This is a genomic window from Corynebacterium sp. HMSC034A01, assembly GCF_001838175.1.
Taxonomy (GTDB): Bacteria; Actinomycetota; Actinomycetes; order Mycobacteriales; family Mycobacteriaceae; genus Corynebacterium.
Map to the genome: position 1 here is coordinate 54767 of NZ_KV835975.1, position 56276 is coordinate 111042.

Genomic DNA, 56276 nt, shown 5'->3' on the forward strand with positions numbered 1-56276 from the left:
AGATGTCAGTTCAGGAATACCCCACCATCTGCCGGAGCTTCTTATTCGGTTGACCTACACGTTGAACTTGAATTCCACCACGTTACGAATCGGATCAACCTCTCCCGCCAGGAGACATTGGCTCCAATGAAACCCGCGGCCCTTTCGAGCGCTATCGGTTATAACCGCTCTGAATCCGTTATGGCCTCACTGATGCCGTACGCGCCAAGCTCTAAGAGAGAGTCCAAAACGTCGAGCAACTCCGCTCGGTGGGTACGATCCCGGCACTGCGCTAGCCCACGCACCACCAGTTCACTGATGTAATGCGCATCTCCCGCTGCGCCGGTGCGAATGTCCGCGGCATCGTGCCCGAAGACATCGACAAACCGTTTTGCAGCTCTCAAGACCAGTTCATCGACCTTATCCGGCGCGTACTGTAGCGTGACCAGCAACTGGGGCGTGGCGTGTTCGTAAGCCGGCGAGTCGATCAAAGCCGCGAGTAGTTTAACGAATGGCTGGAGCGGTTGCTCGCGGAGGTGAAGCGCCACAGTAGCCGCTTCCTTACGCACCCCATCCGCCTCGTCGTTCATAAGCCGGGTTAGGGTCGCCGTGGCCAGTTCGACATTCGAAGTGCGATCGACACACTGAACACAGGTTTCAGCGATGCCCTTTCGGGCGTGAAAGTCTCCCGACAGCGCTTGTTTCATAAGATCGGGACGGTCCCATTCCATCGCCGCGAACGCCGCGACAGCGCCACCAGCCTCACGGACTTCGGCATCATCCGATGCCAACATGCGCTGAATTACCGGATCTATAACCTCGGGATTCACGTTGCCGATGTAGACCATCAAATGCTGAACAGATCCGGCGGCGAGGAGACGATCGTCAGTATCGATCAGGGTTGAGAACGCCCTCATGACCTCTGGGCGAGCATGCCGTAGCGCGGCGGAGAGGGTGTAGGCAACGCACGAACGGACACTGAGTACCGGATCGCCGGCCATCGCGTTGAGATATGGCGCGACCAGTGCAGTTCTCTCGCCGTCACTGTCGGTGACCAAAAGATCGCCGAGAGCTTCGGCCAAACTCCCTCGTGCCGTGTTGATGCCGTTCAATTGCATATCCACGGCACTTGGTGCGTCCGTTCCATCCCGAACGATCACGGGAGAACAATCGGCCGGATCCAGCGCGTGCACAGCGCTGTCTCTAATCAGTTCGACCAGGTCAAGCGGCACTTCGCGGTAGTATTTTTGTAGCGCCATCCCGAGCCATCGATCATTTTCTGCCTGTCCCAGCGAAGCAATGTGACGGACAGCGTCGAAGATCAGCGGCGCGGTGCTATCGCTCGCATCGGCCTCGCCAAAGCCCCTAAGCATCGCACCGGAGTAAGCCGCATTGAACTCTGGGGACAGCCGCAGCGCCAGCCTAGCGAAGCGCTCGGGGTTTGCGGCTACTTGATTGCCCAGCACTCCGGACAATTCATGGGCTCCGCCGGTGAAGGTCGCCCAATTCGTCTTGTCAGTGTCATACTTTGACATAGCCCTCAGCCATTGTGAATCGCTCATTTTCTTTGCGGCACCAAGGGCGATCGGCGAACCGATGGAACCACCGGTAATTCCCTGTGGCTCTGCGGGGGCGTCCTCCCCAAACTTCCGTCGATATTCCCCGAGGAGTCGTTGACCGACCGTAGTAAGCCGCGCTTCTTCCAGGGCGGATAGAAACGTGAAAGCCGAACGTCCCGAGCCGCAGTTACTCCCCCACTCGCAGGGCATATCTCGAAACAACTTCTCGAGCCGCTGGTGAATTTCGTCGGACACGTGTGGTGCAATCGCCAGGACAAGCTCCCGCGCAACCCATAGGGAATCGGAGATATAGCCGCAACGGAGACGACGTCCGCCTTCGAGCAAGAGACTCGCCGCCCACCCGGCAAAATGCTCTGCGCTCGCTGACAATGCTCGGTAGAGCAAGAATTGCGATCCGTCGTAGGGATCGGAAGCCAGTTCCTCGAGAAGGAACCGGATCTCCTCAGGGGCGCTCTTTGCCACACTCTCCAGCGCTCGGACCGACGCCGCCAGCAGGATGCCATCAAGCCGGTAGCTGCCGAGGTCATCGTCCTTGATGCGAAAGCTGAAGTGCAGATCGCGAATCAGGCCGTCGACGCCAGGCTCGATCGCGGTCCTCGCCATGACTCGTCGGAGATACGGCACCGTGACCAGCACGAATGCCAACGGTTCAGCATGTGCGGTATACCTAACGAGTTCGGCGGCGCTGTGCTCTCGCATGCCGAGCACAGTCACCTTGCCTTCCTCGTTAAGCGTCAGGGCATCCCCGTGATCGATCAGCCGAGCCTGCAACAACTCGATCGCCCAAAGTGGTTCGTGCTTAGGCAGGTTGTGCATCGTTAGCCAAAATTCATGCTGTGCCCCATCGTAGGCGCCTTCGCGAACTCCTTCGAGCACCAAATCGAACAAATCTCGGTTCTGAAAGACATCCGAAAAACGGCTGACCCAACGCAACCAGCGGTGATATTCCGGCTGGGCCTTGCGGTCTCCTAACAGCTTTGCGATCGATACCGGGTGCTCTTTGACCGCACTAGCCATCATATTCAACGCGTGATTCCGCATCCCCTCGTTCGGGCCATCGAGCCAAGCAGCAATCTGACCATCCTCAAGGAAACGCCTGAACCACTGTGGTCTACTCAACTGCTGCCAGAGCCGGTCTTCAAAGCCCGGATGTCCCGCGGCGATTCGGACCATCACTTCGGCATCGGCAGTCGTCGGCGCAAGAAGATTAGCTACGACGGCAAGGACTGTCTCCTTTATGTGAAATCGGATGTCGTTAGCGGTAAGTACTGATTCGACCTCGGTATGGAAACGATCCGGCGCTCGCTCGTAGAGATGTTGCAGGACCTGGCGAACCTGGGCACGTCGAAAAAGTGCCTGCTCGTCACGGAGAAGGAAGTCAACGAGTGACTCCCCGCGTGACACCCACAGACGTGCGAAGGCGTAGTCGAAAAACGTTTCATGGAAGAACGCGATGCGACCGCCGTCTTGCGCAAGCAAGTGTTCTGAAACGAGGACGTTGGCGTCTTCAATAAGGTCCTCATCGTCCAGAATCTCGATTGGGACAGACAGCGCTTGCAGATCGCTTGCAGCGTTGGCGATCCGACTGACCACGTCGTTGAATCTGACATTCACTCGCCGCGAACGCACTGCTCGTCGCTTGCGCTCCCAAAACGCTTCAAAGAGCGATCCGCGCGAATGGAGTCAGCCTGAGTCGAAATCGTTTGCAGGAGTACAAGGTGCAGCGGCGTCTGCAGAAGGGCTAGTTGTGATGGATTTAACCGCGCTGGGTCGAGTCCCATTCTTGTCACTGCCGCTTCGACTTCCTCCTTCGACAATCGGCCGACTTCCACCGTTGTTACGTCGGTACGAGACGCAAATGCGCGGATACGGTGATCATTATCGATGTCAAACTGGCGACATGCCATAACAACACGGATTCCGCACACTGACAGAGCTTCGTCGATGAGATCCATAACGACATCGAAACTCTCCGGCATACGTCCGGAGGCAAGACTCACCGCGTCGAGTTGGTCGATAATCAGGAAGGCGTCGCGATCGTCAGCCGCCCTCGCCAAAGCGGCTGCGGGAGAGACTTCGAACCCGAACTGATGCCCCAACTCGACAGTCGACGCGAACGGACCACATCGGTCCAATCGTAGCGCCAGCACCTCGGCACCAGCCGATTCAAGAGCGGCAGCAGTTTGTTCGAGAACGGAACTCTTCCCACCTCCCGCCGTACCTGCGACGAGCCCGATCCGATATTTATCAAGCGCCTCCACTAGGTGGGCGGCCTCTGCACGCTTAATCGGTGGTTGCAAGAGTTCACGTTCAACGGACTGACGCCAGCTTTTCGTGATCTTAAACACCTGCTGGTGCGACTTCAGATGCGAACCAGGTTCCAGTGGCTTGATGCCCCTTTGAGCGAGAAGAGCAAAAAGTTCAGTTCGAGTCAACCGCTTACCGAGGTTGTCGAGAAGGATATCCCCTATAGCAAGAGATATGAGGTCGCCGCTAGCTCCCCTCAGACTGCACACAGCAAGCATACTGTTCGTGCGGACGATGTCGAGTTCATCTTGAACTAAGAACCACATTCCGCGAAGTGTGTTCCAGGCCACTTGGGGATTGCCCAGGATTTCGGCCGCCGCCAATTGGTTAAAGACCGGTCTAAGCTCTTTAGTAAGCCAGCAGTCGGTGAAACTCGTTAGATCATCTGCCTTGCGAGCGCGATCGGACAATTCTTGTAAGGGCCGGCATGGCACCAGGGAGACAAAATGGTAACTTCGGCCCGCCGCCACATGCTCCGCAGCCGCCTCGAAGATCTTCTGATCGGCGAGAGCCTTGACTGTCCAACTGTTACTAGTGCCGTTCTGTCGTTTTAACTGGTGCACTTCGGTAATGAGACCGTCGTCGTAAGTGAACTCGGAACCTCGATTTAGCTCGGCGTCGATGTCTTCCGCAGTCAACGCCCGTCTATCGTCGACGATGCAATATAAGGCATGGCGGATAGCCCACGCGAGCTCGTACCTATTTCCAAGCTTGTCTGTTTCTCCACCAGGTCTAGGCGACATCAGACCTCCGAGATCACTTTCAACGTGGGATGCCGTATGGCGACACTCATAGCAGACTAGTGCAGGCTCGGCCGAGTGTGGGCACCGAGTGTGAGGCACTTGCGTCTATTTAAGTACACTCAAACGACTACGGGCCAAAATGCGATTACAACTAAAAGTAACCCTGTCCAGGAGCTACACGTTGAACTTAAACTCCACGGAGTGTCGGCGATAAATAACCATTTTATTCGCAAGTGCGGAAGTAGCAACGAAATACCGCTAAAACAGACAACATATGGGGGTGCACAGAAACACATATAGGTTCTGCGGAAAACCTATAGGGTGCGTCGCTAAAAACCGCTGTGCGCGAAAAACATAAAGGGTTTACGGACCCGGTCCCAGACCCCTCAATACTCTGAGCCGGAAGAATGGAAAGTGGAAGGTTGATGTATCCCCACTATTTATTTTTTCCGTTTTTCGGAGTACATCGGGAGCTACAACTGCGGACCAGCTCTGTGTGAACTAGATGAGAAGGCGCAGCAGCGAATCATCGACGCTGGACAGTTGGTGCTGCGGGCACGCGAGCGGCACCCCCAGCGGTCACTCGCGGAGCACTACAACCCGTTATCGATGGACCCAATTCTGCTCAAGGCCCACAACAACTTGGACCGGGAAGTCGATAAGGCTTTCGATGTGGCACGCAAACTCACCAACGAGCGCCAGCGCCAGGAGCTACTGTTCGCCAGCTACGGGGAGTTGGCGAGGGGCTATGTCTCCTCGCTTTCATCAAAATCGAAACCACCAGCAGGGTCGTTCCCCGTGCGGGTGATTTTGATCGGTCCCGCTGCTGGGTGTAGAACCCTGTCGCTGGCAACGCCGGGAACTATGACTGTGCCCGACGAGAACACGTCACTGCCATAACGCGGCTCACGGTAGACGAACATGGGTCGTTCACTACTACTGGTGGATTTCGGTTTTGGTGGTGGGGGGATTACCGCCGCCGGCCTCGATTTTTCCGTTGAGGAGGGCGTTGACTACTTCCCGATTGTGAAATGGGCCGATGGCGCGGTGAAGAGGAACCAGTCACCTGGAAGAGATCGATCCAGTCGCTGGTGTGCAATCTGGGAGGTAGGGTTGCGGGGTCGATTCCTCGCGAGCGCAACCATGATTGTGTCTCTGAACGTGATGAAAACAACCCTGCCCTTCGGAGAATTTCCCCTATCCCGCGTCCCCGGGCGGTGAAAACGGTGTGCACCATCGCCTGAAAGGCTTTGCGTTGCTCTATCGGGATCTTCGGGTCACCCACCCGGCGGATCACTAAGATCCCCCCGTCAACGTTTGGCTGTGGCCGGAAAGCAGACCTTGGTACTCGGGAACCAAGGTGAAACGTGAACCATGGGGACCACTGAGCTGTCATCATCGTGCTTGCACCTACCCCGGCCCGGCGGCGAGCGACTTCCCACTGCATGAGGAGTACAGCGGCAGTCCATGCCGGCGCATGCAACAACTTTCGAAGAATGGCAGTGGTGAGGTGAAAGGGAATGTTTCCCACAATGACGCAGGGAGTGGCGGGTAACGGGAAGTTGAGGAAATCATCATGGACCACTTCGACCGACGCCGAGGCGGTCTTTTTTGTGAGTTTGGCAGCTAGTTTTGCGTCTACCTCAACTGCCGTTATTGCCCTCCCCAAGTGGGATATCGGGTGAGTGAGGGCACCGCTTCCTGGCCCGATCTCAATGATGGGGCCGGAGGTTTGTTTTACAAGATCGACGATGGAGTTGATGATCTTGTGGTCTGTGAGAAAATTTTGGCCATGTTCGTGACGGCCGTATCCGTATGTAGACATCAGGTGTGCTCCGTGGAGTTGAAACGGAGCCGGGCATGGCAAATGGCCGCCCGGCTAAAGGACCGGAGCGGTTTCTAACCTGCGGGAGGGAGAAAACCGCCTTAGCGGCTGGTGAGCGGCCGCATGAAAACGGAACCTGAAATCAACATGGGCCTATCGTATCCAATTAATTTCGCAGGGTCCAATACGGTGAGAAAGAAGACAACCGCACCGCAACAGTGCAAGACCTCTCTGGATTGGAATTTGTCCTACCTTCGGGGCGTCATACAGACGCCACTGGCGTATTTTGTCTCTGGGCAACGAGGGGGAGTTACCCCCACCTCCGAATGTTTTTAAGGTGCACCCCTGATTACGCTGGGGTGCGGGAGTAATTCTGTCCGACCGATCGGACTGTCCAGCGAGGTCCCAGCAGATGATCGCGTCGATTTCGCCGCGTTCGAGGGATGCCACCATGGCGTCGTAGTTGGGGCGAGCCACATTCTTCTTTGACGCGGAAATGGACTGATCGACGTCGTTATGTCCTATGTCCAACGTGCAAGCCACGCTGCTTTGCAATGACTTCACAGTCCTGAGGCTGCAGGTCGATGGTGCGGCCATCCACGTCAGCGTCTCGTGAGATACGACGGCAAATAGGAGCGCGTGTTGTCAAACGCTATTAATAAGGCCCTTAGCTACACGTTGTACTTAAATTCAACGGTATGTAGTTGCAAAGTTACTTTCTCGAGAACCTCGCCGCCCACGTCGCTCCCGCGTTGGGCGGCAGCCGAACCACAAAGGATCAGTCATCTGCTATCCCATCGACTAATTCTTGCAGGTCGCAGGACCTTCGCGTAACTGTCAGGTCAGCGCATTTTGAATAGTTCAGCACACGATATATTGTTCAGCACATGCTGACCATTGCTTCACGCCTCGACGTCATGAACCGGCTCGGCCGGGCCATGGCGGATCCGACGCGCTCCAGAATCCTGATGACACTACTCGACGGCCCGAGCTACCCAGCCGTGCTTTCGCGCGACCTGGGCCTGACCCGCTCGAACGTCTCGAACCACCTGACCTGCCTGCGTGACTGCGGCATCGTCGTTGCCGAGCCGGAGGGCCGCAAGACACGCTACGAAATCGCCGATCCGCACCTCGCGGCAGCGCTCAACGCGCTGGTGAACGCGACGTTGGCTGTCGACGAAAACGCCCCGTGCATCGACCCTGCATGCTCGGTGCCCGGCTGCGGCGAGAAGGGAGCGGACGCATGAGCTCGGCGTGTGGATGCGAACACGAACCCGCCGCGGAGGTCGAAGAGCTCGATCGGCCATGGTTGAAGGACCCCGAGTTGCTGCTGCCGATCTTCTCCGGCGTAGCCCTCTGCATAGGCCTGGCGCTGGGCTGGTCCGGGCTAGCGACACCCGCGACAGTACTGTTCTGGGTCGGCCTGCTGCTAGGGGCGTATACGTTCGCGCCCGGCGCGATCCGGAACCTTGTCACGAAGCGCAAGCTCGGCATTGGTTTGCTGATGACGATCAGCGCGGTCGGCGCGGTGATCCTCGGTTACGTCGGGGAGGCCGCGGCGCTAGCGTTCCTGTATTCGATCGCCGAGGCGCTTGAAGATAAGGCGATGGATCGGGCCCAGAGCGGACTGCGGGCACTGTTGAAGTTGGTACCGCAGACCGCGACGGTGCTGCGCGACGGCACGGCGGTCGAGGTCGCAGCGAAGGAGCTCATGGCTGGCGAGCTGATGCTCGTGCGCCCCGGAGAGCGGATCGCCACGGACGGCATCATTCGGTCTGGGCGCTCCAGCCTTGACACCTCAGCGATCACCGGAGAATCCATTCCGGAGGAGGTTGCGCCCGGCGACGAGGTGCCCGCGGGAGCGATCAACTCCGCCGGTGTGCTGGAAGTCCAGACGACCGCAGCTGGAACGGACAACTCGCTGACCACACTCGTGGACCTGGTCGAGCAGGCGCAGGCGGAAAAGGGCGACCGCGCCCGGATCGCCGACCGGATTGCCCGACCCCTCGTGCCCGGGGTGATGATCCTGGCGGTGCTAGTCGGCGTGATCGGCTCGCTGCTGGGCGACCCCGAGACGTGGATCACCCGTGCGTTGGTGGTTCTGGTCGCAGCGTCGCCGTGCGCGCTGGCAATCTCCGTGCCGCTGACGGTCGTGGCCGCGATCGGCGCGGCCAGCCAGTTCGGCGTGGTCATCAAGTCTGGCGCGGCGTTCGAGCGGCTCGGCGGCATCCGTCACCTGGCGGTGGACAAGACCGGAACCCTCACCCGCAACCAGCCCGAGGTTACCGGCGTGGTCCCGGCAGACGGGTTCGATCGGGCGCAGGTGCTTACTTTCGCTGCGGCAGTTGAGCAGCAATCGACGCACCCCCTCGCCGCGGCGATCGCGGCAGCGGAGCCCGAAGCACCCGCCGCCCTGGACATCAGCGAGGAAGCCGGACATGGCATCGGCGGCACCGTCGAAGGCCGACGCCTGCTGGTCGGCAGCCCCCGGTGGATCGACGCCGGGCCACTGAAGGGAGACGTTGAGCGCATGGAATCCGAAGGCCAGACCTGCGTCCTGGTCACCGTCGATGACACCCTCGCCGGAGCGATCGGCGTCCGCGACGAGCTGCGGCCCGAGGTGCCCGAAGCCGTGCAGACCCTGCGCGCCAACGATGTGGAAGTGAGCATGCTCACCGGCGACAACACTCGTACCGCCCGGGCGCTGGCTGAAATCGCCGGAATCGACGACGTGCGCGCCGAGCTGCGCCCAGAGGACAAGGCAAGCATCGTAGCCGAACTCTCCTCCAAGACGCCGACGGCGATGATCGGCGACGGCATCAACGACGCGCCGGCACTGGCGGGCGCAACGGTGGGCATTGCGATGGGAGCAACCGGCTCTGACGCCGCGATCGAGTCCGCTGACGTCGCCTTCACTGGCCACGACCTCCGGCTGATCCCGCAGGCGCTGCAGCACGCCCGCCGAGGCAGCAGGATCATCAACCAAAACATCGTGCTGTCTCTGGCTATCATTATCGTGTTGATGCCACTGGCGATCAGCGGTGTGCTGGGCCTGGCCGCCGTCGTGTTGGTTCACGAAGTCGCCGAAGTCATCGTGATCTTGAACGGCCTGCGGGCTGCACGAGCGAAACGCTGAGGCTGTGACCGGCAAGTCTTATAAGAGTTAAACCACGCGCCGAGCGCACACACGTTGGACCAGGCGAGTCATTCGAGTTCACCACCTGGTCCTTCTCGATGCGTGCAGGCACGGGAACTGTGGGTGAACCTAATAGTTCAACGGCCCGATACCGCTTGCAGATTCTACACTCGAGGTAGCGGAATGGACCGAGGCCGAACGAAAACCGGAGATAGAGACAGCGCTCTTCAACCTACCCCCCAATAACGCGAAACGTCATTAACGCTCCGCGTTACACGTTAAATTTGAACTCCACGACGTCGCCGTCGGCCATAACGTAGTCCTTGCCTTCCTGGCGGACCTTGCCGTGGGCGCGAGCCTCGGCCATGGAGCCGGCCGCGTCCAGGTCGTCGAAGCCGACGATCTCGGCCTTGATGAAGCCCTTTTCAAAGTCGGAGTGGATCACGCCGGCGGCCTTCGGGGCGGTGTCACCCTTGCGGATCGTCCAGGCGCGGGCCTCCTTCGGACCAGCGGTGAGGTAGGTCTGCAGGCCGAGGGTGTCAAAGCCGGCCTTGGCCAGGGTCTGCAGGCCCGGTTCGTCCTGGCCGACGGCGGCGAGGAGCTCGGCGGCGTCTTCGTCGTCAAGCTCTAAAAGCTCGGTTTCGGTCTGAGCGTCCAGAAATACGGCCTCGGCGGGGGCGACCAGGTCGCGCAGCTCCTGCTTGCGCGCGTCGTCTGTGAGGACGTCCTCGTCAGAGTTGAACACGTAGAGGAACGGCTTCGCGGTCATCAGGTGCAGGTGGTGCAAAAGCGCCAGGTCCACTTCCCCGCCCTTGGAGGCGGCGAAGAGGGTGCGGCCGTCCTCGAGCACGGCCTGCGCCTTCTTGGCTTCTTCGGCCTGGGCGGCGACGTCTTTGTCCTTGCGGCCGTCCTTTTCCAGGCGCGGCAGGGCCTTTTCAATGGTCTGCAGGTCAGCGAGGATCAGCTCGGTGTTGATGACCTCGATGTCCGAGGACGGGTCGACCTTGCCGTCGACGTGGATGACGTTGTCGTCGGAAAACGCGCGCACCACTTGGCAGATCGCGTCCGCCTCGCGGATGTTGGCCAGAAACGCGTTGCCCATGCCTTCGCCCTCGGAGGCGCCCTTGACAATGCCGGCGATGTCCACGAAGGACACCGTCGCGGGCAGCACGCGCTCCGAGTCGAAGATTTCCGCCAGGCGGTCCAGGCGAGGATCCGGCAGCTCCACCAGGCCGACGTTGGGCTCGATGGTGGCGAACGGGTAGTTCGCGGCAAGCACCTCGTTGCGCGTCAGGGCGTTGAACAGGGTGGACTTGCCAACGTTGGGCAGACCGACAATTCCAAGAGTAAGGCTCACGTCGCAATATCCTAGCGGAGGCCTGTGCGAGGTTCGGAGGGGGCCGTGAGGTGGGCCGTCGCAAAGCAATAAGCAATGGGGCACAATAGTGCGCGTGAGTGAACCGCCCCAGACCCCCGTGCGCGAAGACCGCGTGGACCGCAATGTTGTGTTCAACGACTGGATCGCTTCTGCGGCGAAGTTCACGCTGCGCATCCTGGTCATCGCCGTGTTTTTGTATGCGGTGGGTCAGCTCATCGGCGCGTTTTGGGCCGGTGTGTTGCCGGTCGTCATCGCGCTTATCGTGTGCACCGTCCTCGCCCCAGTCGCTGCTGCTTTACGACGCCAAAGGGTTCCCTCCAGCCTCGCAGCTCTTATCACCATGCTGTTGTTCTTCGGGGTGCTGGCGTTTATCGGCATGCTCATTGCCCCGGACATCTTGGGCCAGTCGCGGCTGTTGTACATCCAGGCGTTCGAGGGCATCCAGCGCCTGCAGCTGTGGGCGCAAGGCCCGCCGCTGAACATGGACCCGGAGAACCTCAACGAGGGCGTCAACGAGATCCAGCGGTGGATCCAGAACCAAGCGGGCGCGATCGCCGGCGGGGTGTTCTCCGGCATCAACACCGCGGCCGGGCTGTCGGTGACGCTGATGGTGGTGTTCGTGCTCACCTTCTTCTTCCTCAAGGACGGCCACCGCTTCCTGCCGTGGCTGCGCTCCGCCGCCGGCGGCCGCACCGGCCTGTACCTGACGGAGCTGCTCACCCGCGCCTGGAACACCCTGTCCGGGTTCATCCGCGCGCAGGCGGTGTGCTCGCTGGTGGACGCGATCGTCATCGGCACCGGTATCGCGATCGTGGGCGTGCCGATGGCGTTCACGCTCGCGCTGATCACGTTCATGGCGGGCTTCATCCCGATCGTCGGCGCCGTGGTCGCGGGCGCGCTGGCGGTGCTGATCGCTCTGGTCACCCTCGGGTTCACCAAGGCGCTGATCGTGCTGGCGATCGTGCTGGCTACCCAGCAGCTGGAGGGCAACGTCCTCTCCCCCATGCTGCAGTCGCGGGCGATGAACCTGCACCCGGTGATCGTGCTGGTTTCGGTCACGGTCGGTGGCACGCTGTTCGGCCTTGTCGGCGCCTTCCTTGCCGTGCCGGCCGCCGCGATGGTCGCGGTGGCGTACCGCTACCTGCTGGAGGTGCTGCGCATCAACGCCGGCGAGCTGGGCGCAGATGACATCGAATTCACCACCGACGAGGGCCGGGTCATCGCGGAGATCGTCGAGGCAGAGTCCGTGCACAAACGCCAGGAGTGGCGCGGCGAGCGCGAATGGGTCAACGCGCCCGTGGCCGACGAGGAGGCCGACGAGAAGACCGAGCGCTTCGGCACCTCCAGCCTGCGGAAGCTGCGCGAGACTGGCCTTGGGCGGCTGCGGGGGTGGCAGTCGGGCGATAGCGCCGACAACCCCACCAAAAGCGAACGCATGATCGAACCCGAGCGTTAGCGCGTCGGGCGGGTGTGGTTGACTGCCAGCTATGTCCACCACCACCGTGCTTCTGATCCTCGCCACCGGCCTGCTCGCAGGCTTCATCGCCGGTGTGTTCACCGGCGCCGCCTGGATGCGCCGCTCCACCCCGCAACAGCCGCCGCAGGACCTGCGGCCCGTTGCCCGCGCACTGAAAGACATGCGCGAGCAGCTCGAAGAGATGGACAAGCAGCAGGCCGTATCCGCGTCGTCGCTGGCGGGCCAGGTGCAGGCAATCGGGCGCACCTCGGCGCGCTTGGGCGACCGCACCGACCAGCTCATCACCGCCCTGCGCTCCCCGCAGACTCGCGGCCGCTGGGGCGAGATCCAGCTCGAGCGGGTGGTGGAGCTCGGCGGGATGCTCGAGCACGTCGACTTTGACACTCAGGAGCACATGCTTATCGACGGCTCACGTGTCCGCCCCGACATGATCATCCGCCTCACACAGGGAAGAAACATCGTCGTCGACGCGAAAGTGCCGTTCCAGGCGTACCTGGACGCGCTCGGAACCGAGGACCCGGAGGAGCGCCAGGCGTTCATGCGCCGCCACGCCCACCTGGTGCGCGCGCACGTGGACACTCTGTCGGCGAAGTCCTACATCGAAGCGTTCCAGCCCACCCCGGAGTTCGTCGTGCTGTTCGTGCCGGCGGACCCGTTTTTGGACGCCGCCCTTTCCATCGACCCCGAGCTGTTGGACTACGCCTTCGCACGCGACGTAGTCATCGCCACCCCCACCACCCTGTTCGCACTGCTGCGCACCGTGGCGCTGGGGTGGCGGCAGGAATCGCTCAACGACGCCGCGAAGGAGATCCAGCGCCTAGGCGGACAGCTGCACCAGCGGCTGTCCACTATGGCGGAGCATTACAACCGGGTCGGTGCCTCCCTGGACAAAGCGGTGGAGGCGTACAACGCCACGTTGGCGTCGATAGATTCGCGCGTGATGGTCACCGCCCGCAGGCTCGAAGAGGCGCAAGTGCCGTCGCGCCGCGGCGCGGCGCCCGCATTAAAACCGGTTTCTTCGCGTGCCCGGCACGCTGCCGAGAACACCGGGGAGTAGACTCGTCTGGCGTGTCGCATGTCTCTCACCGGAATTCAACCTCCCCGTCCGCAACATTTCACGGGTTGCCCACGGGATCCGGCATTGGCATCATTTTCGCCGCGCTGTTCACCGGCGTGCTGCTTTCGCTTTCCACCGGCGTGATCGGCTGGCCGTTTTTGGCCCTCTACGCCATCGCGGTGATTGTGGTGGCAACCCTGGTCAACCCGAGAGGGCTATTCCTCTCCGTCGCCAGCGCGCCGATCTTGTTCGTTGTGGCGGTGGGGATCGCTGGCTGGGTGATGTCGCGCGACCAGATCGCGGCCGGCGGCGCCTCAGGCAAGGCCGCGCTGCTGCTGGTGTTCTACCCGGTCACCGAGCTGTTCCCAGTGCTGTTTGCCGTCACCCTGGGCTCGATCGTCATTGCGGTCGTGCGCATCCGCTTGATTCAGCGCCAAAACGAGCAACTGCTGCGCCGCGAGACCGCCGAACGCACCCGGATCAACCGCAGCAACCGCCGCACGAATTCGCAGGGTCGCCGCGCCCGGGAGCGCGCCAAGGCGGTGTCGGTGGACGAGCTTTTGCGCCGTGCGGATTCGGAGCGCGGCGCGAAGCGGACCCCGAAGCCCGCACAGAAAAAGTCCCCCCGATCCGGCTCCACCTCGATTGCGGACCGGCTCGGCGAGGACCTTTACAAGGGCTAGCGCTTTCCCCTTGCGCTTTATCCCTGTGCTACCGCCGGAGTCTCACGGCGCGGCAGGCGCAGATCGCGCGGCAGGGAGAACGTGATGGTCTCTACGGTGGTGGTCACTTCCTCCGCGTCCGAGTAGCCGCGGCGGTCAAGCTCTTCCACCAGTTCCTTGACCAGGATCTCCGGCACCGATGCGCCCGAGGTCACGCCGACGGTGTTCACGCCGTCGAACCACTCGTCCTTGACCTGGGAGGCGTAGTCCACCAGGTACGACTCCTGCGCACCCGCCTCCAGCGCCACCTCGACCAGGCGGCGGGAGTTCGAAGAGTTCTGGGAGCCGACCACGATGACTAGCTCGCAGCGCGGAGCGATCTCCTTGACCGCGGCCTGGCGGTTCTGTGTGGCGTAGCAGATGTCGTCGCTCGGCGGATTTTCCAGGTTCGGGTAGCGCTCGTGCAACTTGTCCACGATCACCATGGTCTCGTCCACCGACAGCGTGGTCTGGGACAGCCACACCAGCTTCTGGTCGTCCGGGAAGTCGGGCAGGCGGTCCACGCCGTCCACACCGTCGACAAGGTGCGTGATCTCCGGTGCCTCACCTGCGGTGCCTTCGACCTCCTCGTGGCCCTCGTGGCCGACGAGCAGGATGTGGTAGCCGTCGCGGGCGAAGCGCTTGGCCTCGTTGTGCACCTTGGTCACCAGCGGGCAGGATGCGTCGAGGGTGAGCAGGTTGCGGCTCTTGGCGGAGTCGCGCACCGCCGGGGAGACACCGTGGGCGGAGAAGACCAGGTGCGCACCCTCGGGGACCTGGTCGGTCTCGTCGACGAAGATTACGCCGCGTTCCTGCAGCGTTTCCACGACGTACTTGTTGTGCACGATCTCTTTGCGCACGTAGACGGGGGCGCCGTATTTCTCCAGGGCCTTCTCTACGGTCTCCACGGCACGGTCGACGCCGGCGCAGTAGCCGCGGGGGGATGCGAGGAGGACTTTTTTACCCTGTTCTGTCATGGAACCAACCCTAACTAATCAGCGTCAAAAACAATAGGCGGGCCGTGTCGGCTCGCCGGGTAACGTGGCAGAAGTCAGTTGGAAAGGAGCATGCGGTGGCAGATTCGAAGAGCTCGCCGGAGCGGCCGTGGTCGGTGTCCCAGCTCAACACCTCGGTGAAGGGCTGGATTGAACGCCTCGGCTGGCTGTGGATCGAGGGTCAGCTCACCCAGGTCAACACCAAGCCCACGTGGCGGTTTTCCTACCTCACGCTGCGCGACACCCAGGAGCAGGCCAGTGTCCAGCTCACCGCGGAGACCTCGTTGCTCACGGGCATGCAGGTGCCGCTGAACGACGGCGACCGCGTCGTTGTGCTGGGCAAACCGTCCTTCTACCCGGGCCGCGGCTCGTTTTCCATGCGCGTGACCGAGATCAGGCACGTCGGCGCGGGCGAACTTCTCGCCCGCATCGAGGCGCTGCGCAAGCAGCTCGCCTCCGAGGGCCTGTTCGACCCCGCGCGTAAGAAGCCGCTGCCCTACCTGCCCACGAAGGTCGGTTTAATCACCGGCCGCGGCTCCGCGGCCGAGCGCGACGTGGTCACCGTGGCCCAGGGCCGCTGGCCAGGCGTGCGCTTCGAGATCATCAACACCCCGGTCCAGGGCCCGACCACCGTGCCCGCGGTGATCGAGGCGCTCGGTGTTCTCGATGCGGACCCTGAGGTGGACGTGATCATCGTCGCCCGCGGCGGCGGGTCCGTGGAGGACCTTCTGCCGTTTTCGGAGGAGGCGCTGCAGCGTGCCGTCGCAAAGCTTGGCACCCCTGTGATCTCCGCGATTGGTCACGAGCCTGACAACCCGGTGCTGGACAACGTCGCGGACGTGCGCGCCGCCACCCCGACCGACGCGGCCAAGCGCGCGGTCCCGGACGTGGCGCAGGAGCGATTGCTTATCGACGAAGCACGTGCCCGCATGGCCGCCGCCCTGCGCGGGTGGGTCCAACGCGAGCGCGACGGCCTGGCCTCGGTGCGCACGCGCCCCGCGCTCGCCGACCCGATGATGGCCATCAACCGCCGCCGCGAGGAGATCGAGCGTGCCACCGCCCTGATCCGCCGCGACGTGAGCCACTTGCTGCAGCGCGAAACACAGCACGTGCGCGGGCTGCGCGCCCAAGTCTCCGCCTTGGGCCCCTCGGCGACGCTTGCCCGCGGCTACGCCGTGGTGCAGGTGCTGCCGCGCGACGGCTCCGACGCCGAAGTTGTCACCTCCATCGACCAATCCCCGCCCGGATCGCAGCTGCGCATCCGCGTTGGCGACGGCTCCATTACCGCCGCCTCCATGTCCACCACGCAAGCAGATTAGGAACACAAAACATGACTGAGAACTCTTTCGGCACCGGCCAGGCCAACGACAACGCGCTGCCGGATCCCGCCACCTTGAGCTACGAGCAGGCCCGCGACGAGCTCATTGAGACCGTGAAGATCCTCGAGCTAGGCCAAATGAGCCTGGACGAGTCTCTGAAGTACTGGGAGCGCGGCGAGGCGCTGGCGAAGCGGTGCGAGGTGCTCCTCGACGGCGCCTCAAAGCGCGTCGAAGAAGCGATTAGTTCCCGCCAGCAGCCTGAATCGGAGCAGTAGCCAGCACGGTAGAGATCAGCTCCTCGAACTCGCGGGCCTCCCCGGCGCCGGTGAGCACGAGGCGGGCGTCGCCCGCGTCGACGACCCACAGGTCGCGCACGTCCTTCTCGTCGGAGGTGTAGATCTCCACGCTGCGGCCGTCGATGTCTTCGGTGCGCTCCAGGCTGCGAGGCTTCGCGTCCGCGCCTTCTGCCGCTTCCTTCGCGTCTGCGCCGGTCTGCGTGAGCTGGATGAAGCCACGGTCCGGGGTGACCCAGCCGACCGTCGGCGCCGGCTGGCCGCCCAGCATGGAACGGCGCGCGGAGTTGGTGACCCAGCCTTCCGGCATCTCCGGGTAGCGCACAGCGAAGTCCACGCCGCGCGCTTCTAAGTTGAGGAAGGTCTTCGCGTCGACTTCCTGGACCGGTCCCTGCTCGGGCGCGCCAGGGTTGAACGAGCACAGCCCGGTCGCGCCGACGGCGACGACCATCAGCACGACGATGAGCACGGAGTTGATCGCGATGTCTCGTCCGTCCTGGAAGATGCGGGGTTTTTTGTTGTTAGCCACGCCGATCAGTATGGCATGCGTCCCGCTTCCCCCTTAAAGGTGGGAATAACGGTCACATCCGCGGGTGGTAGTGCCACAATAGAGGGGTCTTTTTGTGATTCATGTTTAGGAAGGCCTCCCCATGACCGAACAGTCCGATCTTTTCCCCGACCGCAATCTCGCGATGGAGCTGGTGCGCGTCACCGAGGCCGCCGCTCTCGCCTCCGGCCGCTGGGTGGGCCGCGGCCAGAAGAACGAGGGCGACGGTGCCGCCGTCAACGCGATGCGCAAGATGATCAATTCCGTGGAGATGGACGGCGTCATCGTCATCGGCGAGGGTGAAAAGGACGAGGCCCCGATGCTGTTCAACGGCGAGCAGGTCGGCACCGGCCGCGGCGCCGCGGTGGACCTCGCTGTCGACCCTGTCGACGGCACCCGCCTGATGGCGGAGGGCCGCCCGAACGCGATCTCCGTGATCGCCGCCGCCGACCGCGGCTCCATGTTCAACCCGCAGGACGCCTTCTACATGAACAAGATCGCGGTGGGACCTGAGGCCGCTGGCGTCATCGACATCACCGCCCCAGTCGCCGCGAACATCGAGGCCGTGGCGAAGGCGAAGGGCATCCGCACCTCTGACGTCACCGTCGTTGTGCTGGACCGCCCGCGCCACAACCAGCTTGTGGACGACATCCGCACCGCCGGCGCCAAGGTCCGCTTCATCATGGACGGCGACGTCGCCGGCGCGATCGCGGCGGCGCAGGACGCCAGCTCCATCGACATCGCGATGGGTATCGGCGGCACGCCGGAGGGCGTCGTCACGGCTTGCGCCCTGAAGTGCCTGGGCGGCGAGATCCAGGGCATGCTCGCCCCGCAGGACGACGTGGAGCGCGAGCGCGTGCTGGCCGCCGGCCACGACCTGGACCGCGTGCTGGGCATTAACGACCTGGTCACCTCCGACAACTGCTACTTCGCCGCCACCGGCGTGACCAACGGCGACATGCTGCGCGGCGTGACCTACCGCAAATCCGGCGCCACCACCCGTTCGCTGGTGATGCGCTCGAAGTCCGGCACCGTGCGCTTCGTGGAGTCCCAGCACCAGCTGACCAAGCTGCAGGACTACTCCGTGGTGGACTACTCCGACCCGAAGAACTAGACCGCGCCGCCTAGACCAGCGCTCCGATCACCGTCGCGCTGGCCAGCACGTTGCTCACCACGTGCACGATGAAGCTGGACGTGATGTTGCCGTGGAACCGCGCCACCAGCGCCAGGCCAATGCCGGAGAAGAAGGTGAACAGGATCGCTGGCGGCGCGACGTGGGCAGCCCCGAAAATCGCTGCGGTGGCCAGCACGCTCGCCGCCGCGGGCATGAGCGTATCGAAGTAGTTCATAAGCACGCGGCGGAACACGATCTCCTCAATCAACGGCCCGATGAGTAAGTAGCCCGCCAGCAGCAGCAACACCGGCGCGGCACTGTCCAGATCCCGGGCGAGGACGTCCCCTGTGGAATCGCCTCCGGACTCAAGGCCAATGAGCGGCGCGACTGAAGCGCTCGCTGCCGCCGAGCCGAACACCACCGCCGGGGCCTGCCACAGCAGGTGCCAGCCCCGGCTCCCGAGCCGCGCGAAGCCGAGCTCGAGCCCGCGGCGCCGCATGTAGCGCACGAGCAGCACCGTCGGCACTGCGAGCGCGACCAGCACTGCGGCAGGCAGCACCGTCAGCGCCACGGTCCGGGAGACGCCCGAGCGCACCAGAATCAGCCCTTGGCCGATGAGCAAAACGTACATCGAGGCCATCGCGGCGGCCGCCACTCCCGCGTCCCTCAAAGTGGGGGTCTTCATGGCCTGCGGTTCGGGCATTTCGTCTCCTCGCTATGTCCGGTTGGTGCATAATCGTGCAGTGGAAAGGCACGCGCGCACCTTACCGTGCGCGGCGTGCACGCGACAGAAGTAAAGGACAATGATGGCTGATCAGGAATACCGCATCGAACACGACACGATGGGCGAGGTCAAGGTGCCCGTGGACGCCCTCTGGCGCGCCCAGACGCAGCGCGCTGTGGAGAACTTCCCCATCTCCGGCCGCGGCTTGGAGTCCCAGCAGATCCGTGCGCTCGGCCTGCTCAAGGCCGCATGCGCGCAGGTGAACAAGGACCTGGGCAACCTGGACGCCGAGAAGGCCGACGCCATCATCGCCGCGGCGAAGGAGATCGCGGACGGCAAGCACGACGAGCAGTTCCCCATTGATGTGTTCCAGACCGGCTCCGGCACCTCGTCGAACATGAACACCAACGAGGTCATCGCCTCCATCGCGAAGGCGAACGGTGTTGAGGTTCACCCGAACGACCACGTGAACATGGGCCAGTCCTCCAACGACACTTTCCCCACCGCCACCCACGTCGCCGCCACCGAGGCGGCCGCGAGCGACCTGATCCCGGCGCTGAAGGTGCTGCAGGAGTCCCTGGAGAAGAAGGCCACCGAGTGGCACGAGGTGGTCAAGTCCGGCCGCACCCACCTCATGGACGCCACCCCGGTGACCCTGGGCCAGGAGTTCTCCGGCTACGCCCGCCAGATCGAGCTGGGCATCGCACGCGTCGAGGCCACCTTGGAGCGCCTAGGCGAGCTCGCCATCGGCGGCACCGCGGTGGGCACCGGCATCAACACCCCGGCTGAGTTCGGCGGCAAGGTCACCGAGGAGCTGGTCAAGCTCACCGGCATCGAGCAGCTGTCCGAGGCGAAGAACCACTTCGAGGCGCAGGCCAACCGCGACGGCCTGGTCGAGTTCTCCGGCGCGATGCGCACCGTGGCCGTGTCCCTGTACAAGATCGCCAACGACATCCGCCTGATGGGTTCCGGCCCGCTGGCCGGCTTCGCGGAGATCCACCTGCCGGACCTGCAGCCGGGTTCCTCCATCATGCCGGGCAAGGTCAACCCGGTGCTGTGCGAGACCGCAACCCAGGTCTCCGCGCAGGTCATCGGCAACGACGCGGCTGTCGCCTTCGGTGGCACCCAGGGCCAGTTCGAGCTCAACGTGTTCATCCCGATGATGGCGCGCAACGTGCTCGAGTCCTCCCGCCTGCTGGCGAACACGGCCCGCCAGTTCGCCACCAAGCTTGTCGACGGCATCGAGCCCAACGAGGAGCGCATGCGCACCCTGGCCGAGTCTTCCCCGTCGATCGTGACCCCGCTGAACTCCGCGATCGGCTACGAAAACGCCGCGAAGATTGCCAAGCACGCGATCAAGGAGGGCATCACCATCCGCCAGGCCACCATCGATCTCGGTTTCGTGGACGGCGAGAAGCTCACCGAGGAGGAGCTGGACAAGCGCCTCGACGTGCTGTCCATGGCCAACACTGACCGAAACTAGGCCGCAACTAGCACCTCACTAGAATCAGCCCCCAGCACATCAACCAACTTGCTGGGGGCTTTTTCATGCCTGATTCTTTCTCCGAGCTGCACACCGCGGGCGGCCCGAACAAGCCGTGGGTCGTCGGCGGGGTGCTCGCGCTCATCGTCGCCATCATCGGCGTCGCGCTCGCGGCGGCATACTGGTACGCCAACCCGCGCCCCGAACCGGTCAACGAGGTTCCGGAAACGGTCACGGTCACCGCACAGCCGCAGTCGCCTATCGACGACCCTTCGGCCCCCACCGGCACGTACACCGGAACGCTGAACAGTTTGGAAGACGACGCGAAAGTCAAGGCGTGGCCCGCGGTGGCGACCTTCGGCGGCGGCACCGCCTCGGTGACGTATCCCCTAACCGGCTGCACGGCGCTGATCGGTGAGGAGGGCGAATCCATCCCGTTGACGAAGGGCTGTAATGACGGGCAGGGCCGTTGGGACGTCGAGAAGCATACGCCCGGCATTGTGAAGCTGACCTACTTAGAGGACGGAAAAGCGCTGGTAGAAGGCGAACTTTCAGCGGGCTTGCCATAATGTGCACCGGGTGTAATATTGCACCCTGTGCAAAATGAGGGAATCAGGGAGCAGAAGCGGCGCGAAACGCTGCAACGCATCCGCGACGAGGCGGCCCGGCTTGTGGGCGCTCACGGCTACGACAACGTCACCGTCGACGACATCTGCGTCGCCGCAGGTATTTCCAGGCGCACGTTTTTCAACTACGTCGACTCCAAGGACGAGGCGATCTTGGGTTCGTTCCCCTTCGCGTTCAGCGAGGACGCCCTCGCCGCGATCCGGGAAACCCAAAGCGACAACGTGCTGGAGCTTGTCATCCGCTCCATCGACGTGGAACCGGGACGCTTCGACGGCCCAGCCGCGAAATGCCGCCGCGAGCTGCTGGAAAACAACCCCGGCCTGATGCACGCCGTAGCCACCCGCAAACGTGGCTTCCTCACCGAGGTCGGACGCGCCGTCTACGCCCACTTCGAACGCTTCCCCGAAGACCGGAAGCACCCCGGGACGCTGGAGGACGAAACGCACTTCATCGTCGTGCTGTTCCAGGGAGCGGTCAGCCGCTACCTGTGGCACCCTCCAGAGGGCGCCGACCCCGTCGAGCAACTGCTAACTAACGCACACGATCTTTCTACGTACGCAAAGGAGATGACATGGTAGAAAGCCGCGCGGACAACCATCCGCTCCAGGCCACCCCGCCAAACGTGGGGCTGGTGTTCTCGGCCCTGCTGCTGACCATGCTGATGAGCTCGCTGGGCCAGATGATTTTCGCCACCGCCCTGCCCACCATCGTGGGCGAGCTCGGCGGCGTGGACCACATGAGCTGGGTCATCTCGGCGTTTCTGGTGACCATGACCATCGCCATGCCCATCAACGGCAAGCTCGGCGACATCCTGGGACGCAAGTGGCTCTACATCACCGGCATCTGCCTGTTCGTGGTCGGCTCCACCATCGGCGGCTTCGCCCACACCATGGAGCTTCTGATCATCGGCCGCGCAGTGCAGGGCCTCGGCGCGGGCGGGATGATGGTGAACTCGCAGTCCATCATCGCCGAGGTGGTCCCCGCCCGTGAGCGCGGTAAATACATGGGTGTCATGGGCGCCGTCTTCGGCGTGTCGTCCGTACTCGGCCCGGTGCTCGGCGGCTGGTTCACCGACGGCCCCGGTTGGCGCTGGGCGCTGTGGATGAACATCCCGCTGGGTATTTTGGCTATGAGTGTGTGCGCCGCCGTGCTGCGTCTGCGCCGCGGCTCCGCGAAGGGCATGCACTACGACTACCTGGGCACCACGCTGATGGTGGTGGCCACCACCTCGCTGATCCTCACCACCACGTGGGGCGGCACCCAGTACGAGTGGACCTCCCCCACCATCATCGCCACCTCGCTCATCGCGCTTGTTGCCGCCGTGGCGTTCGTGTTCGTGGAGCTGCGGGCGACCAACCCGCTGATCCCGATGGACCTGTTCAAAAACCGCAACATGGTGCTGACCACCCTGGCCGGCACCGTGCTGGGCCTGGCCATGACCAGCAGCCTTGCCTACCTGCCCACCTACCTGCAGATGGTCCACCAGCTCACCCCCACCGAGGCGGGGCTGATGATGCTGCCGATGGTCGTCGGCATGCTCGGCACCGGCATGACGGTCGGCTTCATCATCTCCAAGACCGGCCGTTACAAGATCTACCCGCTGGTCGGCATGCTGGTGACCACCCTGGGGCTCTTCCTATTCTCCCGCCTGCAGGTGACCACGTCGCTGACCAGGCTGGGCGTCTACATGTTCATCTTCGGCTTCGGCCTTGGCCTGGTCATGCAGGTGCTGGTGCTCATCGTGCAGAATTCGTTCCCGCTCAAGCACGTGGGAACGGCGACGTCCACGAACAACTTCTTCCGCCAGATCGGCTCGTCCATTGGCGCGTCCCTGGCAGGCTCGCTGTTCATCCACAACATGCGCGACAACCTGGAGCAGCGCCTCCCGGAGGCGCTGGCCAAGCTGGGCCCGGAGGGCCAGGCGTACGCCGCGAAGTTCCAGGAAGGCGGGGCCAACAGCCTCACCCCCGGCGGGGTCGCCCAACTCCCCGATCCCATCAGGGAAGCGGTGCTGAGCAGCTACAACGACGGGCTTACCCCCGTGTTCCTGCTCATGGTGCCGCTGGCGGTCGTCGCGTTTGTCCTCCTACTGCCGGTGCGCGAAGAGGCGCTCAAGGAGGACTTGAGCTAGCAGCTCACTGCTCGCGCGACATCGGCAGGATCAACTCCCAGATGTCGCAGTCGCGCCACTCGCCCTGGCGCTCGCCGTAGGCCATCTGGGCCATGTTGTGGAACGTGCCGACCTTTTCAAATCCGCGGGACTTGTGCAGGCCCGCGGATCCTTCATTTTCGGGGAAGATCCAGGAGTGAATGGACCACTTGTGCAGGCTGATGCACGTCTGGATCAGGTGGTCCAACAGCGCGCCTGCAACGCCGCGGCCACGGGCGTCCGGGTGGGTGTAGATCGAATCTTCCACTACACCGTGGAACACGCTGCGGGTCGACGCTTTGGCGGCGCCGACCCAGCCGAGCACCTTGGTGTCGTCGTCTGCGTCGACCGCCACGAAGACGGTCTCCATGATCTTCTTGCGGGAGAATTGCTCCCAGTTTTGCCCCTTGGTTTCCCAAGAGGCGTTGCCTGTCTGTAGTCCCATCTCGTAGATGGCGCGTACCTGCGGATAGTCTTCCGGTCGGATGGGCCGGATGGCAAAGTCCGATTTTTGCATGCGCTCCATTGTCCAGATCCGCGTCGAGGCGCGCAAACACGGCTGGATCAACGCAAAAGCGCCACCCAGCCGCAGCTGGGTGGCGCGAAGAATCAGGCGAGGTGAACGCCTTTTTACTTCTCGGTGATGATTGCCTCGAAGGCATCTGCGGTGGCACCGCGGGTCCACTCGATGGTGCCGTTCTCGAACTCCTGGGTCCAGCCGGACTTGTCAGCGTTCTCGGTCTCCGGTGCGACCGGGAAGCCCATCTTCTGGTCCAGGCGGACGTCGGTGATCCACTCGTTAGCGATCTGGCCCCAGGTCGGAGCACCGCCGGTGTTCTCGTTCCAGGTGATGTAGTGCTCGTTGTCGTAGGTGACGATCCAGCCGCCGTCGGTCTCCTCAACCGCCATCGGCTCGCCCCACTCCGGCTGCGCGTACTCGTCCATAGCAGCCTTCACGCCTGCCGGAACCATCGCGGTTGCGCCGTCAGCGGTGGTGATCTCCTCGGTAGCCTCAGCGTCGCCTGCAGCAGCGCCGTCGGTGGCGTCTGCAGCGTCGGTGTTATCTGCGCCCTCACCGGCGGTCTCGGTGGCGACCTCGGTCTCGGTAGCGGTCTCGGAGACAACCTCGGTGGAGGTCGGCTCGCCCTCGCCGTCGTTGGAGCAAGCAACCAGGCCGGTTGCGCCAAGGGTCAGTGCAGCTGCGGAAGCGACAATTTTACGGGAAAACATAATCATTACCTTTCATTCTTGAAGTAGTGCGCCGTCCATTATGAACTTTGCGTTAACGTCGAGCCCTCTTTGCACCCGATCGGGGGTGCGCTTTTCCACGCGAGGAACGCACGGTGCGCCCCTTGGTCACTCCAACAAAGTCCTGCACAGCGTCCGAATCGTCCACTTTGCGCCAGACGAGCGCAATCTGGGTCGCCGGCTCCTCCCCCGCAAGGTGTAACGCTTTGATCTGCTTGCGCGCGAGGTTCTTCAACAGCGGCAGCGGCGCGTAGGCCACGCCGACGTTTGCGGCGACGACTTGGAGGGCGGACCGGAGCTCGTCGATAGGCGATTGCGCATCGAAGTTCACGATCTCCTCCGCCAAATCTGCGCGGGTGACCTCACCCACCTCCGCGTAGACGGAATCCTTCGGCACCGCGACCCCGGCCGCTTCTTCGTAGAGGCGCACCACGTGGTGCTCGTCTGTGACGCGCTCGTCTGGAAGCCGCACAAGCGCCGCAGTAGCTTGCTTGCCGACGAGCACGAACGGATCATCCGACGGCACCGTCTCAAGCCGGCTTCCAGTGAGTTCCTCGAAGCGGCGGAACCACTTCCCCGGCTCAGTGCCGGTGGCGAAGGCAATGGTGAGCATGGCACTCAATGCTACCGTTTTGGCCATGACTGATCAGACCCCCTCCAGCACCGCCATGAAGCCGGTGACCGCCGCAAAGAAGCTGGGCATCTACCTTCCCGCCACCCCGCAAGAGTTCCAGGACGGCGCCGTGACCCACGCCGAGCTGCGCGAACTGCAGGACAACCCGCCGCAGTGGCTACAGGAGCTGCGCCTTTCCGGCCCGCACCCACGCCCCGAGGTGGCCCGCAAGCTGGGCATTTCCGTGACCGCGCTGAAAAACGCCGGCGCGGACCAGGCCATGACTACCGAGGAGATCCGCGCGCTGCTGGACGACCAGCCCGAATGGTTGCAAAAAGCCCGCGCCACTCTTGCGGAGCAGCGCGGGCACGAGGTCGCTGGCAGCGAAGAGAACTAGAGCATCTTCCAATCCTCGAGGTCCGGGTAGAGCGGGTACTTCCGCGCCAGGGCCTCAACGCGGCCGCGCAGCGCATCGATGTCGGCCGCCTCGCCGTTGATCAGGGTCTCTGCGATGATCTCTGCGACCTCGCGGAAGTCCTCCTCGCCGAAGCCTCGGGTTGCCAGCGCGGAGGTGCCGATGCGCAGGCCCGAGGTCACCTTCGGCGGACGCGGGTCGAACGGCACGGCGTTGCGGTTGACGGTAATGCCAACCGAGTGCAGCAAGTCCTCGGCCTGCTGACCGTCCATCGGTGAGTTGCGCAGGTCCACCAGCACGAGGTGCACCTCGGTGCCGCCGGAGACGACAGAGACACCGGCCTCGCGTGCGTCGTCGGCAAGCAAACGCTCCGCCAACACCTTCGCACCACCGAGAGTGCGGCTCTGACGATCCTTGAACTCCTCGGTCCCGGCGATCTTGAACGCGGTTGCCTTCGCCGCCACGACGTGCATCAGCGGGCCGCCCTGCTGGCCCGGGAACACCGCGGAGTTGAGCTTCTTGTGCAGCTCCAAGTCGTTGGTGAGGATGAAACCGGAGCGCGGGCCGCCCAACGTCTTATGCACCGTGGAGGACACCACGTGCGCATGCGGGACCGGGTTCGGGTGCAGGCCTGCAGCAACGAGACCCGCGAAGTGCGCCATGTCCACCCACAGGTAGGCGCCGACCTCGTCGGCGATGGAGCGGAACTCCGCGAAATCCTCGTGGCGCGGGTACGCGGACCAGCCGGCGATGATCACCTTCGGCTTGACCTCGCGGGCCTGCTCGCGCAGCTTCGCCATGTCGATCAGGTGGGTGTCCTCCTCCACCTGGTAGGCGGCGACGTTGTACAGGCGGCCGGAGAAGTTGATCTTCATGCCGTGGGTGAGGTGGCCACCGTGCGCCAGGTCCAGGCCCAAGATGGTGTCACCCGGCTCCGCCAGCGCCATGAGCACCGCAGCGTTGGCCTGTGCGCCGGAGTGCGGCTGCACGTTCGCGTACTGGGCGCCGAAGACCTCCTTGGCGCGGTCGCGCGCCAAGTCCTCGATGACGTCCACGTGCTCGCAGCCACCGTAGTAACGGCGGCCCGGGTAGCCCTCGGCGTACTTGTTGGTCAGCACCGAGCCCTGCGCCTGCAGCACCGAGCGCGGCACGAAGTTCTCGGAGGCGATCATCTCCAAGGTGTCTCGCTGGCGCGCCAGCTCGTCCACAATTGCGGCGTGCACCTCGGGGTCGTAGGTGGCCAGATCCTGGTAACGGAGGTCTTCAGACACGTCGACCGGGTCCTTTCTTTTCGCGTTGACAACGGCTTAAAGAAGTATAGGAAAATCGGAGCGCCGAGAAGGCTGATTTATTCCCCTTTTGCCCGGGTGCAACAATGGTGGCTATGTCACGAGCCGATTCGTCGCCGTACCTCGACTTCCACCGCGAGGATTGGCGCAAGCGCCGCGCCAAGATGCCCCAGGTGCTCACCGAGGAAGAGCTGACAAAGCTCTCCGGCATCGGCGAGAACCTCGACCTGCAGGAGGTCGAGGACATCTACCTGCCCTTGTCGCGCCTGATCCACCTTCAGGTGCGCGCCCGGCAGAAGCTCACCAACGCCACCGAGACGTTTATCGGCGGCGACCCGGGGCACGTGCCGTTCATCATCGGCCTCGCCGGCTCGGTGGCGGTGGGCAAGTCCACCACCGCGCGTGTGCTGCAGGTGCTGTTGCAGCGGTGGGACTCGCACCCGCGGGTGGACCTGGTCACCACCGACGGCTTCCTCCACCCCAAGGCGGTCCTGGAGGAACGCGGGATCATGAAACGCAAAGGCTTCCCGGAGTCCTACAACCGCAGAAACCTGATGCGTTTTGTCACCGAGGTCAAGTCCGGCCAACCGGTGGTCAAAGCGCCGATCTACTCGCACGAGGCCTACGACATCCTCCCCGACGAATTCGTGGAGGTCCGCCAACCCGACATCCTCATCCTCGAGGGGTTGAACGTGCTGCAAACCGGCCCGACGCTGATGATCTCGGACCTGTTCGATTTCTCCATCTACGTCGACGCAAAGACTGAAGACATCGAGCGCTGGTACATCGAGCGCTTCCTCAAACTGCGCGACACCTCGTTCCAGCAGCCCGGCAACCACTTCGAGGGCTTCGCCGGCATGGACGACGCCGAGGCCGCCTACGCCGCGCGGGAGCTGTGGCAGACCATCAACCTGCCCAACCTGGTGGAAAACATTCTGCCCACCCGCGTGCGCGCCTCGCTGGTGCTGCGCAAGGACTACGACCACACGGTCCAGCGCGTGCGCATGCGCAAAATCTAGCTACTTGCCAAAGCGACGGGAGCGCTGCGAGTAGTCGCGCAGCGCGCGCAAGAAGTCGATCTTGCGGAACGCCGGCCAGTAAATGTCGGTGAACCAAATCTCCGAGTACGCGGCCTGCCACAGCAAGAACCCGGACAGGCGCTGCTCGCCGGAGGTGCGGATGACCAGGTCCGGGTCCGGCTGGCCAGAGGTGTAGAGGTGCTCCGAGATGGATTCCACGGTGATCTCGGCGGCCATCTCCGTGGCTGGCACTCCGGCGCGCGCTTTGTCGTCGATAAGCGATTGCACCGCGTCCACGATCTCCTGGCGCCCGCCGTAGCCGACCGCGATGTTGACGGTGAGGCCGTGCTTCGTATCGGTTGCGGCCGCCCCCTCGCGCATTCGCTTTGCGACGTCCTCCGGCAACAAATCCAAATGCCCCACCAACCGCACGCGGCAGGTGTAATCCTCCGTGGCCAAGTCCTCGATGACCCCGGAGATAATGTCGAACAACAGCTCCACCTCTTCGGTGGTGCGCTGCAGATTCTCCGTGGACAACAGGTAGATGGTGAGCACGTCCACGTCCATCTCCGCGGACCAGCGCACAAGCTCGCCGATCTTCGCGCCGCCGACGCGGTGGCCGTGGGAGATGTCCTCGAAGCCCGCCTCGCGCGCCCAACGGCGGTTGCCATCAGCCATCACGGCGATGTGCTTCGGGCGCTTTTTGCCGCGCAGTTCGCGCTTCAAGCGCGCCTCGTACAGCGGGTACAGCGGGTATCGCAGCTTCGAAAGGACAGACACAATGAAGATTCTAGCCAGCTAGAAAGCGTTTTTCTTCCGCTGGTCCTTTAACCCGGCCTTCTCCATCGCCTCATCGATGGCTTTCTCGTCGAACGGGTCGATCCCGCGCGCCTCCGCGAACGCCTGGCGGCGCTTGAAGCGGGAGAAGCGGCGGTGGAACGACCAGCCGATGAACAGCACCACGATGGCAAGGACCACCAGGAGCAGCAGGCCGATCGGCGAGGCTTTGCCGAAGTCCGGGCCAACCGGGGTCTCGCCCGGGTTCTGGGCGAGCACGAAATTCGCGGCGTTCGCGGCGGCGACAGTAAAGGTTGTCATTTAGTTTTCCTCCTCGGTGCCAGCTTCGATCCCGGCGAACAAATCCGCCTCCGGCAGGCTCGTCTCCACCCTGGACGCGGCGAGCTCGAACTCCTCCGTGGGCCAGACGTCCTGCTGGTCCTCCACCGGGCTAGCCAGGAAGGCACCCGCGGGATCGATCTGCGTGGCGTGCGCAGTGAGCGCCTCGGCGCGCTGCCGGAAGTAGCCGGCGCACTCCACCTGGGTGGTCACACGGTCGAAGACGTCGCCCTCGTTTTCTTCCCAGCGCTTGATCATTAACTCGTACGGGCTCTTCTTCCCTCGCTGGATCAGCCGCTCCTGCAGAAGCTTCATGCGCTGCAGGATGAAGCCGTGCGTGTAGTACAGCTTCAGCGGCGTCCATGGCTCGCCGGTGCCGGGCGCAAAATCCGGGTCGCCTGCGCGCTCCCAGGCGATCATGGAGATCGCGTGCACCATCAGGTGATCCGGGTGCGGGTAACCGCCGTTTTCGTCGTAGGTGATGATGACGTGCGGGCGGAACTCGCGGATCTGCTCCACGATCTTCACCGCCACTTCCTCCGGGTCCTGCACCGCGAACGAGCCTTCCGGCAGCGGCGGCAGCGGGTCGCCTTCCGGCAGCCCGGAATCCTCGTAGCCCAGCCAAACGTGCTCGACGCCGAGCGCGGCCGCAGCGCGTGCCATTTCCTCGCGGCGCACCTCAAGGATGTTGTCCAGCACGCCGGGGCGGTCCATGGCCGGGTTCAGCACGTCGCCGCGCCTCCCGTCGGTGCATGTGACGACCCTGACGCGGTTGCCTTCCGCGGCGTATTTGGCCATGGTGGCCGCGCCCTTGGAGGACTCGTCGTCGGGGTGGGCGTGAATGGCCATGAGACGCAACCCAGTCACTCGATCAATCCAACTTTCGTAGGGGTCAGTTCTGTACCTCCGCGCCATCTTAGTACCATCAACCTAGAAGTCCTTACCACCTGCAAGGAGCCGTTTCTGTGAGCACCGCAACCTCTCCCCGCCCCGCCGAACGCTACGGCCGCAACCGCAGCTCCGACGGCTCCATCGGCGGCAAGGTGGTGGCGGTTGTCGCCGCGCTGCTCATGATTGCACTGCTGTTCGTCGGGGCCCGCACGATCATGGAGCGCTTCAACCAACCGGTCCGCGCAGAATTCATTTCGCAGGAGCACATCGACGACGAAACGGGCCGGCTCTGGATCGACGTGAACCGCAAACACCCGGACACGCCCGCGTACTGCATTGTCACCGCCGTGGACTACTCGCACGCGGAGGTGGGCCGGCGCGAGGTGGTCCTTCCTGCTGGAGGCGAGGAACACTCGCGCATCGCCGTGGACCTGCCGGTGCGCGAGCCGCTGGTGTCCGGACGCATCTACGGCTGCTCCGAAAATCTGCCGTTCTACATGGACCCGGAGAGCACCTTCTACGCAGCACGCTAGCGGAAACTGCCTTCTCCGCGTGTGGTAATCTTCCGGCTGTATATCTGCACACATTGGCCCGCGAGCGGCGGGCCGATTTCACGTATCAGGGAAGGTTTAGACCCCTATGGCTGAATCCCAGCAGCAGTACATCACTCCTGAAATGAAGGCCAAGCTCGAGGCCGAGCTGCAGCAGCTCATTGATAACCGCCCCGCCATCGCGGCTGAGATCAACGAGCGCCGCGAGGAGGGCGACCTCAAGGAGAACGCCGGCTACGACGCAGCCCGCGAGCAGCAGGACCAGGAGGAGGCGCGCATCAAGCAGATCTCCGAGATCCTGTCCAACTCCACCACCGAGCGCGCCGGCATCGAAGAAGGCGTCGCCCACGTCGGCTCCGTCGTGCACGTCTACTACGACGGCGACGAGGACGACCGCGAGACCTTCCTCATCGGTACCCGCGCGGCGTCCACGGACAACGCGGATCTGGAGACCTACTCGGAGCAGTCCCCGCTCGGCGCCGCCGTCGTCGGCGCTTCCGAGGGCGAAACCCGCAAGTACACCGCCCCGAACGGCCGCGAGATTTCTGTCACCATCGTCTCCGCCGAGCCGTATGATTCAGTCAAGGCCTCCACGCCCCGCGCGAAGTAGCCAGTACTTTTCTCTTTTCAAAAACAGAAGGACCATTCCTGTGATTGCCACCTCTTCCCGCAAAGCAGTAGCCGGCGTCGCCGCCCTGGCCGCCATCGCTCTGGCAGGCTGCACCCCGCCGCACGAGAACCCCTCCTCCGAGAAGGTCGACACCGCCACCACCCAGGACCCGAACTCCCTGAAGGGCGCCGGGACCGCGACCACCGCCACCGGCACCGCGACGGCGACCAACGTCACCGAGGCAAACGCCGTGCAGGAGCAGGAGACCGCGGAGGCCGCCGTCGCTGCCGCCCCGGTGTTCAATAACTGCGGCGCCACCGACCTGGTGCGCCCGGACCGTCTCACCGTGGACTGCGAGAACCAGGACGACTTCCTCGAGAACATCGTCTGGGAGCAGTGGGGCGAGGATCTCGCCGAGGGCACCGGCACCCGCGTCGTTGTCTCCCCGGACAACCGCGAAGAAGACGTGAAGGTTGTGTTGGGCAACCCGGAGATCATTGACGGCAAGCCGGTGTTCACCACCGTGTCCGTCAACGGCCAGTCTGTAGTTCCGGACAACAACTACTAAGCCGCATAGCGCACGCAGAACGCGCCTCGCCCCAGACAGCATCCGGAGCGAGGCGCGTTTTCGTGTGTGTCGCCGGGCCTAGCGTTCGTTGAAGTAGGACAGCAGGCGCAGGATCTCGGTGTAGAGCCACACCAGGGTCACAGCCAGGCCAAGCGCAACGCCCCAGGAGGCGCGCTCCGGCGCACCGGTGCGGACCAGCTTGTCGGCCAGGTCAAAGTCCTGCAGGAATGACAGGGCTGCCAGTACAACGCAGACCACGCCGAAGATGATGGACAGCGTGCCGCCGTCGCGAAGCGGGGAGATCCCAGCGAAGATGGCCAGCAGGAGGTTGCCCACCGCCATGATGGCCACGCCAAAGATCAGGCCGGTGACGATGCGGTGGAAACGCGGGGTCACACGGATCGCGCCGCGGCGGTAGACCACAAGCATGCCGATGAACACGCCGATCGTGCCCAGGATGGCCTGGAAGATCAGCTGGCCAGCATCCGCGCCGCCGACGGTGAACCAGCCGGAAACAGTCAGGGAGAAGCCGCCGAGGAACAGGCCCTCAAACGCGGCGTAAATCAGCGTCAGCGTCTTCGAGCCGAACTCGCGGCGGAATGCGTTGACCAGGGTGGTGACGAAGCCGCCGATGGCGCCGACAACGGTCAGGATGAAGCCGAGCTGCACGTTGCCGGTGAGGAAGATGCCGAAGTTCACGGCGGCGAACGCGATGATCACGGCGAGGGTGATGCCCGTCTTGGTCACCACGTCGTCGACCGTCATCGGGCGTTGCTGATCAATGTCGGGCGCGTGCCCCGGAAGCGTCGCGGTCTGGCCGGCCTGGTAGCCGTTGTCCGCATCCGCCCCCGGAATGTTGCGCAGAACGGGGTTAGTGCTTCTCACGTCGCACAGTTCCTTTCCAATGGGTTTTGTCCAAGAGTTCACCGGGTATAACGCCACACTTACAAAAAAAGTTCCCGCGGGCGGAGTATTAACGGAACGTTCGTTTCTGCCCGGCGGGGATATGGTGGGCGTTATGGGAGTGCTCGACAACGCCCGCCGCGGCCCTAGAACCGGCGGTGAGGTGGTGCGCGGCCACATCGCGCAAGCCGCCGGCGGCACGGATGCGTACGTGTTTTCCTACCGCCACCTCGATGTCCACGCGTACGTCCTGCCAGAGCCTATCCCCCACGTGCTGTACTGCACCTACGGCAAGTCCCGCGTGGAGTCCTCCCAGCCGTCCGCGGGCACCCAGACCGAGCTCACGTTGCGCGTACCTGGCACGCCTGCGCTTCCCGACGAGTGGCCGGCCCGCCTGCTCGCCCGCGCCGCCCGCGACGACATCGAGCCGGGCCACTACCTCGTGCTGGACACCCCGCGCGGCACGCTCACCGGCTTCGTGTTTGTCACCGACCCCATCCTCGGTGTGCTGGACGGGCCCACCGGCCTGATCCGTTTCACCTACGCGGTCGGCATCAACGGCGACGACGTGGAGCAGATGCTTGCCTGGGACCCGCTGAAGTTCGCGGCCTTTATCGGCGACCGCGTGCCGCTCGGCCTGACGTCCACGGACCGCGACCCAATCAGCGCCCGCCCACAGGACCGGGCATTGTTGGAGGATACGGTGGCGGCCGAAGGGTCGTCGATAGGCGCGATGCACGCCCGCTACCTGGAAGTCGACGACGAGGGGCGCGTGGACCTGGATCCGGCGGCTGCGCGCGCGTTGATCCGCGCCGCGCGCCACCGCCTGCTGCACGGGAGGTCGTTCGCGCTGCTCAACGGCGAGACGTGGCTGCTGCTCAACCCGCATGAGGCGACGACCGAGCTGGCGGAGAGCCACATCATCGTCGCGGCCACCCCGGCGCTCGCCCACGAGCTACTCGCAACGTTCGACGCGGTGCCAGGCATCTACCGCCTGCGCACCGCGCCGCTGGAAATCCGGGTGGTGGACCCGACTACTTAAAGACGGTGCCCCACTCGTCGCGCTTGTCCAAAAACGCCTGCGCCTCGCGCTTGGCCGCTTCCAGGTCGTGGCTTGCACCCCAGCCGCACTGCTTCTCATTGGCGGCCGGCACCTCGTTAGCGTTGGTGATGTCGGTGAGCGTCTTTTCCACCAGCTCAGCGACCTCGGCCTCGGCGACGTCGCCGGCAAGCATGAGGTAGAAGCCGGTCTGGCAGCCCATCGGGCCGAAGTCGATGACGTTGTCCGCGTGGTTGCGGGCGTGCTCGGCGAACATGTGCTCCAGCGAGTGCACCGCCGGCATTTCCAGGTGCTCGACGTTGGGCTGCTTGAAGCGGATGTCCCACTTCACCAGCGTGTCGCCTGCGGGCAGCTCCTTGCGGTCCGCGAGCCGGATGAACGGGGCGGCTACCTTGGTGTGGTCGAGGTTGAAAGATTCCACATTCATGCGATCAGTCATGGCTTCGACTCTACTGAACGGGGGCGCGCATGCCCACCACCCTTGTCTGGTTCCGCGACGATCTGCGCGTCACGGACAACCCCGCGCTGTCGTGGGCGGCTTCGCGCGGGGAGGTCGCAGGTGTGCTTATCGACGACACCTCCGGCTACCCGGAGCCAATGGTGGACGTCAAGGAATCCCGAAAGACCGCACTCGCGGCGTACAACGACGTCAAAGGCGACCGGTAGGGTTGTCTTAATGCAAGCTCTTTTCCGCAAGGTCGCTGCTGGCGTTGTCGCATGCGCGGCCATTGTCGCCGGCACAGCCGCACCTGCCACGGCTCAGCCCACCGGCAACGTGGTCGTCTTCGGCGATTCGTTCGCCTCGAACCCGGACCAGTACCGCAACTCCGCGCTCAACCTCGCGGGGATCTCGCAGCTGTCCTCAGGGTCGTCGGAAAGGCTGGTCTCCTCCTACCCCAGCCAGGCTGGGTGCCTGCAAGGACCGGACAACTGGCCGCGCCAGCTACAAGCCCGCACCGGTCTTAGCGTGGCGGACTGGTCGTGCACCGGCCACCAATCGGCCAGCCTGCCCGGCCACGTCGACCTCGCAGTTCGCGCGGGCGACCTCAACGCCAACACTCGGGCGGTGACGCTGGCGGTCGGGTTCAACGATCACTGGCGCCCGCTGGTCGAATCTCCCGGCGCGCCGTACAACGTTGAGGCGGTGCGCGACAACTACTTCCGCAACATGCACGAGGCCGTGGCCAAGGTGCGCGCCGCCGCACCCCGGGCCAAGATCCTCATCCCGGGGATGCTCTCGGTCACCGGCGGAACCGGGCGAATCTGCTTGATCAACGTGGTGCCGAATGCCCCGCTCGGCGTCCCCGCGCCCCGGGTGCGGCAGTGGGAGCAACGCACCCAGTCCTACCAGCGCGCGCTCGCCGCCCAGGTGGGCGCGACGTTCATCGACATCCGCGCACTTTCCACCGACCACAGCACTTGCGCCCGTGATGCCGACCGCTGGGTGGCCGGTCTCATCGACACCACCACGGCCGGCTACAACATGGCCCTGCACCCCTCCCGCGCCGGGTCTGCGTTTGTGGCCGACCAGGTGGCTCAGGCGGTGTGAGGCGTACTCTCGGCAAGGTGACCAAGTTTCAGAAGTTCCTCATTCCCCTGTTCACTGGCGCGGGCGTGCTGCACTTTGCAAAGCCTGAGCCTTTCGACGGCATCGTGCCCGATGCCCTCCCCGGCTCCGCACGCACCTACACGTACGTCTCCGGCGTGGCCGAGCTCGCCGCTGCAGCCCTACTGGCGAATCCAAAAACCCGCGCGGCCGGCGGCAAGTTCGCCGCCGCCCTTTTGGCGGCGGTGTGGCCGGCGAACTTCCAGATGGCGTGGCAGTGGCGCAACGAGCCGTGGCAGAAGCAGATCATCTCCATCGGGCGCCTGCCGCTGCAGATCCCGCTGATCAAGGCTGCGCTCGGCGCGGCGAAATAAGTAGCTGCCTCAAACCGGCCCCAGGAGGGTCGGCGGCTGCTTACACTTTGGCTGCATCTTATCCCCACGGAAGGTCAAGGAACAGTCATGAGCAAGTTTGAAAACAAAGTTGCGCTGGTCACCGGCGGCGCCTCCGGCATCGGTGAGGCCATTGCGAAGCGTCTCGCCAGCGAGGGCGCCAAGGTGGTGGTCGCCGACATCAACGACGACGCCGCCAAGGACGTCGCCGCCGCGATCGAGGCGGACGGCGGCGCCGCGGCCGCGTTCCGCCAGGACGTGGCCAGCAAGGAGGACAACGAGGCGGCCGTGCAGTTCGCCGTGGACACGTTCGGCGCGCTCCACCTCGCAGTGAACAACGCGGGTGTGGGCGACCACACCCCGCTTGCGGACAAGGATCTGGCCGATTGGGACAAGGTCATCTCCATCAACCTGTCCGGCGTGGCCTACGGCTGCCACTACCAGCTCAAGCAATTCTTCGCGCAGGGCAACACGGAGCAGTGCGCGATTGTGAACATGTCTTCCATCCACGGCTCCGTGGGCCGCGCCGGCGGCATCGAGGCCTACACCGCCGCGAAGCACGGTGTGGTGGGGCTGACCAAGTCTCTGGCAGCGGATTACGCCGCCGCCGGCATCCGGGTCAACTGCGTGGGTCCGGCGTACATTGACACGCCGCTGATTCAGCGGGCGCAGGGCGAGGCCCGCCAAGCGCTCGTCGATAAGCATCCTGCTGGCCGCCTGGGCGAACCCGAAGAGATTGCGGCTGTGGTGAGCTTCTTGCTTTCCGACGACGCGTCGTTCGTCAACGGCTCCTACCACCTCGCCGACGGCGGATACACCGCCGTGTAGTGGTGCCCCCAGTCGGGCTCGAACCGACACTGGGCGGATTTTAAGTCCGCTGCCTCTGCCAATTGGGCTATAGGGGCGACGGGGAAACATCGTACTTCCCCCGTGCCTCCGGGCGGGAATCGGTCGGCCGTTTTCACCGAGCGGAGCCGGCCTCCCCGCCCTACACTCACTGTGCGAAAACTAAGTTTCGCCTGAGTTTGCGCTCAGCTTCTGAACGACAGTAAAGGCAGTGGCACATGACTATTCAGCTCCCTCCCCCGCTCGACCAGATCATCAAGAACCTCAATCTCGAGCAGCTCATCGCGGCTGTCGCAGGCGCGTTCGTTGTCGGCGGCCTCGTCGGCGGCGCGATCGGTGCCGCCGCCGGTGGCAGCTCGGAGGCAACCGGCTCCAGCAACGGTGCTGCCCCGTCCGCGCCCGCCCCTGAGGTCGACGGGCCGGTGCTTGAGGCCCGCGCGAAGCTGTCGGCGCTCTACCAGGCCCCGGGCCCGGATTCCGGCAAGGACGCCTTCGACGGCAACGGCCAGACCCACCCGTTTAAAGGCCAGGTCATCCCGGGCTTTTCCGGCATGATCGAAAAGGGCGACGGCGAGTTCTACGCCCTGCCCGACAACGGGTTCGGCTCCAAGCAGAACTCGTCCGACTTCCTGCTGCGCATCTACACGGTGAAGCCGAACTGGGAGACCGCAGAGACCGCGAAGGACCCGAAGCACGTCGGCGGAATCGACGTGCTGGACTACGTCGCGCTGAAGGACCCGAACAACACAATCCCGTGGGAGATCGTCAACAACGACACCAAAGACCGCCTGCTCACCGGCGCCGACTTCGACCCGGAGTCCTTCGTTCGCGCGGCAGACGGCACCTTCTGGATCGGCGAGGAGTTCGGCCCCTACATCTTGCACGTGGACAAGGACGGCACGCTTCTCGACGCCCCGTACCCCTACCCCGGCGTAAAGAGCCCGTCGAACCCGACCCTGGGCACGAATGAGCAGCCGAACCTGCGCAACTCCAAGGGCTTCGAGGCGATGGCCACCGACGGCCGCTACTTGTACCCCATCTTCGAGGGCTACCTGGACAGCGCCACCGACAAGCGCGAGCGCGTGATCTCCCAGTTCGACACCGAAACCGGCAAGTACACCGGCAAGACCTGGAACTACCTGGCAGAAGGCGACGACGCCCTGATCGGCGACGCGTTTTTGACCAAGGACGGCCGCCTGCTCATGCTCGAGCGCGACGATTTCCGCGGCTCGGACGCGCAGCTGAAGAAGGTCTTCGAGGTCAAGGAGTTCGCGGACGCGAAGCCCGGCTCCACGGTGAAGAAGGAACTGATGGCGGACCTGCTCGACATCGCCAACCCGTCCAAGATCGGCATGGTTTCCGACGCCCGCGCCTACGGCGTCGGCGACCCGTTCCAGTTCGCGCTGCTCAGCGTCGAGACAATTGTCCAGCTCGAGGACGGCCGCTACCTCACCGCGCTGGACAACAACTTCCCGGGCGACGACGGCCGCTACCGCGGCAAGCCCGACGACACCGAGATGATCATCTTCTCCGTGAACTAGCCGCCCGTTTAGCTTGGGCCGCGTGCCGGTAGCCTTGACCGTTGGTTTCCCCGATGGTTGCTAGACGAAAGGCCCCCACGTGACCAGGCAATGGCTGTTTTTGGTGCCGTGCGCGCTCGGCGCACTCGGCCTGTTTCTCGCGCGCCGCGCCGGCGACGGCACCGCTGGCTTCTACTGGGCCACCGCGTTTACGGCGGTGGTCTACGCGGCCGCGTGGTGGCGGTGGGGTGACCGTCAGGCGTTCGCGGGGCCTCGCAAGCTTCTCGACGTCCTCCGGGGCACCCTCATCGGCGCCGCCCTCGCGGTTGTGTTCGTCCTGGGTGCGCTGGTGGTGCAGCACATCCCACTGCTGGCCGGCCCTGCCGCGGAGCTGTTGCAGACCCCGAACAAGGGCGGGTACTTCCTCACACTGCTGGTGCTGGTAGTCAACGGCGCAGGCGAGGAGATGGTCTTCCGCGACGCTGTGCCGCGGCAGCTGCGCGGCGCGGGCCAATCGGTGGTGCAGGCCGGGGTGTGGTCCACGCTGGCCTACTGCCTGGTCACCTGCGTGATGGGCGTGCCGCTTCTGGTCTTCGCCGCCGGTGTGCTTGGGGCAGTGACCTACTACGAATCCGTGAAAACCGGCAGGCTCTACTCCCCCATCGCGGCGCACCTGACGTGGAGTATCGGCATGCTGCTGATCCTGCCGCAGTTTTTCTAGGCAGCCAGCGCCCCTCCGTTCCCTTCCCCGCGCCTCTCACCTTGGCTCCCCCACACCCCCACGCCTCTCACCTTCGCGGATCCAGCTAGTAGGAACCAGCTATTCGCCGAAAAATCGCGATTAGCTGGGTCCTGATAGCTGGATCCAGCGCGCAGGGGCGAGGGGCTGTGGGGAACCGTGGGCCGCAGGGGCGTGGGGCTCCGCGGAACCGCCCCAGCACCGCCCGGCCCGGGCCGCCTACTCGCTGACGGAGAACACTTTCTTCTTCGGCACCTTCTCTGCGGCTGCAGAATCCGCAGAAACACCCGTGACCGAAATCTTCGGGGCATCGAGCATTTCCGTCATGAAGTCGGCGACCCACTGCAACAGCTCCAGGTCGCGAAGGTTCGGCGCGTTCAGCGCGCGCTTCGCCCCGCCCTCGCGAGGCATCGGCACCTGCATCGCCTTCGCCGCGGCGCGGAAGTTCGCTCCCGGGTAGAGACGCTTCAGGCGCACCTGCTTGGAGTCCGGCAGCTCCACCGGGTGCAGCTTGATGCGGCTGCCCTGGGTGAGGATGTCGGAAACACCCACCTCGCGGGCCTGGTTGCGCAGCCGGGCCACGGCAATGAGGTGCTCGACCTCTGTCGGCAGGGCGCCGAAGCGGTCGATCATGTCGTCGGCGGCGGCGGTCAGGGCGTCGTCGTCGCGCGCCTCCGCGAGCTTGCGGTAGACCTCCAGGCGCAGCCGCTCGGAGTTGATGTAGCTCTCCGGGATGTGCGCGTCCACGGGCAGGTCCACGCGGATTTCTTTCGGGCCTTTGTCGGTGGCGTCGATGGGCTCGCCGCTCATGAGCCCCTTGAAGGTTTCCACGGCCTCGCTGACCAGGCGGACGTACATGTCAAAGCCCACGCCGGCGATGTGGCCGGACTGCTCGGCGCCGAGTACGTTGCCGGCGCCGCGCATCTCCAGGTCCTTTTGTGCCACGGCGATGCCGGAGCCTAGGTCGTTGTTCTGGGCGATGGTGGCGAGGCGGTCGTAGGAGGTCTCCGTGAGCGTTTTGTCCTTCGGGTACAAGAAGTACGCGTAGGCGCGCTCGCGGGAGCGCCCCACACGCCCGCGCAGCTGGTGCAGCTGGGAAAGACCCATGTTCTGGGCGTTTTCCACGATCAGGGTGTTGGCGTTGGCGATGTCCAGGCCGGTTTCCACGATGGTGGTGCAGACCATGACGTCGTAGTCGCGGTTCCAAAAACCCTGCACCGTCTGTTCGAGCACCTGCTCGCTCATCTGGCCGTGGGCGACGACGATGCGCGCCTCCGGGACCAGCTCGCGCAGCTGGCGGGCGGTCTTTTCAATGTCGGAGACTTTGTTGTGGATGTAGAAGACCTGGCCGTCGCGGAGCAGCTCGCGGCGGATCGCGGCAGCGACCTGTTTGTCCTCCTGCGGGCCCACGTAGGTCAGCACCGGGTGGCGGTCCTCCGGCGCGGTGGTAATCGAGGTCATCTCGCGGATGCCGGTCAGCGACATTTCCAGGGTGCGCGGGATCGGCGTTGCGGTCATGGTGAGCACGTCCACGTGCGATTTCAGCGCCTTGATGTGCTCCTTGTGCTCGACGCCGAAGCGCTGCTCCTCGTCCACGATGATCAGCCCGAGGTTCTTCCACTGCACGCCCGTTTGCAGCAGGCGGTGGGTGCCGATGACGATGTCCACCGAGCCGTCCGCAAGCCCGGAGATGATCTTCTTCGAATCGGCAGCGGTGGTAAAGCGCGACAGTTCGCGCACGGTCACACCGAAGCCGTCCATGCGCTGGTTGAACGTGGAGAAGTGCTGCTGGGCCAGAAGGGTCGTGGGCACGAGCACCGCGACCTGTTTGCCGTCCTGCACCGCCTTGAACGCGGCGCGCACGGCGACCTCGGTTTTGCCGAAGCCCACGTCGCCCACGATGACGCGGTCCATCGGCGTGGGCTTTTCCATGTCCGACTTCACGGCCTCGATGGCGGTGAGCTGGTCTTCGGTCTCCACGAACGGGAAGGCGTCTTCCATCTCGTGCTGCCATGGGGTGTCCGGCGCGAACGCGTGGCCCGGTGCGGCTTGGCGCTTGGCGTAGAGCTCCACCAGCTCGCCTGCGATCTCGCGGACCGCGGCGCGCGCCTTGCGCTTGGTGGATTTCCAGTCGGAGCCGCCCATTTTGCTTAAGCTGGGTTTCTCGCCCCCGGTGTACTTACTCAGCAGGTCCAAAGACTCCATTGGCACCCACAGCTGGTCGCCGGGCTGTCCGCGTTTGGCGGGCTGGTACTCCAGCACGATGTATTCACGGCGCGAGTCCTCGTCGCCGGCTTTGACGGTGCGCTCCGCCATCTTCACGAACTTGCCGATGCCGTGGGTATCGTGCACCACGAAGTCGCCAGGCTGCAGCGCGAGCGGGTCGACGCGGTTGCGGCGGCGCGGGGCGCGTCGTTTAGCACCTGCGATGTCGCCGACGCGGTTGCCGGTCACGTCCGTTTCGGTGACCACGACGAGGTTCGGCCCGCCGAAGACCAGGCCAGCGTGGGACAGCGCCTGGTACAGGGTCACCGCCCCCTCGACCGGCTCAAGGCCCGGCGTGGCCACGCGGGCGGATACGCCGTGCTCGCGCAGGCGCTCCGCCATGCGGTCGATCGTGCCCTTCGCCGGTGCCACGAAGGCGACCTTGCCGTGGTTTTGCCCGATGTGGAGTTTCAGCGTGGCGTAGAGCTGCTCGATCGCCTTCGGGTCGCCCTTCGGCGCGGGCGCGGCCTCGAACTCGAGCGGCAGCGTCTCCGCGTCGTCGGCGGCGAACATGCCCGGCGGGGCGAACGTCCACCAGGCGTTGCCGGCCTTGGACGCGGAGATTTCCAGCGACTCGTACGAGCGATACGAGGAGGCGGACACGTCCAGTCCCTCCACCACCACAGGGCCCTCGGCGCCCATGGCGGCGGCCTCCCAGCCGGCCTCGAGGAACTCGCGGTCCGTCGCCTCCAAGTCGGCGATGCGGGCGCGCACCTTCTCCGGGTTGGTCACCAGCACCACGGAACCGGCGGGCATGAGCTCCGGCAGCACCGAATACTGCTTGTCCGTCAGCGCCGGGATGAGCGCCTCCATGCCGTCCGCGGGCTGCTTCTCCGAGATGCGGGCGAGCAGCGACGACAGCGTCGGGTTCGAGGGGAATTTTCGCGCGAGGTCGTCGGCTTTGGCGGCCACGGTGTCGTCGATAAGCAATTGCCTCGCGGGATGCAGCTCGACGGAGCGCACCTCCTCGATGGTGCGCTGGTCCGCGACTGCGAACGAGCGGATGTCCGTGACCTCGTCGCCCCAGAATTCGATACGCACGGGGTTTTGCGCGGTGGTCGGGAAGACGTCGATGATGCCGCCGCGGGTGGCGAACTCGCCGCGCGAGGCCACCATGTCCACATGGTTGTACGCGAAGTGCACCAGCTGCGCGGTCAGCTCCTCGAAGTCGCGCTCCTGGTCCACCGCGATGCTGATCGGCTCCGCCGGCGGCAGCACCGGCTGGCACACCGCGCGCGCCGCCGCGACGATCACACGCGGCATGTCCCACAGCACCTTCGAACGGCGCCCCACAATGTCCGGCGCCGGCGAGAGACGCTCGTGCGGCAGCGTCTCGTACGCCGGGAACTGCGCCACCTTCTCCTCGCCCAAAATGGCCTTCAACTCCGCGGCGAGATCCTCCGCCTCGTGGCCGGTGGCCGTGACAAGCAGCACCGGCGTCTCGCGCGCAATCGCGCCCGCCGCCCAGGAACGCACCTGGTCAATGCCCGTGACGTGCAGCGAATCCTCGCCCACGTGCGTGACCAGGCCCTTCAGCTTCGGGTCCGTCAGCGCCGCGGTGAGCAAACCGCCCAACACGGGCGGGGTGGTGTCAGTCATGTGTCTTACGCATCCTTCTCTGCGGTTTCGCCGCTTGTCTCGTCGCTCGCGCTTTCGCTCGCCTCGCCGCTGCCGTACACACGCGGCTGCGCCTCCATCCCCCGCAACCCGTTCCAGCACAGGTTGGAAATATGCGCCGCCACGGTGTGCTTGTCGGGCGTGCGCTCGTCCAGCCACCACAGCGCAGAATTGGAGACGGTGCCGACAAGCGCCTGACCGTACAGCCCCGCCATCGACTCGTCGAGCCCGCGGTGCTTAAACGCCTCCCCCAGCAGGTAGCTCACCTCCGCGGTGACGCGGTTGAGGATCGTCGAATACGTCCGCCCCTCCCCCGGCAGCTGCCCGTGCGCGAGGATGACAAACCCGTCCGTTTCCTCCTCCACGTAGGTCAGCAGCGCCAGCACGCCCCGCTCGATGCGGTCGCGCCACGGGCCGGCCTGAATGTTCGACGTAATCGTGTGCTCCAGCCGGGCCATTTCCAGCCGCACAACCTCCTGGTACAGGCCTTCCTTGCTGCCGAAATGCTCGTACACCACGGGCTTGGACACCCCGGCGCGCGCCGCGATCTCCTCCATGGAAATACCGTCGAGCCCGCGCTCAGCGAATGCTTGCCTGCCCACTCCGATCAACTGATCTCTGCGCTGGGGTGCCGTCATTCGCCTTCGAGCCATGCGCCCTAGCTTAGAGCGTCGTAGTGTTAACCCCGTCTTTGGCAGTTGACGGGTCTGGTCTACAATCAGCGGTGCTATTCCCCATGGTGTAATCGGCAACACTACGGTTTTTGGTACCGTCATTCTAGGTTCGAGTCCTGGTGGGGAAGCTTTTTTATTGGAGGGGTACATGAAACGCCACATCGTTTGGCTCATGGCATGCGGGGTACTCGCGGGGTGCGCTTCGGAGCCCTCGCCTATCGACGCCCCTCCGGCCCCCACCGCCAACAACCAGGCAAACGAGCACAGCGCCGAATCCGCGGGCGGTGCTGTTGGCGGCTCTTCTGGCAGTTCTGCCGACAGTTCTGCTGATGCTCCCGCCGCGTTCCACTTCAAAAGCGGCACCCTCGAAATCGGCGATTTCGACCCCTTCGCCCTCGGCGACGACATCTTCGACCCCTGCACCGAGATCTCCCACGAGGAATTCGCCGCCGCCGGCTTCCACAACGTCGAGCCGATCCCGGAGGAGTACGCGGGGCTGGCGCGAGGGATCAGCGCATGCACGTTCAATTCCCACCCACAGGTTCATTCTGAACTGATCGGAAACAATAACGCTTCTTTCGCTGAAGTCTCCGGCCGATTGGAGATTTTGGCTGAATACGAGTCACCAAATCTCCCGAGCATCTTCGTGTACCAGCCTCCCGGAGATTCTGGCCTTAGTTGCTATGCCCAGCTCGACACAAAAAGGGGTGCAATCGTTACATCAGCGGGCATTATCGAGAAACACAGTTACTCTCCGGACGTTTGTGCTGTAGCGGTTTCAAATTTGGAAAATCTTGCTGAAGCATTTTTCTAGTCGCCCTGTCCACTTCAGTGGACAACCTCTTTCTTCTCGGCGCACCCGCATTTAGGGTCTTCTGTATCAGGGACATTTTCTTAGCAGTCGGGGGAAAATATGCGCATCAATATTGATTCGGATCAGATCGAAAACGCTGTTGATCTACTCCGAAAGATTTCTCAGCAGTTGACGCAACGTCGAGATCTGGGAACTTGGCAATCCCTCTCCCGGTTCTCCACCGCAGGCGGCTTGGACGAGGCGGGCGAGCGGCTCAGCCCGATCGGGGACGAGCGCGCGCCGGAGGCGAACCAGGCCATCGCGCTGTATCTGAAGCACACCGCGGACAACCTGTGGCTGGCGTTGACCAACACGCAGCAGACGGATGAGTCGTTCTCCGGGATGATGGGCTCCCTGCTGGCACCGCTCGGCGGCCCAGCTGCTGCACTCACGCCGATGTATTCCCAGGGCTTCCAGCAGCTCAAGGCCGCGGACCCGAAGACCAACACGTTCGACAACGCGGCCGTGTCCTCCGCCTCGGAGTCGTCGCTGCTCGGCGCGGAAATGAATCTGAACCTCACCAACACGTCTCTCGCGTACTCAGCGTCGGACTTTTGGACTTCCAACGCTCAGCTCATCGAAGACGCCATGGATGAGCTTAACGGCGTCCACCACGCTTTGAGCTCGTCAGCCGACACAATCTGGATCCAGGAGGCGATGAAAAAGGTCACCCAGATCCAAAATGCGGGTTTGGAATACGTCGCTAACTCGCGTTCGCTCGCCAATCACACCGAGGCGCTCGGCATGGCGGCTGACTCGGAGAGTATGTACGCTTCCGCTGCCGCTGCCGCCTACCACGCGGCGGAGGATCCGAAGATCAAGGCGCAGATCGAGACGGACTACCTAGGGTCGTACTCCACTCGCGTTACTTCGGGTCTCCAACCGGCAATTCCGGCGTTTAACCGCCTGTTGCCAGAGGCAGGCAAGCTGCCGTCGACGCCGTACGCCAGCACCGACGTGCCTGCTCCCGCAGCAACGTCGTATACGCCGACTGAACTGCCACCCGGGTTGCAGGAAGTGCTGACCAACCGCGGCTACGGCGACCTCGCGCACGCAAAGTCGCCGGCGGAGGTAATCCAGCAGTACGGCCGCCCCACCCCCGAGACCTTCGAGCGCATCGCCGCAGGCGCGGCCCCCACCCAGTCAGCCTCCGCTGTTATCGCCCCGCCTGCCCCTTCAGCAGCAGGAAGCTTTGCGACGAGCACTCCCGCCTCCCCTGCCAATCCCCTCACCCCCACCATCGGTGCAGCCAGCGGGGCGCCCCAAACCAACGCCAGCACAAGTACCGCCGGCACCGGCACCGCCGGACTCGGCCTCGCGCCGGGAAACGCCGTCGCAGGTGGCCGCGGCGTAGCTTCTGGACACGGCACCAGCACAGGACTTGCCAACAGCCCCCGCACTAGCCCCGGCACTGGCGCGGGCGCAGGCATGAGTACCGGTGTCAGTGGCGGCTTCGCCAACGGTCGTGGTCTCGGTGCTGGCGCAAACGGGGGCGCTGGAAGCCAGCAAAGCGCATCGTCTCTTGGGTCCGGCATCGGTGCTGGTGCCGGAACAGGCGCTGAAGCTGGATCGAGCAACGGAACAGGACAGGGAGCGAACGGAATGCGCCCCGGTATCGGGGGCGCTGGCGCTGGTGGAACTGGCGCTGGCGGCACCGGCGCGCACGGCGCGGGCTCGTCCTATGTCGCCGGGGCGAACGGTGCGGCAAGCCAAAACGGCCACGGCGCACGCGGCGGCGCCTTCGCGGCAGGGCCCATGGCGGCCGGCGCCAACCGGGGCCGCGGGCGCGACAAGTCAGGGTCGAAGGTCCGCACAGTCACCAGTGCGGTGGAGCGCGACGGCAACCTCAAGGCGCTGCTTGGCGACGCTCCCCTGCTGCTGCCAACAGTCATCGGCCACAACGTGCGCGGCTAATCCCGCCTAGTGCCCACCGTGGCCGGTGGGCAGATCCAAGTCTGCCTCCTGGCCAGGCTCGACGATGACGAACTGGCCCATCATGCCGCTGTCTTCGTGGTTGAGCATGTGGCAGTGGTACATGTACGCCAGGCTCGGGTCCGGGTAGTAGCCTATCTCCACAAGCAGGCTCACCGTGGCCAGCGGCGGAACGGTGATGGTGTCGTGCCAGCCGGTGGTGAACTCCAGTTCGCCGTTTTCCACGCCGATGACTGCAAAGCGCGCGTCGTGGATGTGGAAGTTGTGGGCCATGTCGTCGTTCTCGTTGGTCACGTGCCAGATCTCCGGGCTTTTGTGGTCCACGGTGAAGTCCACGCGCGTCATGTCCATGGTCTTGCCGTTGATCTCCACACCGTTGAGACGGAACTCGCGCTCCACCTCGACCGACTCCACAGAAGGCACCTCGAACGGCACCAGCGAATCAGCGAGGGCGGGCACCTCGGGGGCGTCGTCCGACGGCGCTGCGATCTCGAGCAAGTCGAACTTGTCGGTGAAGCCGAACATCTCCGCGGTTTCCTTATCCGGCATGCCTCCCAAATCCGGGAGACCGTCGCTGCGCAGCTTCAGGTCCTTGCCCGGCTCTAGGTCCACCACGATCTCCACACGCTCGCCGGCACTGAGCAAAACGCCGTCGACCTCGACCGGGGCGTCCAGGAAACCCTGGTCCGTGGCCACCACATAAAACGGCTTGCCCAAGGACAGGTGGTGGAAACGCATCGTTGCGCCGTTGAGCACGCGCAGACGCACGCGCCGGGTGGTGGCCTCGAAGCGCGGCTTCGTCATGCCGTTGACCATCACGGTGGAACCGACCCAGCCGCTATCTTCGTCCAGCTGGCCGTCCTCGGTGAAGTTCGCGTCGGTGATGATCACGGGGATGTCGTCAACCCCGTAGTCGTTGGGGAGGCCAGGGAAGGCGGAAGCGTCGTCGTCAAGCACGATGCCCCCGGCGAGGCCGCGGTAGGCGTGCACGGCGGACTTTTCGTGCGGGTGCGGGTGGTACCAGCACGTCGCGGCGGGTTGGTCCACGGTCCACGACGGCGACCAGGACTCGCCCGGGTCGAACATCAGCGCCGGCCCGCCGTCGGCGGTCGCCGGCAGGTGCAGGCCGTGCCAGTGCACGACGGTGGGCTCCGGCAGTTCGTTGTGCACCGTCATGTCGATTTCCTCGCCGCGGCGCATGTACAGCGTCGGGCCCAGGTACGGGCCGTTGAAGCCCCAGGTCTTAGTCATCGTGCCGGGCACGATTTCGAACTCGCCTTCCTGCGCGGTCAGCTCGAAGCGGCGCACGTTGCCGTCGAGTTCGCCCTCGTACAGCGGCGGGATGCGCAGCGGGCGAGCCTCATCGTCCGCGCCGAGCGGTTTGGTCTGGGAGGACGTCGAGCACGCCGTGCCTGTCGCCGCCGCGGCCAGCGCCGCCGTCGCCAGAAGTGTGCCCCTGAAGAATGTGCGTCTGCTCATCGCCATGTCCGCCTCCCGGTTCGCTGATACTCTCTTTCGACCCTACTATCCGCTGTATGCATAACGATCAACGCGAGGAACGCAACGCACGCCGGTTCATCTGGTCCAACGGCCTGAAAAACATCGGCGACCAAGTCGTCGCGCCGAAGACGGTGCTGCCGTGGCTGTTCGGCGCCGCCGGTGTGCCGGCGGTGTTGACCTCGTTCCTCGTGCCCATCCGCGAATCCGGCTCGATGCTGCCGCAGGCGTTTTTGAGCCCGTGGGTGACTTCGAAGCGCTCCCGCAAGCGCGTGTGGCTCCTCGGTTCGTGGGGCCAAGCCGTCGCCGCGGGTCTTATCGCCTTGAGCGCATTGCTTCTCGACGGCGCTCCGCTCGGCGCCGTCATCCTCATCCTTCTCGCCGCCCACGCGCTGTTCCGCTCCCTGTGCTCACTGGCCGGCAAGGACGTGCAGGGCCGCACGATTTCGAAGGGCCGCCGCGGCGACATCACCGGCCGCGCGACCGCCCTGGCCGGCGGGTTCACACTCGCGATCGGCCTGATTCTCACATTTTTGCCCAACAACCTGCCGCAGTGGGCGATCGCGGCACTGCTCGCCGTGGGCGCATCAATGTGGGCGCTGGCATCGCTGGTCTTCCGCGGCATCGACGAGCCGGAGGCTGAACCGGAGGCCAAAGACGGCCAGAGCATGAAGGAGATGTGGGCACTGGTCAAAGGCGACCGCGACCTGCAAAAGTTCCTGGTGGTGCGCTCGCTGATGCTGGTCACCGCCCTTTCCGCCCCGTTCATCGTGGTCATGGCCGGCGACGAAGGCGCCGACCTGACGGGCCTCGGCGCGTTCATCATCGCCTCCGGCGGCGCGTCGCTTCTGGGTGGCAGGATTTCGGGCAAGTTGTCCGACAGGTCGTCGAAAAGCACGATGGCCTGGGCCGCTGGCGTTGCCTCGACCGTGATCGTGGCGCTTGTCATGAGCGCGCGGCTCGCACCGGCTGGGGTGAACGCCTGGGTCATGCCCCTGGGCTTCTTCCTGGTCAACCTCGCCCACACCGCGGTGCGCGTGAGCCGCAAGACGTACCTGGTGGACATGGCCGACGGCGACAAGCGCACCATGATCACCGGCGCCTCCAACACCGTCATGGGCGTGGTGCTGCTGGTCGTCGGCGCGATTTCGTCCGCGATCGCGGTGCTCGGCCCGCAGGCGGCGCTGATCTTCCTGGCTGTCGTGGGCTACGCCGGCGTGATTGGCGCGCGGAACCTGAAAGAAGTCTCGGCGGCCGCCGCCTAGGCGTTATGCTGGTTGCCGACAAAAACCCGCTACACAACCCATAAAACAAGGAGCATTCGAGTGCCTACCCACTTCGAACGTGCCGTTGTCGTGCTCGCGGCCGGCGCCGGAACCCGCATGAAGTCCGACCGCCAAAAGACGCTGCACGAGATCGGCGGGCGCAGCCTGCTGTCCCACTCCCTGCACGCGGCCGCCGGCGTGCACCCCAACCATCTGGTTGCGGTTGTCGGCCACCAGCGCGACCAGGTCGCCCCGGCCGTGGAGCAGATCGCCGAGCAGATGCACGTGGAGATCCGCCAGGCTATCCAGGAGGAGCAAAACGGCACCGGGCACGCCGTCCAGGTAGGCCTGTCCGCCATCCCGGATTTCGACGGCACCGTGGTGGTCACCAACGGCGACGTGCCGCTGCTGACCCCGGAGACCCTGCAGGCGCTCGTGGACAAGCATGAGTCCGAGCACGCCGCGGTCACCGTGCTCTCACTCGAGTTCGACAACCCCACCGGCTACGGCCGCATCATCCGCAGCGAGGCCGGCGACGTCCTTGAGATCGTGGAGGAAAAGGACGCCACCGACGAGCAACGCAAAGTCCGCGAGGTCAACTCCGGCGTGTTCGCCTTCGACGGCAAGGTGCTGCGCGACGCGCTCACGCGCGTCACCCCGGACAACGCCCAGGGCGAGTTCTACATCACCGATGTGCTGAGCATCGCACGTAACGACGGCCTCCGGGTCACCGCGTTTACCGCCCCCGACGCCCGCGAGCTGGCCGGCGTGAACGACCGGGTGCAGCTGGCGGAGGCCGGCAAGGAGCTCAACCGCAGGCTCGTCGAGAAGGCGATGCGGGGCGGCGCCACCGTGATCGACCCGGACACCACCTGGATCGGCGTCGAGGTGGAAATCGGCCGCGACGTGGTCATCCACCCGAACACCCAGCTGTGGGGCTCCACCGTCATCGGCGACGGCGCCGAAATCGGCCCCGACACCACCCTGACCGACATGGAAGTCGGCGCCCGCGCCACCGTCGTGCGCACCCAGGGCGAACTCGGCGTCATCGGCGAAGAAGCCACAGTCGGCCCGTTCACCTACATCCGCCCCGGCACCGAGCTCGGCGCCCGCGGCAAGCTCGGCGGCTTCGTCGAATCCAAGAACGCCAAGATCGGCGAAGGCTCCAAGGTGCCGCACCTGACCTACATCGGCGACGCCACCGTGGGCAAGCACTCCAACATTGGCGCAAGCTCGGTGTTTGCCAACTACGACGGCGTGCAGAAGCACCACACCACCATCGGCGACTACTGCCGCACCGGCTCCGACACCATGTTCGTCGCACCGGTGAACATCGGTGATGGCGCCTACACCGGCGCGGGTACAGTGGTCACCGAAGACGTGCCCGCTGGCGCGCTCGCCATCAAGGAAGGCCGCCAGCGCAACATCGAAGGCTGGGTGGAAGACCGCCGCCCGGGCACTGAAGCGGCCGAAGCAGCAAAAAACGCGAAGCGAGAGGGTTAATTACATGACTGGTTACTCCACCGAAAACCACAAAGACCTCAAGGTCTTCACCGGACGCGCCCACCCGGCCCTCGCAGAAGCCGTGGCCAAGGAGCTCGGCATCGAGCTGGTGCCCACCACCGCGCGCGACTTCGCCAACGGCGAGATCTTCATCCGCTTCGAAGAGTCCGTCCGCGGCGCCGACTGCTTTGTCATGCAGTCCCACGCCCAGCCGCTGAACAAGTGGCTGATGGAGCAGCTGATCATGATCGACGCGCTCAAGCGCGGCTCCGCTAAGCGCATCACCGCGATCCTGCCGTTCTACCCCTACGCCCGCCAGGACAAGAAGCACCGCGGCCGCGAGCCGATCTCCGCCCGCCTCATCGCGGACCTGCTCACCGCCGCCGGCGCCGACCGCATCGTCTCCGTGGACCTGCACACCGACCAGATCCAGGGCTTCTTCGACGGCCCGGTCGACCACATGCACGCCCAGCCGATCCTGGTGGACTACATCAAGTCTAAGTACCCCATGGACAACCTCGTCGTGGTCTCCCCCGACGCCGGCCGCGTGAAGTCTGCCGAGAAGTGGGCCAACATGCTCGGCGATGCCCCCATGGCGTTCGTGCACAAGACCCGCGACATCGATGCCGCGAACAAGGTCGTGTCCAACCGTGTCGTCGGCGACGTCGACGGCAAGGACTGCATCCTGATGGACGACATGATCGACACCGGCGGCACCATCGCCGGTGCCGTCGGGGTGCTCAAGGACGCAGGTGCGAAGTCCGTGGTCATCGCCTGCACCCACGGCGTGTTCTCCGACCCGGCGCGCGAGCGCCTCAGCGACTGCGGCGCAGAGGAGGTCATCACCACCGACACCCTGCCGCAGGACACCGAGGGCTGGAGCAACCTCACAGTGCTGTCCATCGCACCGCTGCTGGCCAAGACGATCCACGAGATCTTTGAAAACGGCTCCGTGACCACCCTGTTCGAGGGCCAGGCGTAAACCCCACGGTTCGCCAGACCGCAACAGCCGGGGCAGCACTTCCGCTGCCCCGGCTTCACGCATACGGGAAGGAATAGGCATGTACGAGCGCTACGCTCCGTCGGTGGAGTTCACCCCCGACCTCGAGCACGCGAAATCCATGTTCGACCATGACGCCACCTTGGAGTACCTCGGTGCGACCATCACGCGGCTCGAACCGGGGTTGGCTGAAGGCGAGTTCACGGTGGAGGCGCGCCACGCCAACGGCTTCGGAGTTTGCCAAGGCGGCGTGCTGTTCACCTTCGCCGACGCCTTGTTCGGCGGCGCGTGCAACTCGCGGCGCACCGACCCAACCGTCAGCGCGCAATCCGAGATGATTTACCTCGCCCCCGCGAAGATGGGCCGCACTATCCGCGGCGTTGCGCGCGAGCGCCACACGTGGGGCAGGAACGGGCTTTCGGACGTCACGCTGTACGACGGCGACACCGCCATCGCCGAATTCCGTGGCATGTCCCGCACCACCACCCGACCACCGACAGGAAACTAAACCGTGAGCCAGAACGACAGCCTGCAAGAGCAGGGCCTGAACAGGAGCGTCAAAAGTCGGCAATTGATGATGATTGCCTTTGGTTCGTCGATAGGCACGGGCCTGTTTTTGGGCTCCGCCGGATCGATCCAGTACGCCGGGCCCGCGGTGTTGATCTCCTTCGCGCTCGTCGGGCTGATCGTGTACTTCCTCATGCGCATGCTCGGCGAGATGGCGGTGGAGCACCCCGTCTCCGGGTCGTTCGCGGCGTACTCCCGCGCGTTCATCGGGCCGGTGGCCGGCTTCATCACCGGCTGGAACTGGTGGTTCACCACCGTCGTGGTGGGGATGCTGGAGCTGACGGCCATGGGCACATTCTTGGACTACTGGTTTCCCGGGTTGCCGCACTGGGTCACCGCGCTGGTCACGCTAGTCCTGGTTGTTGTGCTGAATCTGTTCAACGTGCGCGTCTTCGCCGCGACCGAGTACTGGCTGTCGCTGATCAAGGTCGCCGCTCTCGTGCTCATGATCGTGCTCGGGTTTGCCCTGGTGGCCGGTCTCGGCCCCGACGAGCCGATCGGGTTCTCCAACATCACCGAGCACGGCGGGTTCATGCCCAACGGCCCCTCCGGCGTGCTGTTCGCGCTGGTGGCGGTGACGTTCACGTTCGGCGGCATCATGTCCATCGGCACCGCCGCCGGCGAGGCGGACAACCCCAAGACCGCCATCCCGCGCGCAGTGAACTCGGTGGTATGGCGCATTCTGGTGTTCTACCTCGGCGGCATCGGCACCATCCTGCTGCTGGCACCCTGGAACGAGCAAGAAACGAACGAAAGCCCGTTTATCCGCGTGCTTGCCGGTGTCGGCTTCGGCCCGGCGGCCACGGCACTCAACGTGGTCATCGTGGTGGCGGTGTTCTCGGTGCTCAACACCATGACGTATTCGGGTGCCCGCATGCTGCGCGACCTCGCCCGCAACGGCCAGGCGCCGCGCGCATTCGCGGCAACCAGCGCGAAAGGGCTGCCCACCAGAGCCCTGCTTTTCGACGCCGCGCTCATGGGCACCGTCGTCATCCTGAACTTCTTCTTCGAAGGTAAGATCTTCGCGGTGCTGCTGGCGATTATCGTCGGCACCGAGCTGATCACCTGGGCGGGCATCTGTATCTCCCACCTGAACTTCCGCAAGACTGCCAAGAGCGCAACCTTCGCGGCGCCGATGTATCCAGCGGCCAACTGGATCTGTATCGCGTTTTTCCTCCTCGTGCTCGTGTTAATGGGTATTCTTCCGGAATACCGGATGGGCCTTGCCACGCTGACCGGCTGGATCATCGTGCTGGGCCTGATCTCACTGACCACGCAGAGGAGCCGCGCATGATCCGCCCCGACCTCGAGGCCATTCCCCCGTACGTCCCGGGCGTGCGCGACGAGCGCGCCATCAAACTGTCCTCCAACGAGTGCGCCGAAGGGCCACTGCCGCCGGTGCTCGACGCCATGAGCAACACGCTCGGCGAAATAAACCGTTACCCGGACATCGGCGCGCTCCGGCTGCGCACGGCTCTGGGACAGCACCTGGGTGTGGAACCTGAGCAGGTCGCGCTCGGCGCCGGATCATCCGCGCTGTGCCAGCAGCTGGTCTCAATTGCGGCCCAGCCCGGCGACGAAGTGGTCTTTCCCTGGCGCAGCTTCGAGGCCTACCCGATCTTCGTCCAGATCGTCGGCGCCACCCCAGTGAAAGTCCCGCTCGACAGCGACAACAGGCTCGATATGCCGGCGCTCGCCGCCGCGGTGACCGAGCGCACCAAGCTGATCTTCCTCTGCAACCCGAACAACCCCACCGGCACGACAATCACCAACGCCGAGTTCACCGCCTTCATGGACAAGGTGCCGGCGGACGTGCTCGTCGTGCTCGACGAGGCCTACTTCGAGTACAACCAAGCCGCCGACACCCCAGTGGCCACCGAGGTGATCACCCGCTACCCGAATGTGGTGGGCCTTCGCACCTTCTCCAAAGCGTACGGCCTGGCAGGCGCGCGAATCGGCTACGCGTTCGGCCCGCGCCCGATCATCGACGCGCTGAACAAGGTCTCCATTCCCTTTTCCGTCAGCGCGATCGCGCAAGAGGCGGCGCTCGCCTCGCTCGAAGCACAGGAGGCGCTGCGTGCGCGTATCGACGGCACCGTGGCCGAGCGGAGCCGTGTCGTCGCAAAGCTTGGGCTTGCAGCAAGCCAGGCGAACTTCGTGTGGTTGCCCGGCGCAGGCAAAGAGTTGGCCGACCGGCTGGCCGCGGAAGGCGTGCTGGTGCGCTCCTTCCCTGAAGGCATCCGCGTGACGGTGACGAACACGGAAGAAACCGACGCGCTTTTGGAGGCCTTCGACCGTGCGCAGTGAACGCCGTCGCGTCGTCGCGGCCACCACCATCGGCACCGCCATCGAGTGGTACGACTATTTCCTCTACGCGGCCGTCGCCGGCTTGGTGTTCAACCAGGTCATGTTCGGCCCGCTCGGGCCCGCCGCGGCGACGATTGCCAGCTTCCTCACCGTGGGCCTGTCCTTTTTGTTCCGGCCGTTGGGTGCGGTGCTGGCAGGCCACTTCGGCGACCGGCTGGGCCGGCGCGGGGTGCTCATGGTCACGCTGTTCACCATGGGCACCGCCACAGCGCTGATCGGTCTTTTACCCACGTATGAAACCGCTGGCTGGTTCGCGCCAGCCGCCCTGGTGTTCCTGCGCATCCTGCAGGGCACCTCTGCAGGAGGTGAGTGGGGCTCGGCGGTGCTTCTGGCCGTGGAACACGCACCGGCCGACAAGCGTGGCCTTTACGGCGCCGGACCCCAGGTGGGCGTGCCGGCGGGGCTTTTGCTGTCATCCGGTGTGCTGGCGCTGATGACCATGATCGCCCCGGGGGATGCGTTTCTGCAGTGGGGCTGGCGCGTGCCGTTTCTGCTTTCCATCGGCCTGACCGTGCTGGGCTGGTGGATCCGTACCGGCGTGGAGGAATCGCCCGTGGTGGAGGAAATGCGCGAGGTCGGCGCGCGTAACCCGGTCGGCTCGCTGTTCAAGCGCCACGCCGGGCTCGTGCTCGCCGCCGCGCTGATCTTCGCCGCAAACGGCACGGTGGGCTACATGACCACCGGCGGCTACATCCAGAACTACGTCACCGACCCGGCCGGGCTCGCCATCGAACGCGGCGACATCCTGTGGGCCGTCACCGCCTCAGCCGCCACTTGGCTGTGCACCACCGCGTTCGCCGGCTGGGTCTCCGACTTCATCGGCCGCCGCCGCACGCTTGCGATCGGCTTCGTCGTGCAGGCAGCCGGCGTGTTGGCGCTGTTCCCGCTGGTGAACACCGGATCGTTGCCAAAAATCACCGCGGCGCTGATCTTCCTCACCGTCGGGCTCGGCCTGACCTACGGACAAATCGGCGCGTTCTACGCCGAGCTCTTCCCCGCCTCCATCCGTGCCTCCGGCGCCTCCATTTCCTACGCCCTCGGCGCGATCCTGGGCGGCGCGTTCGCCCCCACCATCGCCGCGGCCCTGCGCGAGGCGACGGGCGGCACCACCGCCATCACCGTGTACTTGATGGCGGCGACGGTCACGGGCCTCGTCGTCACGCTGCTGATGCGCGAGCGCCGGGGCATCCCGCTCGGGCACGAGTTTGAGGAGGCCCAGGCAAGCGGGCATTTTGTGTGGCAAAAACCGCCTGCTACCCTGTAGCAGTCTCGGCGAGGGCCTTGATAGGCCGTTATCGACGCGATTTTGAGATCCTTTGCGATCACTCGACGAGCACATATCCGTTTAGTGGTCGCAGGCAAGGCCTGTGGCCCTTCACACACGAAGGAGTACAACATGGCTATTACCCCCACCGTTATCAAGGGTGAGCGTCGCGAGGAGTTCGGCAAGGGCTCCGCACGCCGTCTGCGCCGCGACGGCAAGATCCCGGGTGTCCTGTACGAAAAGGGCATCGAGAACATCCACTTCGCGGTCGACCGCATTGAGATGACCGCAATCGTGCGTAACGACGGCGCCAACGCCATCGTCGAGCTCGAGCTCGACGGCGAGAAGCTGCTGGCCATGGTCAAGCACATCGACCAGAACGTGCTCACCCTGGACATCGACCACATCGACCTGTTCGGCATTAAGCGCGGCGAGAAGGTCACCGTCGAGGTCCCTGTTGTCATGGAGGGCGAGGCTGCTCCGGGCGCAGTTGTGCTGCAGGAGACCGACTACGTGGAGATCGAGATCGACGCGCTGTCCATCCCGGACGAGCTGACCGTCTCCATCGAGGGCAAGGAGATCGGCGACGCGCTCTACGCAACCGATGTCAAGCTACCGGAGGGCGCAGAGCTCATCTCCGACGCGGAGACCCTCATCGTCAACGTCACCTACGAGCAGGTTGACGAGGACCTCGAGGCTGAGGCCGAGGCCG

At 64.5% G+C, this 56276-nt stretch carries 55 protein-coding genes and 1 tRNA gene (1 of these 56 cut by a window edge); 35 read left to right on the forward strand and 21 right to left on the reverse strand.

The window, feature by feature from the left end:
- Positions 1-158: 158 nt before the first annotated feature.
- Positions 159-3152 (reverse strand): NACHT domain-containing protein, encoded by a 2994-nt coding sequence (locus HMPREF2791_RS09340; RefSeq protein WP_210400172.1) that lies wholly within the window; start codon positions 3150-3152, stop codon positions 159-161.
- A 17-nt stretch (positions 3153-3169) separates the two neighbouring features.
- Positions 3170-4609 carry an nSTAND1 domain-containing NTPase gene (locus tag HMPREF2791_RS12200; protein ID WP_210400174.1) on the reverse strand — a complete coding sequence of 480 codons (1440 nt, stop codon included), beginning with the start codon at positions 4607-4609 and terminating at the stop codon, positions 3170-3172.
- Between the two features lie 546 nt (positions 4610-5155).
- Here HMPREF2791_RS12200 and HMPREF2791_RS12385 point away from each other — a divergent pair.
- Entirely contained in the window at positions 5156-5509 is a 354-nt protein-coding gene (locus HMPREF2791_RS12385) for a type IIL restriction-modification enzyme MmeI (RefSeq protein WP_016423158.1), read from the forward strand.
- Positions 5510-5579: 70 nt separating this feature from the next.
- Here the strand turns inward: HMPREF2791_RS12385 and erm are convergent, their stop codons facing one another.
- Together erm and HMPREF2791_RS12290 are read right to left on the reverse strand one after the other, a co-directional pair.
- Positions 5580-6434 (reverse strand): 23S ribosomal RNA methyltransferase Erm, encoded by an 855-nt coding sequence (gene erm / locus HMPREF2791_RS09345; RefSeq protein ID WP_016456425.1) that lies wholly within the window; start codon positions 6432-6434, stop codon positions 5580-5582.
- A gap of 153 nt (positions 6435-6587) precedes the next feature.
- Positions 6588-7031 (reverse strand): recombinase family protein, encoded by a 444-nt coding sequence (locus HMPREF2791_RS12290; RefSeq protein ID WP_224784307.1) that lies wholly within the window; start codon positions 7029-7031, stop codon positions 6588-6590.
- A gap of 290 nt (positions 7032-7321) precedes the next feature.
- On the opposite strand from HMPREF2791_RS12290, the gene HMPREF2791_RS09350 reads away from it, so the two are divergent.
- Both HMPREF2791_RS09350 and HMPREF2791_RS09355 read left to right on the forward strand, forming a co-directional pair.
- A complete protein-coding gene (locus HMPREF2791_RS09350) occupies positions 7322-7681 on the forward strand; it encodes a Cd(II)/Pb(II)-sensing metalloregulatory transcriptional regulator CmtR (protein WP_034509295.1) in 360 nt (119 codons plus the stop codon).
- Entirely contained in the window at positions 7678-9570 is a 1893-nt protein-coding gene (locus HMPREF2791_RS09355; RefSeq protein WP_034509298.1) for a heavy metal translocating P-type ATPase, read from the forward strand. Before HMPREF2791_RS09350 ends, HMPREF2791_RS09355 begins: the two co-directional genes overlap by 4 nt.
- A 271-nt stretch (positions 9571-9841) precedes the next feature.
- Here HMPREF2791_RS09355 and ychF read toward each other — a convergent pair whose 3' ends face one another.
- On the reverse strand, positions 9842-10927 hold the full coding sequence (gene ychF, locus HMPREF2791_RS09360) for a redox-regulated ATPase YchF (protein WP_070845126.1): 1086 nt from the start codon (positions 10925-10927) through the stop codon (positions 9842-9844).
- A gap of 94 nt (positions 10928-11021) precedes the next feature.
- Here ychF and HMPREF2791_RS09365 point away from each other — a divergent pair, with 94 nt between their 5' ends.
- The 3 genes from HMPREF2791_RS09365 to HMPREF2791_RS09375 all read left to right on the forward strand — a co-directional run bounded on the left by HMPREF2791_RS09365 (position 11022) and on the right by HMPREF2791_RS09375 (position 14165).
- The gene (locus HMPREF2791_RS09365) at positions 11022-12404 is read left to right on the forward strand and encodes an AI-2E family transporter (protein WP_246825496.1); all 1383 of its coding nucleotides are present in this window, start codon (positions 11022-11024) and stop codon (positions 12402-12404) included.
- 31 nt (positions 12405-12435) lie between these two features.
- A complete protein-coding gene (locus tag HMPREF2791_RS09370) occupies positions 12436-13482 on the forward strand; it encodes a DNA recombination protein RmuC (protein ID WP_070845128.1) in 1047 nt (348 codons plus the stop codon).
- Between the two features lie 65 nt (positions 13483-13547).
- A complete protein-coding gene (locus tag HMPREF2791_RS09375; protein WP_070845129.1) occupies positions 13548-14165 on the forward strand; it encodes a DUF6542 domain-containing protein in 618 nt (205 codons plus the stop codon).
- Positions 14166-14182: 17 nt separating this feature from the next.
- Here the strand turns inward: HMPREF2791_RS09375 and HMPREF2791_RS09380 are convergent, their stop codons facing one another.
- The gene (locus tag HMPREF2791_RS09380; protein ID WP_070845130.1) at positions 14183-15160 is read right to left on the reverse strand and encodes a 4-hydroxy-3-methylbut-2-enyl diphosphate reductase; all 978 of its coding nucleotides are present in this window, start codon (positions 15158-15160) and stop codon (positions 14183-14185) included.
- A 95-nt stretch (positions 15161-15255) separates the two neighbouring features.
- Between HMPREF2791_RS09380 and xseA the strand changes: the two genes are divergently transcribed.
- Entirely contained in the window at positions 15256-16497 is a 1242-nt protein-coding gene (gene xseA / locus HMPREF2791_RS09385) for an exodeoxyribonuclease VII large subunit (protein WP_070845131.1), read from the forward strand.
- Positions 16498-16508: 11 nt separating this feature from the next.
- Positions 16509-16772, forward strand: coding sequence for an exodeoxyribonuclease VII small subunit (locus HMPREF2791_RS09390; RefSeq protein ID WP_070472585.1), 264 nt, complete (start codon positions 16509-16511; stop codon positions 16770-16772).
- Here HMPREF2791_RS09390 and HMPREF2791_RS09395 read toward each other — a convergent pair.
- The gene (locus HMPREF2791_RS09395) at positions 16738-17319 is read right to left on the reverse strand and encodes a DUF4245 domain-containing protein (RefSeq protein ID WP_070472587.1); all 582 of its coding nucleotides are present in this window, start codon (positions 17317-17319) and stop codon (positions 16738-16740) included. The two genes, HMPREF2791_RS09390 and HMPREF2791_RS09395, sit on opposite strands and share 35 nt — an antisense overlap.
- Before the next feature lie 121 nt (positions 17320-17440).
- On the opposite strand from HMPREF2791_RS09395, the gene glpX reads away from it, so the two are divergent.
- Positions 17441-18451, forward strand: a complete 1011-nt coding sequence (gene glpX / locus HMPREF2791_RS09400; protein WP_070845132.1) for a class II fructose-bisphosphatase — start codon at positions 17441-17443, stop codon at positions 18449-18451.
- 10 nt (positions 18452-18461) lie between these two features.
- Here glpX and HMPREF2791_RS09405 read toward each other — a convergent pair whose 3' ends face one another.
- Positions 18462-19154 carry a CPBP family intramembrane glutamic endopeptidase gene (locus HMPREF2791_RS09405; RefSeq protein WP_083327962.1) on the reverse strand — a complete coding sequence of 231 codons (693 nt, stop codon included), beginning with the start codon at positions 19152-19154 and terminating at the stop codon, positions 18462-18464.
- Positions 19155-19257: 103 nt separating this feature from the next.
- Between HMPREF2791_RS09405 and HMPREF2791_RS09410 the strand changes: the two genes are divergently transcribed.
- From HMPREF2791_RS09410 to HMPREF2791_RS09425, 4 genes are all read left to right on the forward strand, one after another.
- Positions 19258-20658 carry a class II fumarate hydratase gene (locus tag HMPREF2791_RS09410; protein WP_070845187.1) on the forward strand — a complete coding sequence of 467 codons (1401 nt, stop codon included), beginning with the start codon at positions 19258-19260 and terminating at the stop codon, positions 20656-20658.
- A 65-nt stretch (positions 20659-20723) separates the two neighbouring features.
- Positions 20724-21227, forward strand: a complete 504-nt coding sequence (locus HMPREF2791_RS09415) for a hypothetical protein (protein ID WP_070845134.1) — start codon at positions 20724-20726, stop codon at positions 21225-21227.
- Between the two features lie 27 nt (positions 21228-21254).
- Positions 21255-21863, forward strand: coding sequence for a TetR/AcrR family transcriptional regulator (locus tag HMPREF2791_RS09420; protein ID WP_070845135.1), 609 nt, complete (start codon positions 21255-21257; stop codon positions 21861-21863).
- The gene (locus tag HMPREF2791_RS09425) at positions 21857-23416 is read left to right on the forward strand and encodes an MDR family MFS transporter (RefSeq protein WP_070845136.1); all 1560 of its coding nucleotides are present in this window, start codon (positions 21857-21859) and stop codon (positions 23414-23416) included. The genes HMPREF2791_RS09420 and HMPREF2791_RS09425 overlap by 7 nt, the downstream gene beginning before the upstream one ends.
- Positions 23417-23420: 4 nt before the next feature.
- On the opposite strand, the gene HMPREF2791_RS09430 is transcribed toward HMPREF2791_RS09425, so the two are convergent.
- From HMPREF2791_RS09430 to HMPREF2791_RS09440, 3 genes are all read right to left on the reverse strand, one after another.
- Positions 23421-23951, reverse strand: a complete 531-nt coding sequence (locus tag HMPREF2791_RS09430; RefSeq protein ID WP_070845188.1) for a GNAT family N-acetyltransferase — start codon at positions 23949-23951, stop codon at positions 23421-23423.
- Positions 23952-24064: 113 nt separating this feature from the next.
- Positions 24065-24664, reverse strand: a complete 600-nt coding sequence (locus HMPREF2791_RS09435) for an LGFP repeat-containing protein (protein WP_070472604.1) — start codon at positions 24662-24664, stop codon at positions 24065-24067.
- Between the two features lie 52 nt (positions 24665-24716).
- On the reverse strand, positions 24717-25295 hold the full coding sequence (locus HMPREF2791_RS09440) for a LysR family transcriptional regulator substrate-binding protein (RefSeq protein WP_070845137.1): 579 nt from the start codon (positions 25293-25295) through the stop codon (positions 24717-24719).
- A gap of 25 nt (positions 25296-25320) precedes the next feature.
- On the opposite strand from HMPREF2791_RS09440, the gene HMPREF2791_RS09445 reads away from it, so the two are divergent.
- Positions 25321-25692 carry a DUF5997 family protein gene (locus HMPREF2791_RS09445; protein WP_070472608.1) on the forward strand — a complete coding sequence of 124 codons (372 nt, stop codon included), beginning with the start codon at positions 25321-25323 and terminating at the stop codon, positions 25690-25692.
- Here the strand turns inward: HMPREF2791_RS09445 and glyA are convergent.
- The gene (glyA, locus tag HMPREF2791_RS09450; RefSeq protein ID WP_070845138.1) at positions 25689-26981 is read right to left on the reverse strand and encodes a serine hydroxymethyltransferase; all 1293 of its coding nucleotides are present in this window, start codon (positions 26979-26981) and stop codon (positions 25689-25691) included. The two genes, HMPREF2791_RS09445 and glyA, sit on opposite strands and share 4 nt — an antisense overlap.
- A gap of 113 nt (positions 26982-27094) precedes the next feature.
- On the opposite strand from glyA, the gene coaA reads away from it, so the two are divergent.
- Entirely contained in the window at positions 27095-28018 is a 924-nt protein-coding gene (gene coaA, locus HMPREF2791_RS09455) for a type I pantothenate kinase (protein WP_070472612.1), read from the forward strand.
- Here the strand turns inward: coaA and HMPREF2791_RS09460 are convergent, their stop codons facing one another.
- The 3 genes from HMPREF2791_RS09460 to mca are packed head-to-tail and all read right to left on the reverse strand — an operon-like array spanning position 28019 to position 29983.
- A complete protein-coding gene (locus HMPREF2791_RS09460; RefSeq protein WP_070845139.1) occupies positions 28019-28798 on the reverse strand; it encodes an isoprenyl transferase in 780 nt (259 codons plus the stop codon).
- A gap of 18 nt (positions 28799-28816) precedes the next feature.
- Positions 28817-29116 carry a hypothetical protein gene (locus HMPREF2791_RS09465; RefSeq protein WP_070845140.1) on the reverse strand — a complete coding sequence of 100 codons (300 nt, stop codon included), beginning with the start codon at positions 29114-29116 and terminating at the stop codon, positions 28817-28819.
- Entirely contained in the window at positions 29117-29983 is an 867-nt protein-coding gene (gene mca, locus HMPREF2791_RS09470) for a mycothiol conjugate amidase Mca (protein ID WP_141764961.1), read from the reverse strand.
- Between the two features lie 116 nt (positions 29984-30099).
- Here mca and HMPREF2791_RS09475 point away from each other — a divergent pair, with 116 nt between their 5' ends.
- The 3 genes from HMPREF2791_RS09475 (at position 30100) to HMPREF2791_RS09485 (ending at position 31754) form a co-directional block, all read left to right on the forward strand.
- Positions 30100-30558 carry a DUF4307 domain-containing protein gene (locus HMPREF2791_RS09475; RefSeq protein WP_070845142.1) on the forward strand — a complete coding sequence of 153 codons (459 nt, stop codon included), beginning with the start codon at positions 30100-30102 and terminating at the stop codon, positions 30556-30558.
- A 106-nt stretch (positions 30559-30664) separates the two neighbouring features.
- Entirely contained in the window at positions 30665-31186 is a 522-nt protein-coding gene (greA, locus tag HMPREF2791_RS09480; protein ID WP_070845143.1) for a transcription elongation factor GreA, read from the forward strand.
- Positions 31187-31226: 40 nt separating this feature from the next.
- On the forward strand, positions 31227-31754 hold the full coding sequence (locus tag HMPREF2791_RS09485; RefSeq protein WP_070845144.1) for a hypothetical protein: 528 nt from the start codon (positions 31227-31229) through the stop codon (positions 31752-31754).
- Positions 31755-31832: 78 nt separating this feature from the next.
- On the opposite strand, the gene HMPREF2791_RS09490 is transcribed toward HMPREF2791_RS09485, so the two are convergent.
- Positions 31833-32639: a Bax inhibitor-1/YccA family protein gene (locus tag HMPREF2791_RS09490; protein ID WP_070845145.1), complete on the reverse strand. Its 807-nt coding sequence runs from the start codon at positions 32637-32639 to the stop codon at positions 31833-31835.
- A gap of 133 nt (positions 32640-32772) precedes the next feature.
- Here HMPREF2791_RS09490 and HMPREF2791_RS09495 point away from each other — a divergent pair, with 133 nt between their 5' ends.
- Positions 32773-33699, forward strand: a complete 927-nt coding sequence (locus tag HMPREF2791_RS09495) for a suppressor of fused domain protein (protein WP_070845189.1) — start codon at positions 32773-32775, stop codon at positions 33697-33699.
- Here HMPREF2791_RS09495 and HMPREF2791_RS09500 read toward each other — a convergent pair.
- The gene (locus tag HMPREF2791_RS09500; protein WP_070845146.1) at positions 33692-34156 is read right to left on the reverse strand and encodes an S-ribosylhomocysteine lyase; all 465 of its coding nucleotides are present in this window, start codon (positions 34154-34156) and stop codon (positions 33692-33694) included. The two genes, HMPREF2791_RS09495 and HMPREF2791_RS09500, sit on opposite strands and share 8 nt — an antisense overlap.
- A gap of 29 nt (positions 34157-34185) precedes the next feature.
- On the opposite strand from HMPREF2791_RS09500, the gene HMPREF2791_RS09505 reads away from it, so the two are divergent.
- The 4 genes from HMPREF2791_RS09505 to HMPREF2791_RS09520 all read left to right on the forward strand — a co-directional run bounded on the left by HMPREF2791_RS09505 (position 34186) and on the right by HMPREF2791_RS09520 (position 36483).
- Complete coding sequence (locus tag HMPREF2791_RS09505; RefSeq protein WP_070845147.1) at positions 34186-34383, forward strand: deoxyribodipyrimidine photo-lyase; 198 nt, start codon at positions 34186-34188, stop codon at positions 34381-34383.
- A gap of 10 nt (positions 34384-34393) precedes the next feature.
- On the forward strand, positions 34394-35266 hold the full coding sequence (locus tag HMPREF2791_RS09510; protein ID WP_070845148.1) for a GDSL-type esterase/lipase family protein: 873 nt from the start codon (positions 34394-34396) through the stop codon (positions 35264-35266).
- Between the two features lie 17 nt (positions 35267-35283).
- The gene (locus HMPREF2791_RS09515) at positions 35284-35637 is read left to right on the forward strand and encodes a DoxX family protein (RefSeq protein WP_070845149.1); all 354 of its coding nucleotides are present in this window, start codon (positions 35284-35286) and stop codon (positions 35635-35637) included.
- An 87-nt stretch (positions 35638-35724) separates the two neighbouring features.
- A complete protein-coding gene (locus tag HMPREF2791_RS09520) occupies positions 35725-36483 on the forward strand; it encodes an SDR family NAD(P)-dependent oxidoreductase (RefSeq protein ID WP_070845150.1) in 759 nt (252 codons plus the stop codon).
- Here the strand turns inward: HMPREF2791_RS09520 and HMPREF2791_RS09525 are convergent.
- A tRNA-Leu gene (locus HMPREF2791_RS09525) sits at positions 36484-36560 on the reverse strand. It abuts the gene before it with no gap.
- A gap of 159 nt (positions 36561-36719) precedes the next feature.
- Here HMPREF2791_RS09525 and HMPREF2791_RS09530 point away from each other — a divergent pair.
- The gene (locus HMPREF2791_RS09530; protein WP_070845151.1) at positions 36720-38042 is read left to right on the forward strand and encodes an esterase-like activity of phytase family protein; all 1323 of its coding nucleotides are present in this window, start codon (positions 36720-36722) and stop codon (positions 38040-38042) included.
- Positions 38043-38121: 79 nt separating this feature from the next.
- Positions 38122-38742: a CPBP family intramembrane glutamic endopeptidase gene (locus HMPREF2791_RS09535; RefSeq protein WP_070472644.1), complete on the forward strand. Its 621-nt coding sequence runs from the start codon at positions 38122-38124 to the stop codon at positions 38740-38742.
- 237 nt (positions 38743-38979) lie between these two features.
- On the opposite strand, the gene mfd is transcribed toward HMPREF2791_RS09535, so the two are convergent.
- Together mfd and HMPREF2791_RS09545 are read right to left on the reverse strand one after the other, a co-directional pair.
- The gene (gene mfd / locus HMPREF2791_RS09540) at positions 38980-42624 is read right to left on the reverse strand and encodes a transcription-repair coupling factor (RefSeq protein WP_070845152.1); all 3645 of its coding nucleotides are present in this window, start codon (positions 42622-42624) and stop codon (positions 38980-38982) included.
- Between the two features lie 5 nt (positions 42625-42629).
- Positions 42630-43295 (reverse strand): TetR/AcrR family transcriptional regulator, encoded by a 666-nt coding sequence (locus tag HMPREF2791_RS09545; RefSeq protein ID WP_083327966.1) that lies wholly within the window; start codon positions 43293-43295, stop codon positions 42630-42632.
- 169 nt (positions 43296-43464) lie between these two features.
- Between HMPREF2791_RS09545 and HMPREF2791_RS09550 the strand changes: the two genes are divergently transcribed.
- Complete coding sequence (locus HMPREF2791_RS09550; RefSeq protein WP_141764962.1) at positions 43465-44130, forward strand: DUF3558 family protein; 666 nt, start codon at positions 43465-43467, stop codon at positions 44128-44130.
- Positions 44131-44298: 168 nt separating this feature from the next.
- The gene (locus tag HMPREF2791_RS11915) at positions 44299-46083 is read left to right on the forward strand and encodes a hypothetical protein (protein WP_141764963.1); all 1785 of its coding nucleotides are present in this window, start codon (positions 44299-44301) and stop codon (positions 46081-46083) included.
- 6 nt (positions 46084-46089) lie between these two features.
- Here the strand turns inward: HMPREF2791_RS11915 and HMPREF2791_RS09560 are convergent, their stop codons facing one another.
- Entirely contained in the window at positions 46090-47580 is a 1491-nt protein-coding gene (locus HMPREF2791_RS09560) for a multicopper oxidase family protein (protein ID WP_141764964.1), read from the reverse strand.
- A gap of 56 nt (positions 47581-47636) precedes the next feature.
- Between HMPREF2791_RS09560 and HMPREF2791_RS09565 the strand changes: the two genes are divergently transcribed.
- From HMPREF2791_RS09565 to HMPREF2791_RS09600, 8 genes are all read left to right on the forward strand, one after another.
- Positions 47637-48863 carry an MFS transporter gene (locus HMPREF2791_RS09565; RefSeq protein ID WP_070845157.1) on the forward strand — a complete coding sequence of 409 codons (1227 nt, stop codon included), beginning with the start codon at positions 47637-47639 and terminating at the stop codon, positions 48861-48863.
- Between the two features lie 60 nt (positions 48864-48923).
- Entirely contained in the window at positions 48924-50366 is a 1443-nt protein-coding gene (gene glmU, locus HMPREF2791_RS09570; RefSeq protein ID WP_083327970.1) for a bifunctional UDP-N-acetylglucosamine diphosphorylase/glucosamine-1-phosphate N-acetyltransferase GlmU, read from the forward strand.
- A gap of 4 nt (positions 50367-50370) precedes the next feature.
- The gene (locus HMPREF2791_RS09575) at positions 50371-51348 is read left to right on the forward strand and encodes a ribose-phosphate diphosphokinase (RefSeq protein WP_070845158.1); all 978 of its coding nucleotides are present in this window, start codon (positions 50371-50373) and stop codon (positions 51346-51348) included.
- A gap of 79 nt (positions 51349-51427) precedes the next feature.
- On the forward strand, positions 51428-51874 hold the full coding sequence (locus HMPREF2791_RS09580) for a hotdog fold thioesterase (protein ID WP_070472665.1): 447 nt from the start codon (positions 51428-51430) through the stop codon (positions 51872-51874).
- Positions 51875-51940: 66 nt separating this feature from the next.
- Positions 51941-53227, forward strand: a complete 1287-nt coding sequence (locus HMPREF2791_RS09585; RefSeq protein WP_083290117.1) for an amino acid permease — start codon at positions 51941-51943, stop codon at positions 53225-53227.
- A complete protein-coding gene (gene hisC, locus HMPREF2791_RS09590; protein ID WP_070845159.1) occupies positions 53224-54240 on the forward strand; it encodes a histidinol-phosphate transaminase in 1017 nt (338 codons plus the stop codon). The genes HMPREF2791_RS09585 and hisC overlap by 4 nt, the downstream gene beginning before the upstream one ends.
- Positions 54230-55564: an MFS transporter gene (locus HMPREF2791_RS09595; RefSeq protein ID WP_070472671.1), complete on the forward strand. Its 1335-nt coding sequence runs from the start codon at positions 54230-54232 to the stop codon at positions 55562-55564. Before hisC ends, HMPREF2791_RS09595 begins: the two co-directional genes overlap by 11 nt.
- A 132-nt stretch (positions 55565-55696) precedes the next feature.
- Positions 55697-56276 carry the 5' portion of a 50S ribosomal protein L25/general stress protein Ctc gene (locus HMPREF2791_RS09600; RefSeq protein WP_070472674.1) on the forward strand. Its footprint extends 71 nt past the window's final position, so only the first 580 of its 651 coding nucleotides appear in the window; it begins with the start codon at positions 55697-55699; its stop codon lies beyond the right edge, outside the window.

Coding starts and splice junctions, on each gene's coding strand:
- HMPREF2791_RS09545 (WP_083327966.1), bottom strand. CDS start 43,295: ATGGCTCGAAGGCGAATGACGGCACCCCAGCGCAGAGATCAGTTGATC.
- coaA (WP_070472612.1), top strand. CDS start 27,095: ATGTCACGAGCCGATTCGTCGCCGTACCTCGACTTCCACCGCGAGGAT.
- HMPREF2791_RS09445 (WP_070472608.1), top strand. CDS start 25,321: ATGACTGATCAGACCCCCTCCAGCACCGCCATGAAGCCGGTGACCGCC.
- erm (WP_016456425.1), bottom strand. CDS start 6,434: ATGTCTACATACGGATACGGCCGTCACGAACATGGCCAAAATTTTCTC.
- HMPREF2791_RS09430 (WP_070845188.1), bottom strand. CDS start 23,951: ATGCAAAAATCGGACTTTGCCATCCGGCCCATCCGACCGGAAGACTAT.
- greA (WP_070845143.1), top strand. CDS start 30,665: ATGGCTGAATCCCAGCAGCAGTACATCACTCCTGAAATGAAGGCCAAG.
- HMPREF2791_RS09505 (WP_070845147.1), top strand. CDS start 34,186: ATGCCCACCACCCTTGTCTGGTTCCGCGACGATCTGCGCGTCACGGAC.
- mca (WP_141764961.1), bottom strand. CDS start 29,983: ATGGCCATTCACGCCCACCCCGACGACGAGTCCTCCAAGGGCGCGGCC.
- HMPREF2791_RS09390 (WP_070472585.1), top strand. CDS start 16,509: ATGACTGAGAACTCTTTCGGCACCGGCCAGGCCAACGACAACGCGCTG.
- HMPREF2791_RS09520 (WP_070845150.1), top strand. CDS start 35,725: ATGAGCAAGTTTGAAAACAAAGTTGCGCTGGTCACCGGCGGCGCCTCC.
- HMPREF2791_RS09585 (WP_083290117.1), top strand. CDS start 51,941: ATGATGATTGCCTTTGGTTCGTCGATAGGCACGGGCCTGTTTTTGGGC.
- HMPREF2791_RS09440 (WP_070845137.1), bottom strand. CDS start 25,295: ATGCTCACCATTGCCTTCGCCACCGGCACTGAGCCGGGGAAGTGGTTC.
- HMPREF2791_RS09425 (WP_070845136.1), top strand. CDS start 21,857: ATGGTAGAAAGCCGCGCGGACAACCATCCGCTCCAGGCCACCCCGCCA.
- HMPREF2791_RS09495 (WP_070845189.1), top strand. CDS start 32,773: ATGGGAGTGCTCGACAACGCCCGCCGCGGCCCTAGAACCGGCGGTGAG.
- mfd (WP_070845152.1), bottom strand. CDS start 42,624: ATGACTGACACCACCCCGCCCGTGTTGGGCGGTTTGCTCACCGCGGCG.
- HMPREF2791_RS12200 (WP_210400174.1), bottom strand. CDS start 4,609: ATGTCGCCTAGACCTGGTGGAGAAACAGACAAGCTTGGAAATAGGTAC.
- HMPREF2791_RS09565 (WP_070845157.1), top strand. CDS start 47,637: ATGCATAACGATCAACGCGAGGAACGCAACGCACGCCGGTTCATCTGG.
- HMPREF2791_RS09350 (WP_034509295.1), top strand. CDS start 7,322: ATGCTGACCATTGCTTCACGCCTCGACGTCATGAACCGGCTCGGCCGG.
- hisC (WP_070845159.1), top strand. CDS start 53,224: ATGATCCGCCCCGACCTCGAGGCCATTCCCCCGTACGTCCCGGGCGTG.
- HMPREF2791_RS09435 (WP_070472604.1), bottom strand. CDS start 24,664: ATGTTTTCCCGTAAAATTGTCGCTTCCGCAGCTGCACTGACCCTTGGC.
- HMPREF2791_RS09550 (WP_141764962.1), top strand. CDS start 43,465: ATGAAACGCCACATCGTTTGGCTCATGGCATGCGGGGTACTCGCGGGG.
- HMPREF2791_RS12290 (WP_224784307.1), bottom strand. CDS start 7,031: ATGGCCGCACCATCGACCTGCAGCCTCAGGACTGTGAAGTCATTGCAA.
- HMPREF2791_RS09575 (WP_070845158.1), top strand. CDS start 50,371: ATGACTGGTTACTCCACCGAAAACCACAAAGACCTCAAGGTCTTCACC.
- HMPREF2791_RS09355 (WP_034509298.1), top strand. CDS start 7,678: ATGAGCTCGGCGTGTGGATGCGAACACGAACCCGCCGCGGAGGTCGAA.
- HMPREF2791_RS09560 (WP_141764964.1), bottom strand. CDS start 47,580: ATGAGCAGACGCACATTCTTCAGGGGCACACTTCTGGCGACGGCGGCG.
- HMPREF2791_RS09410 (WP_070845187.1), top strand. CDS start 19,258: ATGGCTGATCAGGAATACCGCATCGAACACGACACGATGGGCGAGGTC.
- glpX (WP_070845132.1), top strand. CDS start 17,441: ATGACCGAACAGTCCGATCTTTTCCCCGACCGCAATCTCGCGATGGAG.
- HMPREF2791_RS09500 (WP_070845146.1), bottom strand. CDS start 34,156: ATGACTGATCGCATGAATGTGGAATCTTTCAACCTCGACCACACCAAG.
- HMPREF2791_RS09415 (WP_070845134.1), top strand. CDS start 20,724: ATGCCTGATTCTTTCTCCGAGCTGCACACCGCGGGCGGCCCGAACAAG.
- HMPREF2791_RS09465 (WP_070845140.1), bottom strand. CDS start 29,116: ATGACAACCTTTACTGTCGCCGCCGCGAACGCCGCGAATTTCGTGCTC.
- HMPREF2791_RS09510 (WP_070845148.1), top strand. CDS start 34,394: ATGCAAGCTCTTTTCCGCAAGGTCGCTGCTGGCGTTGTCGCATGCGCG.
- HMPREF2791_RS09530 (WP_070845151.1), top strand. CDS start 36,720: ATGACTATTCAGCTCCCTCCCCCGCTCGACCAGATCATCAAGAACCTC.
- HMPREF2791_RS09370 (WP_070845128.1), top strand. CDS start 12,436: ATGTCCACCACCACCGTGCTTCTGATCCTCGCCACCGGCCTGCTCGCA.
- HMPREF2791_RS09405 (WP_083327962.1), bottom strand. CDS start 19,154: ATGCCCGAACCGCAGGCCATGAAGACCCCCACTTTGAGGGACGCGGGA.
- HMPREF2791_RS09380 (WP_070845130.1), bottom strand. CDS start 15,160: ATGACAGAACAGGGTAAAAAAGTCCTCCTCGCATCCCCCCGCGGCTAC.
- HMPREF2791_RS09580 (WP_070472665.1), top strand. CDS start 51,428: ATGTACGAGCGCTACGCTCCGTCGGTGGAGTTCACCCCCGACCTCGAG.